This window comes from Pseudoalteromonas sp. T1lg10 (genome assembly GCF_002964545.1).
Taxonomy (GTDB): domain Bacteria; phylum Pseudomonadota; class Gammaproteobacteria; order Enterobacterales; family Alteromonadaceae; genus Pseudoalteromonas.
The window spans coordinates 1-42,761 of sequence record NZ_PQBV01000029.1; the positions used below are offsets into that span (position 1 = coordinate 1).

The 42,761-nt window shown below is 50.7% G+C and carries 43 protein-coding genes and 1 rRNA gene; 16 read left to right on the forward strand and 28 right to left on the reverse strand.

Features of this window, described 5'->3' with window-relative positions; translation table 11 throughout:
* A 16S ribosomal RNA gene (locus C2M17_RS08445) occupies positions 1 to 80 on the reverse strand; the annotation flags it as partial.
* Between the two features lie 660 nt (positions 81 to 740).
* Between C2M17_RS08445 and C2M17_RS08450 the strand changes: the two genes are divergently transcribed.
* Positions 741 to 1,199 carry an RNA recognition motif domain-containing protein gene (locus C2M17_RS08450; RefSeq protein WP_105200391.1) on the forward strand — a complete coding sequence of 153 codons (459 nt, stop codon included), beginning with the start codon at positions 741 to 743 and terminating at the stop codon, positions 1,197 to 1,199.
* Between the two features lie 49 nt (positions 1,200 to 1,248).
* On the opposite strand, the gene C2M17_RS08455 is transcribed toward C2M17_RS08450, so the two are convergent.
* The 5 genes from C2M17_RS08455 to C2M17_RS08475 all read right to left on the reverse strand — a co-directional run bounded on the left by C2M17_RS08455 (position 1,249) and on the right by C2M17_RS08475 (position 7,320).
* Positions 1,249 to 1,989 (reverse strand): phosphoadenylyl-sulfate reductase, encoded by a 741-nt coding sequence (locus C2M17_RS08455; protein ID WP_105200392.1) that lies wholly within the window; start codon positions 1,987 to 1,989, stop codon positions 1,249 to 1,251.
* Between the two features lie 21 nt (positions 1,990 to 2,010).
* A complete protein-coding gene (gene cysI / locus C2M17_RS08460) occupies positions 2,011 to 3,726 on the reverse strand; it encodes an assimilatory sulfite reductase (NADPH) hemoprotein subunit (protein WP_105200393.1) in 1,716 nt (571 codons plus the stop codon).
* 33 nt (positions 3,727 to 3,759) lie between these two features.
* Complete coding sequence (locus tag C2M17_RS08465; RefSeq protein ID WP_105200394.1) at positions 3,760 to 5,556, reverse strand: assimilatory sulfite reductase (NADPH) flavoprotein subunit; 1,797 nt, start codon at positions 5,554 to 5,556, stop codon at positions 3,760 to 3,762.
* A 300-nt stretch (positions 5,557 to 5,856) separates the two neighbouring features.
* Positions 5,857 to 6,237, reverse strand: coding sequence for a hypothetical protein (locus tag C2M17_RS08470; protein WP_105200395.1), 381 nt, complete (start codon positions 6,235 to 6,237; stop codon positions 5,857 to 5,859).
* Positions 6,238 to 6,435: 198 nt separating this feature from the next.
* Positions 6,436 to 7,320 (reverse strand): LysR family transcriptional regulator, encoded by an 885-nt coding sequence (locus C2M17_RS08475; protein WP_105200396.1) that lies wholly within the window; start codon positions 7,318 to 7,320, stop codon positions 6,436 to 6,438.
* 127 nt (positions 7,321 to 7,447) lie between these two features.
* On the opposite strand from C2M17_RS08475, the gene C2M17_RS08480 reads away from it, so the two are divergent.
* Positions 7,448 to 8,017, forward strand: a complete 570-nt coding sequence (locus C2M17_RS08480) for an NADPH-dependent FMN reductase (protein WP_105200397.1) — start codon at positions 7,448 to 7,450, stop codon at positions 8,015 to 8,017.
* Here the strand turns inward: C2M17_RS08480 and C2M17_RS08485 are convergent.
* Genes C2M17_RS08485 through C2M17_RS08495 form a run of 3 tightly spaced genes read right to left on the reverse strand, consistent with a single transcriptional unit; the run spans position 8,006 to position 9,591 of the window.
* Positions 8,006 to 8,503 carry a YgjV family protein gene (locus C2M17_RS08485; RefSeq protein ID WP_105200398.1) on the reverse strand — a complete coding sequence of 166 codons (498 nt, stop codon included), beginning with the start codon at positions 8,501 to 8,503 and terminating at the stop codon, positions 8,006 to 8,008. The genes C2M17_RS08480 and C2M17_RS08485 overlap by 12 nt on opposite strands.
* A gap of 55 nt (positions 8,504 to 8,558) precedes the next feature.
* Positions 8,559 to 9,122, reverse strand: a complete 564-nt coding sequence (locus C2M17_RS08490) for a Crp/Fnr family transcriptional regulator (protein WP_105200399.1) — start codon at positions 9,120 to 9,122, stop codon at positions 8,559 to 8,561.
* 10 nt (positions 9,123 to 9,132) lie between these two features.
* Complete coding sequence (locus C2M17_RS08495) at positions 9,133 to 9,591, reverse strand: tellurite resistance TerB family protein (protein WP_105200400.1); 459 nt, start codon at positions 9,589 to 9,591, stop codon at positions 9,133 to 9,135.
* Positions 9,592 to 9,659: 68 nt separating this feature from the next.
* Between C2M17_RS08495 and C2M17_RS08500 the strand changes: the two genes are divergently transcribed.
* Positions 9,660 to 10,004: a hypothetical protein gene (locus tag C2M17_RS08500; protein WP_442792498.1), complete on the forward strand. Its 345-nt coding sequence runs from the start codon at positions 9,660 to 9,662 to the stop codon at positions 10,002 to 10,004.
* Here C2M17_RS08500 and C2M17_RS08505 read toward each other — a convergent pair.
* From C2M17_RS08505 to fabR, 6 genes are all read right to left on the reverse strand, one after another.
* Positions 10,001 to 10,597, reverse strand: coding sequence for a hypothetical protein (locus C2M17_RS08505; RefSeq protein ID WP_105200402.1), 597 nt, complete (start codon positions 10,595 to 10,597; stop codon positions 10,001 to 10,003). The two genes, C2M17_RS08500 and C2M17_RS08505, sit on opposite strands and share 4 nt — an antisense overlap.
* Before the next feature lie 70 nt (positions 10,598 to 10,667).
* Positions 10,668 to 11,267, reverse strand: a complete 600-nt coding sequence (gene leuD, locus C2M17_RS08510; RefSeq protein ID WP_105200403.1) for a 3-isopropylmalate dehydratase small subunit — start codon at positions 11,265 to 11,267, stop codon at positions 10,668 to 10,670.
* Complete coding sequence (leuC, locus tag C2M17_RS08515; RefSeq protein WP_105200404.1) at positions 11,264 to 12,667, reverse strand: 3-isopropylmalate dehydratase large subunit; 1,404 nt, start codon at positions 12,665 to 12,667, stop codon at positions 11,264 to 11,266. Before leuC ends, leuD begins: the two co-directional genes overlap by 4 nt.
* A gap of 21 nt (positions 12,668 to 12,688) precedes the next feature.
* Entirely contained in the window at positions 12,689 to 13,765 is a 1,077-nt protein-coding gene (gene leuB / locus C2M17_RS08520; RefSeq protein ID WP_105200405.1) for a 3-isopropylmalate dehydrogenase, read from the reverse strand.
* The gene (gene leuA, locus C2M17_RS08525) at positions 13,762 to 15,309 is read right to left on the reverse strand and encodes a 2-isopropylmalate synthase (RefSeq protein WP_105200406.1); all 1,548 of its coding nucleotides are present in this window, start codon (positions 15,307 to 15,309) and stop codon (positions 13,762 to 13,764) included. The genes leuB and leuA overlap by 4 nt, the downstream gene beginning before the upstream one ends.
* Before the next feature lie 406 nt (positions 15,310 to 15,715).
* Positions 15,716 to 16,330 (reverse strand): HTH-type transcriptional repressor FabR, encoded by a 615-nt coding sequence (fabR, locus tag C2M17_RS08530; RefSeq protein WP_105200407.1) that lies wholly within the window; start codon positions 16,328 to 16,330, stop codon positions 15,716 to 15,718.
* Between the two features lie 99 nt (positions 16,331 to 16,429).
* Here fabR and C2M17_RS08535 point away from each other — a divergent pair, with 99 nt between their 5' ends.
* The 3 genes from C2M17_RS08535 to C2M17_RS08545 all read left to right on the forward strand — a co-directional run bounded on the left by C2M17_RS08535 (position 16,430) and on the right by C2M17_RS08545 (position 20,537).
* Positions 16,430 to 17,560: an acyl-CoA desaturase gene (locus C2M17_RS08535; protein ID WP_105200408.1), complete on the forward strand. Its 1,131-nt coding sequence runs from the start codon at positions 16,430 to 16,432 to the stop codon at positions 17,558 to 17,560.
* Between the two features lie 38 nt (positions 17,561 to 17,598).
* Positions 17,599 to 19,029: a Si-specific NAD(P)(+) transhydrogenase gene (sthA, locus tag C2M17_RS08540; RefSeq protein ID WP_105200409.1), complete on the forward strand. Its 1,431-nt coding sequence runs from the start codon at positions 17,599 to 17,601 to the stop codon at positions 19,027 to 19,029.
* Positions 19,030 to 19,160: 131 nt separating this feature from the next.
* A complete protein-coding gene (locus C2M17_RS08545) occupies positions 19,161 to 20,537 on the forward strand; it encodes a TonB family protein (RefSeq protein ID WP_105200410.1) in 1,377 nt (458 codons plus the stop codon).
* A gap of 58 nt (positions 20,538 to 20,595) precedes the next feature.
* Here C2M17_RS08545 and hemE read toward each other — a convergent pair whose 3' ends face one another.
* Positions 20,596 to 21,660, reverse strand: a complete 1,065-nt coding sequence (gene hemE / locus C2M17_RS08550; protein ID WP_105200411.1) for a uroporphyrinogen decarboxylase — start codon at positions 21,658 to 21,660, stop codon at positions 20,596 to 20,598.
* 441 nt (positions 21,661 to 22,101) lie between these two features.
* Between hemE and rsd the strand changes: the two genes are divergently transcribed.
* Entirely contained in the window at positions 22,102 to 22,569 is a 468-nt protein-coding gene (rsd, locus tag C2M17_RS08555) for a sigma D regulator (RefSeq protein ID WP_105200412.1), read from the forward strand.
* A gap of 98 nt (positions 22,570 to 22,667) precedes the next feature.
* Here the strand turns inward: rsd and fkpA are convergent, their stop codons facing one another.
* On the reverse strand, positions 22,668 to 23,420 hold the full coding sequence (gene fkpA / locus C2M17_RS08560; protein WP_105200429.1) for an FKBP-type peptidyl-prolyl cis-trans isomerase: 753 nt from the start codon (positions 23,418 to 23,420) through the stop codon (positions 22,668 to 22,670).
* A gap of 689 nt (positions 23,421 to 24,109) precedes the next feature.
* Here fkpA and C2M17_RS08565 point away from each other — a divergent pair.
* The gene (locus tag C2M17_RS08565; RefSeq protein WP_105200413.1) at positions 24,110 to 24,325 is read left to right on the forward strand and encodes a SlyX family protein; all 216 of its coding nucleotides are present in this window, start codon (positions 24,110 to 24,112) and stop codon (positions 24,323 to 24,325) included.
* A 12-nt stretch (positions 24,326 to 24,337) separates the two neighbouring features.
* Here the strand turns inward: C2M17_RS08565 and C2M17_RS08570 are convergent, their stop codons facing one another.
* Positions 24,338 to 24,538 carry a YheV family putative zinc ribbon protein gene (locus tag C2M17_RS08570; protein ID WP_105190300.1) on the reverse strand — a complete coding sequence of 67 codons (201 nt, stop codon included), beginning with the start codon at positions 24,536 to 24,538 and terminating at the stop codon, positions 24,338 to 24,340.
* Between the two features lie 121 nt (positions 24,539 to 24,659).
* Between C2M17_RS08570 and C2M17_RS08575 the strand changes: the two genes are divergently transcribed.
* From C2M17_RS08575 to C2M17_RS08600, 7 genes are all read left to right on the forward strand, one after another.
* On the forward strand, positions 24,660 to 26,573 hold the full coding sequence (locus tag C2M17_RS08575) for an ATP-binding cassette domain-containing protein (RefSeq protein WP_105200414.1): 1,914 nt from the start codon (positions 24,660 to 24,662) through the stop codon (positions 26,571 to 26,573).
* Positions 26,560 to 27,033 carry a TIGR02444 family protein gene (locus tag C2M17_RS08580; RefSeq protein WP_105200415.1) on the forward strand — a complete coding sequence of 158 codons (474 nt, stop codon included), beginning with the start codon at positions 26,560 to 26,562 and terminating at the stop codon, positions 27,031 to 27,033. The genes C2M17_RS08575 and C2M17_RS08580 overlap by 14 nt, the downstream gene beginning before the upstream one ends.
* A gap of 85 nt (positions 27,034 to 27,118) precedes the next feature.
* Positions 27,119 to 27,265 carry a DUF3149 domain-containing protein gene (locus C2M17_RS15845; RefSeq protein WP_158677986.1) on the forward strand — a complete coding sequence of 49 codons (147 nt, stop codon included), beginning with the start codon at positions 27,119 to 27,121 and terminating at the stop codon, positions 27,263 to 27,265.
* A 181-nt stretch (positions 27,266 to 27,446) separates the two neighbouring features.
* Positions 27,447 to 28,421, forward strand: a complete 975-nt coding sequence (locus tag C2M17_RS08585) for a hydrolase (protein ID WP_199774432.1) — start codon at positions 27,447 to 27,449, stop codon at positions 28,419 to 28,421.
* Entirely contained in the window at positions 28,418 to 28,681 is a 264-nt protein-coding gene (locus tag C2M17_RS08590; RefSeq protein ID WP_105190304.1) for a YheU family protein, read from the forward strand. The genes C2M17_RS08585 and C2M17_RS08590 overlap by 4 nt, the downstream gene beginning before the upstream one ends.
* A gap of 94 nt (positions 28,682 to 28,775) precedes the next feature.
* Positions 28,776 to 29,138, forward strand: coding sequence for a hypothetical protein (locus C2M17_RS08595; protein ID WP_105200416.1), 363 nt, complete (start codon positions 28,776 to 28,778; stop codon positions 29,136 to 29,138).
* Between the two features lie 67 nt (positions 29,139 to 29,205).
* A complete protein-coding gene (locus C2M17_RS08600; RefSeq protein WP_105200417.1) occupies positions 29,206 to 29,523 on the forward strand; it encodes an antibiotic biosynthesis monooxygenase family protein in 318 nt (105 codons plus the stop codon).
* A gap of 45 nt (positions 29,524 to 29,568) precedes the next feature.
* Here C2M17_RS08600 and C2M17_RS08605 read toward each other — a convergent pair whose 3' ends face one another.
* Entirely contained in the window at positions 29,569 to 29,919 is a 351-nt protein-coding gene (locus C2M17_RS08605) for a hypothetical protein (RefSeq protein ID WP_105200418.1), read from the reverse strand.
* A gap of 563 nt (positions 29,920 to 30,482) precedes the next feature.
* Here C2M17_RS08605 and C2M17_RS08610 point away from each other — a divergent pair.
* The gene (locus C2M17_RS08610) at positions 30,483 to 31,676 is read left to right on the forward strand and encodes a dipeptidase (RefSeq protein ID WP_105200419.1); all 1,194 of its coding nucleotides are present in this window, start codon (positions 30,483 to 30,485) and stop codon (positions 31,674 to 31,676) included.
* Between the two features lie 75 nt (positions 31,677 to 31,751).
* Here the strand turns inward: C2M17_RS08610 and C2M17_RS08615 are convergent, their stop codons facing one another.
* The 9 genes from C2M17_RS08615 to C2M17_RS08655 form a co-directional block, all read right to left on the reverse strand.
* Positions 31,752 to 33,182: a protein adenylyltransferase SelO gene (locus tag C2M17_RS08615; protein ID WP_105200420.1), complete on the reverse strand. Its 1,431-nt coding sequence runs from the start codon at positions 33,180 to 33,182 to the stop codon at positions 31,752 to 31,754.
* 8 nt (positions 33,183 to 33,190) lie between these two features.
* Complete coding sequence (locus tag C2M17_RS08620) at positions 33,191 to 33,886, reverse strand: DNA-3-methyladenine glycosylase I (protein ID WP_105200421.1); 696 nt, start codon at positions 33,884 to 33,886, stop codon at positions 33,191 to 33,193.
* Between the two features lie 96 nt (positions 33,887 to 33,982).
* Positions 33,983 to 34,927: a hypothetical protein gene (locus tag C2M17_RS08625; protein ID WP_105200422.1), complete on the reverse strand. Its 945-nt coding sequence runs from the start codon at positions 34,925 to 34,927 to the stop codon at positions 33,983 to 33,985.
* Positions 34,924 to 35,991 (reverse strand): vWA domain-containing protein, encoded by a 1,068-nt coding sequence (locus C2M17_RS08630; protein ID WP_105200423.1) that lies wholly within the window; start codon positions 35,989 to 35,991, stop codon positions 34,924 to 34,926. Before C2M17_RS08630 ends, C2M17_RS08625 begins: the two co-directional genes overlap by 4 nt.
* 5 nt (positions 35,992 to 35,996) lie before the next feature.
* Positions 35,997 to 36,767, reverse strand: coding sequence for a MotA/TolQ/ExbB proton channel family protein (locus C2M17_RS08635; RefSeq protein ID WP_105200424.1), 771 nt, complete (start codon positions 36,765 to 36,767; stop codon positions 35,997 to 35,999).
* Positions 36,768 to 36,900: 133 nt separating this feature from the next.
* Positions 36,901 to 38,889, reverse strand: coding sequence for a PEGA domain-containing protein (locus tag C2M17_RS08640; RefSeq protein ID WP_105200425.1), 1,989 nt, complete (start codon positions 38,887 to 38,889; stop codon positions 36,901 to 36,903).
* A 5-nt stretch (positions 38,890 to 38,894) separates the two neighbouring features.
* Positions 38,895 to 40,349 (reverse strand): hypothetical protein, encoded by a 1,455-nt coding sequence (locus tag C2M17_RS08645; protein ID WP_105200426.1) that lies wholly within the window; start codon positions 40,347 to 40,349, stop codon positions 38,895 to 38,897.
* A gap of 42 nt (positions 40,350 to 40,391) precedes the next feature.
* Entirely contained in the window at positions 40,392 to 41,654 is a 1,263-nt protein-coding gene (locus C2M17_RS08650) for a hypothetical protein (protein WP_233997947.1), read from the reverse strand.
* Between the two features lie 16 nt (positions 41,655 to 41,670).
* Entirely contained in the window at positions 41,671 to 42,201 is a 531-nt protein-coding gene (locus tag C2M17_RS08655) for a hypothetical protein (RefSeq protein ID WP_105200428.1), read from the reverse strand.
* Between the last annotated feature and the right edge of the window lie 560 nt (positions 42,202 to 42,761).

The window sequence follows — 42,761 nt, forward strand, 5'->3', positions numbered from 1 at the left end:
TAGAAATGTTACCGCTCGACTTGCATGTGTTAGGCCTGCCGCCAGCGTTCAATCTGAGCCATGATCAAACTCTTCAATTAAAAGTTTTTTTGTTCCCACTCATAAAGAGTGAAGAACGGCGCTCATTGAATTCTGATTTTGATTTCTCTTTATAAAAGAAAAATCGAATTGACTGTGCTGAATAACTTCTCTTATAAAGAGAGATTATTCCGTTGGTCACTCAGCTCAATTGAGACTCTAAATTTGTTTGCGTCATCTAGCGAACTAGAATCTGCTGTTAGAACTCAATCTGTACGAGTGCCCACACAGATGATTGCTTCATATTTTTAAAGAACGTTGCGATGACTCTTCATCGCGTCAGGGCTGCGTATATTAAGCCTTCCTGACTTAAAGTCAACTAGAAAATTTAATTTTCTTTTTCTCAAAGAGAAGTAACTTTTCCGTCTAACTTTCCCGACCACTTTGCTCATTGCTTTTCAGCGTTGTGCTCCGTGTCGGTGGATGCGCATTATAGGGAGTTCGAAATTCAGATCAACACTTTTTTTAAAGATCTTTTCCGTTCGCTCAAAATGTAAGCAAAGAGAGCTGTTTTACTACTTAAACGACCAGATATTAGTCAATTTTGGGGAATATAAATGAAGATCCTTCCTTTAAATGTTGCTATGTGAACTAATCTGGTTAAGATAAGGCTTTTCGTTTTGTTAAATTAATGTTTACTCCATGTATATTGGTAGATCACAATGACATCAGCTAATCTAAAAACAATTATAATCACCGTTTGTAGCGCAGTTTTAGGCTACGTTCTTCTCGCTTTCGTTTTATCTACACCCTCTTTATCTGCACCATTGGCATTTGCTTTGGGTGCGGCGCTCACAGGGATCCTGTTGTTGGTGCTTAACGGCAAAAGCAACAGCGCGGCTGCAGAGGAAGCCGCAACGGATACAAAAACGCTTTATGTAGGTAATCTTCCCTACCGTGCCAATGAACATATGGTTAAAGAACTATTTGAACAACACGGCATGGTGTTTAGTGTGCGCTTATTAAAAGATAAGCATACGGGCAAACGCCGTGGCTTTGGTTTTGTCGAGGTTGCATTAAAAGACGCCGACCTAATGATCAACCAGCTTAATGATAAGGAATATCAGGAAAGAACGCTTAAGGTCAGAGAAGCGAAGCAAAAACAAGATAACGACGAATAAAAAAGAGGGCTAAGCCCTCTTTTTTATTACTTACCTGTACTCAGATCAGTTAGATACCATCACCATCTATATGCAAACCACACTCTCGGCTTAAACCAAAGAAGCGCGTTTCTTCCTCTGTCATCCCCGGCTCAAGCTTGCGCGTGGTGTGAACATCCCCCATAGACACGTAACCCTGCTCCCACAGTGGATGATAAGGCAAGTCATGCTTGCTCAGATATTGGTAGACGTCACGGTTATCCCATTCAATGATGGGATACACCTTAACGGTTCCCCGACTGATTTCGACAATGTTCTTGTCTTGACGGGTACTTGATTGCTGACGTCGCAGACCACTGAACCAAGTTCCCGCTTCAAGTTCCTGCAGGGCCTGAGTCATAGGCTCTACCTTATTAAGCTGGTTATAGAGCTTAATACCCCCTTCACCCTGCTCCCATAGCTTGCCGTATTTGGCTTCTTGCCAGGCAGGACTTAGCTGTGATTTATAGACCTTTAAGTTCAGCTGTAAGCGCTGCGTTAACTGGTCAATAAATTGATAAGTTTCAGGGAACAGATAACCGGTGTCGGTCAGGACCACGGGAACGTCCTGCTTTACATTGGTCACCAAATGCAACATCACCGCAGCTTGTATGCCAAAGCTGGAGGACAAAATATGCGTACCCGGCAAATTTTCCATCGCCCATTGCACCCTTTGCTCGGGGGTCTTATCGGCTAAGATGGTATTGATATCCACCAACAGAGCCTGCTGCTCGGCTTTATCAAGCGTTAATATCTGACTAAATGCGCTCATTATCTCGTCCTCACAGTACGCTTAAGCGTAAAAGTCTGTTTTTGATACCTTGACCTCGGCCACGATCCCTTGGCGGATCACAAAATCACCGAAACCTTCCGCATCATTGCGCTCACTGGCCCAGCGACCAATCAGTTCATCAAGGGCATTGAGGTACACATCTTCACCCACATTCTCCAAATAGAGTTTAGGTATACGTGTACCTTCGCGGTTGCCGCCTAAGTAAAGGTTGTATTTACCCGGACCTTTACCTACCAGGCCAGCTTCGGCCAGCATGGCACGACCACAACCATTAGGGCAGCCAACCACGCGTAAGATAATGTGATCGTCAGCAACACCATGCTTAGCCAAGAGCGCTTCCGTCTTTTCAATCAGATCCGGCAAGTAACGCTCCGCTTCCGCCATAGCCAATGGGCAGGTAGGCAAGGCCACACAGGCCATTGACGCCTTACGCTGCTCGGTATGGGTATCGTCGATAAGGCCATGTTCACGAGCAAGCTGTTCAATCACCGCCTTTTGATCCGCAGGAACACCGGCAATGATCAGGTTCTGGTTAGCTGTCATGCGGAAATCACCTTGGTGGATCTCGGCAATTTTGCGACAACCAGTTTTTAAGGCCTTATCAGGGAAATCTAGAATACGGCCGTTTTGGATAAACACGGTGAGGTGATGTTTACCATCTATACCTTCAACCCAACCGAAGCGATCGCCACGGTGAGTGAATTCATAAGGACGACTTTCTTCAAACTTCACACCGGCACGTTTTTCAACTTCGGCCTTAAAGGCATCGCTGCCAAAGGTATCTAGGGTGTATTTAGTCTTGGCATTTTTACGGTTCACTCGGTTACCCCAATCACGCTGCACAGATACAACGTGCTCGGCGATAGCCAGGGTGTGCTCAAGCGGCACATAACCAAAGTCATCCGCCTTACGCGGGTAAGTATTTACATCACCATGAGTCATGGCCAGGCCACCACCAACCAAGACGTTAAAACCAACCAACTTGCCGTTTTCGGCAATGGCCACAAAGTTCAAGTCGTTGGCATGCACATCCACTTCGTTGTTCGGTGGAATGGTCACGGTCGTTTTGAACTTACGTGGCAAATAGGTTGAACCTAAGATTGGCTCTTCGGTGGTTTCCGACTTTTCACCATTTAACCAGATCTCTGCATAGGCTCGTGTTTTTGGTAGCAAATGCTCAGAGATCTTCGCCGCCCACTCATAGGCTTCCTGATGTAGTTCCGACTCCACCGGGTTAGTGGTGCACAGTACGTTACGGTTTACATCACCGGCGGTAGCTATCGAGTCAATGCCAACGCTGTTAAGCATCTGGTGCATGTCTTTAATATTCGGCTTTAAAACACCGTGAAACTGGAATGTTTGACGGGTCGTTAGTCGAATCGAACCGTACATAGTCTTTTCTTCAGCAAATTTGTCGATGGCTAACCATTGCTCCGGCTTGATGATGCCGCCGGGCAGACGGGCACGCAGCATCACGTTGTGCAAAGGCTCAAGCTTTTGTTTCGCTCGCTCGGGACGAATATCGCGGTCGTCCTGCTGGTACATGCCGTGGAAACGGATAAGCTGGAAGTTATCGTCGGTAAAGCCACCGGTGATCTGATCCTTAAGATCCGCTTCTATGGTGCCGCGTAAAAAGTTACTTTCGGTTTTTAAACGCTCGTTGTCAGCAAGTTTGGCCTGTGGATCATGCTTGCTATTTGGCTTGTAATCGCTCATTTCAATTCCTACATTCGGGGCGCTGACGGGCGCTTAATAAACATCTTTTTGGTAACGGTTAGCGCTGCGTAGCTCTTTCAAATATTGCTCGGCGCTGTCATCATCTTTGCCACCCTGGGCTTTGATCACATCAACTAAGGCCTGGTGTACGTCTTTGGCCATGCGTGAGGCGTCACCACAGATATACACATGAGCGCCCTGCTCTAACCAGGCAAACAGCTGCTCGCCCTGTTCACGGATACGGTCTTGTACATATACTTTCTGCGCCTGATCACGGCTCCAAGCCACATCAACCTTAGTCAGCAGGCCCGACTTCAAGTAGCCTTGAATTTCAGTTTGGTACAAGAAATCCTGAGTAAAGTGCGGGTTGCCGAAAAACAGCCAGTTATTACCTTGCGCATCACGGGCTTCACGCTCTTGTAAGAAGGCGCGGAAAGGTGCAATACCCGTCCCCGGACCTATCATGATCACTGGCGTATTATCGTCAGCAGGCAAACGGAAATTATCATTGTGCTCGGTAAATACCTTAATGGTCGCGCCTTCTTCGGCAAATCGACCCAGATAACCTGAGCAACCACCCAGGTGCTGCTCGCCAAAACCGTCGAACTCAACCACGGCAAGAGTAAGGTGCACTTCGTCTTCAACTTCCGCCTGGCTTGAGGCGATAGAGTAAAGACGCGGCTGCACTTTGCGCAGGCTGTCTACTAGCTCTTGAGCGCTCACCTTGGCTGGGTTTTGGAAAATAACATCATAGGTTTGACGCGCTTCTATGTACTCGCGCATCGCCGCCTTATCTGCAACCAGTGCCAATAATTCGGCGTTCTCGGTCACAGCCGCATATTTTTCCACGAAGCCAGGGTAAGACTGCGTTAGCTCTAGGCGCTCGATTAATGCATCACGTAAACTTAAAGCTTCACCGCCCAAGGTTATCTGAGTCTCGCCATCTAGCTCTAAAGTCGCTAAAACCTTATCGACCTTGGTTTCATCGTTAAGGAAATACACGCCCAATGAATCGCCAGGTTGATACTGGATATCAGAACCCTCTAAAGATATCTCGATATGGCGCACATCTTTTGTTGAGTCGCGACCTGTGATCTTCTGTACCGTCAGCAATTCGGCGGTAAATGGATTTTGCTTGTTGTACTGGCTCGCCGCACCCGCGGTCATCGGCATGCTTACTACATTGTTATTCGTTTGTTGGGCTTTAAGGTCAGGCTCGAAAGCATCCAGGGCACCATTGATCCAAGCGTCACTGTGATCTTCATAATCCACGTCCAGGTCGGCACGTTGCAGGATCACTTCGGCTCCGAGCTTAACTAAACGCTCTTCAAAATCTTTTGCGGTTTGGCAGAAGAACTCATAGCTGGAGTCACCCAAACCCAACACGGCAATTTTTACACCTTCTAATTTTGGTGCTTTTTTCGTGGCTAAAAACTCATACAGGGCTTCGGCATCTTCAGGCGGCTCACCCTCACCATAGGTAGATACCACTATGCTGATAAACTGCTCTTTCTTCAGTGCCGTCGGCTTATAATCGGCCATGCTCACCAGGTTTACTGCTAGGCCGCGTGCTTGTGCCTGCGCTTGCAATTGCATAGCCACGCCCTTGGCATTACCGGTTTGCGAGCCGTATAGGATGGTCAGAGTTGCGGCTTCGCCGGCATTGGTCGCCACGCCACCAGCTATAGCGGCACTGTTTGCATTGCCAGCCAGATAACCACTTACCCAGGCCTGCTGAATTGGATTTAATTCGGCCACCAAACCTTGAAGTTTTTGCACCTGCTCAGGTGTAAGCGGACTTGCCGCCGCGTTCAGCTGGTTTAACAACATCTTTTTTCCTCTAACCCAAAACTACATCGCCCTTGTGCCATGCAGTGTAAAATGTGTGTTTGCCCGGCAACAAAAAAGGTCAATACCAGGCTATGGTGAGCCTGAAGCATACCTAGGTGCGAAGGCAGGAAAAAAGAATAGAATCTGCTTTGTTATTCCAATTGGTTATTAATTTCGTTTTTTTCCAACAAAAACAGTTTAAATGAATGTGTTAGATGGATGGGGAGCCCCCAATAATGGGAAGCTGATTAAATGTGGGAGTGCACACAGAGCAACAAAAAAGCGCCTTTTGGCGCTCTGTTAGTCTTCTACGGCGTAGATGGTGACTTCTATACCGGCGCCGATGGCGGAGATACGCAGTAAGGTATCGGCGCTGATCGCTTCATTAAAGCATTTTGGTGAATGCCCTGAGCTAAAGCCTAAGTCGAAGGTACGACGCGAGCAGGTCAGCCATTGTTTTAACGCGGCCTTAGAACAAGACTCGATCAGTTCACACAATTCATTAATGGCCTTATCCGGGCTGATGGCATCGCTGTTGGCCTCAAAACGAGCCAACTGGCGGGTATCATCCTTGTCATAATGCAGCACCACGGCGCGCTTATCCAAGTCGGCAACCAGGGCACTAATGTCCTGTTGCGATTCCAGTTCAAGATCAACGTTAAGAAATTGAATGTCTGCCATCTAGTGTTTTGCTCCCGTTTACGCCACAGGCCGGTTAAGTTTAAATCTGCGCCATTGTGTCATATTGACCATTAATAACAAGGGCGTACACCGGAGTTCTCCAACCCTTGGCAATAACAATAGTGAATAAACGCCTTTTTAAACATAGTTGAACTGTTTATAAATGGGCGCCCTTTATATGCCTGCCCTAGCCTTGCGTTAGGAGCGAAAGTGCTGCTTGAGCAATTGGGCAAAGGCTTGAACCTTGGCACTGCGGTGCATTTGGTGGTGCGTTACCAACCAGATATCGTGCTGCCAATTCAGTTCCTTGGGCAGCACGGGGCGCAGCTGAGGGTATAGGCGGGCCACCTCTTTTTGCATGCCGCCAATCCCCAGACCATTGACCACGGCGCGGTTGGCGTCGGATGTTTCCGACACCCGCAGAGTGATTTGCGACGCGTTAATATGCTCATCAACCCAGGCAAAGTAAGGAACCCGGCTATTAAAACCGGCCACCCCGGAAATAAAGTGATGCTGCTGCAACTCACTTAACGACTTGGGCTCCCCCATGCGTGCCAAGTAACGCTCGTGGGCAAAAAGCCCTGAATCTCGGATACACAGGTGCTGAGCAATATAGTCACCTTCGTCGGGACGCGGACCTGCGCGCACGGCTATATGCGCCTGACCATGATCCAGACGTAAGCGCTTTTGATCTAAGAGTATCTCTAACTGCACTTGCGGATGACGCTGTTGAAAAATCTCGCACACGGGCGCCAGAAGATCGATAAAACCACTGACCGTGGTCAACAACAATGAACCGCTTAATGTGGTGTCGGCGGCCATGATGCTGCTGTGCAGAGATTCAAGCTGCTCGTTAATCTGCTCGGCACTGGCAAACAGCTGGGCGCCGGTTTCTGTCACCGTATAGCCTCGGGCATGACGATGAAACAAACGGGTATTCAAACTTTGCTCGAGATGGTTAATGCGCCTTAACACTGTGCTGTGATGCACACCTAGCGCCTGAGCTGCCGAAGTCAGGGTGCCGCGGCGGGCAACCTCAAAGGCCACCTTAATATCCTGCCAATCGCTAAACTCACTCGCCATGGCTTCGTCCTTATGTGTTTATATGCACATAAGCTTTGCGTTTTTTACGCTTTTTTGCAAGGCGATTTTCTTTTAAAGTAACCTCCAAGCACACAGCAACCATTGCCACCGCATAAGGATCACCAATATGACTAACGCAAAAATCATCGCCCTGGCGGGCAGCCTACGTAGCAACAGTTTTAACCACGCAGTTATCGCCCATGCCGCCGAGCTGGCAAGGCAGCAAGGCGCGGAAGTTGAAGTTCTATCCCTGGCCGAACTTGACCTACCTATGTTTAATGAAGACATTGAAGCCCAAGGCACACCCGCAAGCGTCAATATCCTCAAAGACAAGCTGCGCTCTGCAGATGCCATCTTGTTGGCCAACCCGGAGTATAACGGCTCTATCACCGCGGTGTTAAAAAATGCCATCGACTGGGCATCACGCACCGAGCCAGGCGCCATGCCGGCATTTCGCAATAAGGTGGTAGCCTTATTTGCCGCCTCACCCGGTGGTCTGGGTGGTCTGCGTGGCCTTAACCATGTTCGCGATATTCTCAGCGGCATCGGCGCCCTGGTACTAGGGGATCAGCTTGCCATAGGTGGCGTACATACCCTGGTTGATGAACAAGGTCAGATCAATGACGCCGCCACCAGCGAGAAAATCAATGCACTAACGGCGCAACTGGTCTATGTCACCGAGAAACTAAAGGGTTAAGCTACGGCGAAAGCGATACAGGCCAATAAGATTGCTGGTAAGGAACAGGGCCTCCATCACCATGGCGACCGGCGAGCCAGCAATCACTGCAAAGGCCAACCAAAAGCAGGTGCCGAACAACATGCTGACACGCATACGCACCTGCTCCCCCTGAAAAGCCGCATAGGTTTGCAAACAACTGCCGGCTACCGCCAATAACGACCACCAGGAATCCATTACCAAGACGCCAAGCACTAAGGCGCAAAGGATAAAAAAGCGCATCAATTGCCGGCGCTGATAGCGAATGCTGATGGCATACCGTACCGAGGCCAGCGCCATTAAGGCCGCCCCCGCCGCTTGTTGCAACAACATATAATGAATGGACGTCAATGCCGTCGAGGCGACCAAACAGGCCAGCACATAATGACGGCGATAGAATTGAAACGACATTAAATCAAGCGCCACGGCAATGGCCGCAAGCACTTGGGAAATAAGATAATAGGTCATGCTTCCTCCGCACGCCGATAATGAACGGACGACGGCAAAAGCGCCTTAACCTTTGTTAATTGATCCCTAATCGAGCACGAATACGTGACAGGCTGACCGCGCTGATCCCCAGATACTTAGCCACCTGATGTAAACTCAGCTGTGCCAACCAGTGGCGGCGATGTTGATAGAGATATTGATAGCGCTGCTGCGGTGTTTGCAGCAAGAGAAACGCTTCTTTGGCTTCCTTATACAGCACCTGCTGTTTTAACAGTGCCAGCACCAGGGCTTGCCATTCAGGCCGAGAGAGGGCATCAATAGGCACGCGCAATACCTGGCTCGGTTTAAGCACCTCAATATTGTATTGGGCAGCACCTTGATTGATCCAAGCGCTGTATAAGAACACCAACTCCCCAGCAAAATAGAACTCTTTATAATGTTCGCAGCCCGCTTCATCCAGATGGGTCGCCACCAGCACGCCGGAAACAATAAAGTAAGCATATTCCTGCATCTCTCCCTGGCTAAGCAGGCGTTTCCCCGGCGCCATGTCTAGGTAGGACTTATCCGCTGTCGCCTCTATCTGCGCTTGCAGCTGACGATTAAGCTCAGGGTTGACCTCCCCCAGTCCTTCATAAGCCATGTCGGCTCCTTTAACTTGCCGACTGGCTAGCCGACTGGGCCGCTAATTTGGCTTTAATAAAGTCGTTGTGGGTAACATAGAGCAAGTCGGCAACGCGACGCACCACGTGCTCCTCGTGTTTATCCAGCTCGCCATCCGCATAGGCCAGTTGCCACAGCAGTTGCACTATTTCCACCCTCTGCTCGGCACTGGTGTTGTCATTGATCTGTTTAGAAAAGCGGAAGTAATCTATGGCGTCGTCCAGGTCCCGGGTGGCGGCCTTGATCAGGGTATCCACCTGCTCCATATCCAGGGCAAAGTACTTTTGCAATAAAGCCTGCAAGCTTGCTTGCTCTTGCGCCTGTAGCTCGCTGTCGGCGCGCATCACCTCAACCAATAGGGCGGCCACCGAGATTTTAAAATCCGGTAACTGCGGCTGCTCGGGTGTTGCCGCCAGGGACGTAAAAAACTGCTTAATATGCTCTAACATGGCAGGGCCCTCGCTAAGTGTTACACTCACTGTAATGGATACGCAGTACTGAGACAACAGGGGCGATTATGACTCTACATACACCTTTACTGGCAAGCATGTTGATATTGCTGGCAGCCAGTAGCTACGCGCAAACGCCCGAGGGCAAACGCGAGAAGCTTTATGACTTCGACGAAAAGGTACATTACTACCAAACCAAGCTGGCCGATAAGCGCTATCGCCTGGAAGTAGTGGCCGATGATTACGAGCACTTTCAACGCCAGAGTGTGTTTCTGTTGCGTCACGCACGCAAGTTGTGCCGCAGCGCAGCGTTTAACATACAAGTATTTGAAGGGGTGCAGGAATATGATCGCTTCCCCACTACCCCACGCGCCTATGAACCCAATCTATTGACCGAAGTCAGCTGCGATTAGTCCGTATAACCCCAAGGCGCGGCTGGCGCTGCAATGGGCTTGGTCAGGTCAAAGTCAACGCGGAACTCACGTCCTTCGCGCACTAAGCGATAAGTGAACTTTTCAGGGTAGATATACATTTGCCAGGTATTGCCGATTGACTGGGGAATACCCTGAGCAACAAACAACTCTTTGGAATACTGATCCGCAGGGAAAGACTGCACATTGGCATAGCCGGCATCCAAAGTATGACCGCCATACATGGTTGAGGCATCGTCGGTGCCGTCTTCATGGCGGTGATCATGCTTCAGACTTAAACCACTACCGGTTTTAGTGATAATCCAGGTACGTGACGCATCCTCGCCCACATGAAAAGGAATTTGCAATTCGCTGTCGCTACAACGGCGCACATGCATCACCAGCTTAGCCTCGCTAAAGCTGCTTGGACCGGCGTTATCAACACTCACTTCACCTTGGTAGGCCTTACCACAATGCGCCTTGAGATTGTTAAAGAAAGCATCGTGGCTGGGAATAGACACTAAAGGCGCAGGGCGTGCAGCGGCTATTGTACTCAGACTTAATACTGCCGCACTCATGGCAAAAGCTAATTTCATGATGTTCATCCATTACAAAAATAAAGCGCCATAGTAGCGCTTTAATTATACGTCTTGCGAGTTTTTGAGATTATTGCCAAGGACGCTCGACCTGCAACTGCTGCTCAAAGGCCTCGATTTGCGGATTAAACTGCTCGGTGACCCCGATAAAGTCCAGGCCGCTAAGCAGACGCTCCTTAATATCGGCGCGCACCTCAAAGGCAATGGGCGCAAAGGCCGCGCTCAGCAATTGCTGGTTTTGCAAATCAACATCTATATGCAAGGGCGTGTCGCCCTGCGCCAGGGCAAATAAGGCATCAAGTTGCTCGCTGGGCAAGGTAATGGCCAGCATCTGGTTATTGGCACAGTTATTGAAGAAGATATCGGCAAAGCTTTCGGCAATAATCACACTGAAGCCATATTGCTTTAACGCCCAGGGCGCGTGCTCACGGGATGAGCCACAGCCAAAGTTATCGCGACTAAGCAGCACGCTGGCGCCCTGATATTGCGGATAGTTAAGCACAAAGCTTGGATCCGGCTCTCCACTTTCCAGGTAACGCCAGTCGTAAAACAAGGCCTTATCAAAACCATCGCGACTGGTGGAGGTTAGAAACTGTTTTGGAATTATCTGATCTGTATCGACATTATTCTTGTCCAAAGGGGCGACTAACCCAGTGTGAAAATAGCTCATGAGTTGGCTCCTTGAATATCGACGAAGTGGCCGGCAATGGCGGCAGCAGCGGCCATAGCTGGGCTGACCAAATGAGTGCGACCACCGCGCCCCTGACGGCCTTCAAAATTACGGTTAGAGGTAGAGGCGCAGCGCTTACCCGGCGCTAAACGATCATCATTCATGGCTAGACACATGGAGCAACCCGGCTCTCGCCACTCAAAGCCAGCGGCCTTAAAGATTTCCGCCAGGCCTTCTTCTTCCGCTTGTTTTTTCACTAATCCTGAGCCTGGTACAATCAAGGCTTCAATGCCAGGAGCTACCTGCTTACCGGCAACAATTTCGGCGGCAGCGCGCAAATCTTCAATGCGGCTATTGGTACAGGAGCCTATAAAGACGGTATCAACACTGACCTCGCTCAACTTTTGCCCCGGCTTAAGATCCATGTATTTCAAGGCGCTGCGGATGGCATCGGCCTTGATTAAATCCGTCTCTTGCTGCGGATCGGGAATAGGCTCATTCACACCTATGACCTGCTCCGGGCTGGTGCCCCAGGTGATTTGCGGCTGTATCTGGGCAGCATCAATTTCGATAACCTTATCAAATACCGCATCGGCGTCACTGCGCAAGGTCTGCCAGTAGGCAATGGCGGCGGCAAAGTCTTCACCGCGCGGTGCAAAAGGACGACCCTCAAGGTAGGCATAGGTTTTTTCATCCGGGGCGATTAAGCCGGCCTTGGCGCCCATTTCTATACTCATATTGCACAGCGTCATGCGCGCTTCCATCGATAGTGCTTCAATGCCGGTGCCGCAGAATTCGGCGACATAGCCTGTACCACCGGCGGTGCCTAATTGACCTATCACTGCCAAGATTAAGTCTTTTGCCGTCACCGTCGGGCGTAAAATGCCATTAACTTGAATCTTCAGCGACTTGGCTTTTTTCTGCTGCAAAGTTTGAGTCGCCAGCACATGCTCGACCTCGGAAGTTCCTATGCCGTGCGCCAAGGCACCAAAGGCACCATGGGTTGAGGTATGGCTGTCGCCACAGACTATGGTGGTGCCGGGCAAGGTGATGCCCTGCTCCGGCCCCATGACATGGACTATGCCTTGGTTAATGGAATCAAGATCGTACAAGACGATGCCGAAGTCTTTGCAGTTTTGCGCCAGGGCCTGCAACTGATTACGCGACACCTCGCTGGCGGCAGCCAATGAACGGCTCTTGGTAGAAACGTTATGATCCATGGTGGCAAAGGTTTTTTGCGGGCAACGCACAGGGCGGTTTTTCTCGCGCAGACCGGCAAAGGCCTGGGGCGAGGTCACCTCATGCACCAGGTGACGGTCGATATAAAGCAAATCGGTTTGTTCGTTTAAGTGGGCAACACAATGCGCCTGCCAAATTTTGTCGTATAGGGTTTGGGCCACTTGCTCGTTCCTCATTCTCGGTTAAATTCGCTCAACAATGGCCTTGGCCACATCTTTGGTGCTATAGCCCGCGTGCGGGAAGATATCCGGGGTGCCGACACCGGCGGCCACCGCTTCGGCCACCGCTTTTTCAATGCGCCGCGCCGCTTCGTCCTGGCCCAGGGAGTAACGCAGCATTAACGCCGCACTTAAAATCTGCGCTATGGGGTTGGCAATACCCTGACCGGCAATATCCGGGGCCGAGCCCCCCGCCGGTTCATACAGACCAAAGCCAGATTGATTCAGACTTGCCGAAGGCAGCAAGCCCATGGAGCCAGTGATCATCGCGCATTCGTCGGAAAGAATATCGCCGAACAGGTTATCGCACAGCAACACATCAAATTGGCTGGGCTGTTTAACCAACTGCATGGCGGCGTTATCTATATAGATGTGGTCTAAAGTGACATCCGGGTAGTCACGACTCACCTCATTAACCACCTCACGCCATAGCACGCTGGTTGCCAACACATTGGCCTTATCCACCGAAGTCACATGATTTCGACGCAGGCGCGCGGCATCAAAGGCAAAACGGGCGATGCGCTCGATTTCTTCACGGGAATAAGTCTGGGTATCAAACGCCGCTTCCTGAGCCCCCGTGCCACTGCGACCCTTTTCACCAAAATAAATGCCGCCGGTCAGCTCGCGCACACATAAAATATCGAAACCGTTGGCGCTGATGTCCTGGCGCAGCGGTGAGGAATGACTCAACGCCGGTAATAGTTGCGCCGGGCGCAGGTTACAGAACAAGCCAAAGTGTTTGCGTAGCGGCAACAAGGAAGCCCGCTCCGGCTGTTGTTCCGGCGGCAGGCCTTCCCATTTAGGGCCGCCAACGGCACCAAATAAGATGGCGTCGGCACGCTCGCAAGCTGTTAGCGTGTGCGCCGGCAAGGCTTCACCAAATTCATCTATGGCACAACCGCCAACCGCATGATGCGCCAGGGTTAGGGAAAACCCGAATACCTCACTGGTGGCCGCCAAAACCTGCTCGGCCGCCGCCATGACTTCCGGACCTATGCCGTCACCCGCTAGTACGGCGATACTATAACTTTGTTGACTCATCCTGCTTTCCTTTGTTGCTTTAAGCTCGAAACCTGTTGGGCTCGATAAATAATGTTGTACACACGCACCATGGCATGCACCGAGGCTTCGACAATATCTGCCGCCAGGCCTGCGCCGTGATAGGTGCGCCCTTGATATTTAGCAATAATATCTACCTGACCCAAGGAGCTGGCGCCCTGACCTGTGGCGTCCAGGTTGTATTCGATTACATCCACATCCATGCCGGTTAAGCGCGCTAAGGCAGCAAACGAGGCCTCGACCGGGCCATTGCCCGTGGCCGCTTCTTGCTTCTGCTCGCCGGCCACACTAAGGCCGATAGTCGCAGTAGCCACGGATTGGGAGTTTGAAGTGGCATTGACATACTGCAATTGGTAATGCTCATCCTTGTCGCGGATTTGATTAAAGTAGATCATCGCTTCCAGGTCGTAGTCATAAACCGTGCCTTTTTGGTCGGCCAGCTCCAAGAAGCTGGTATACAAGCTGTCCATATCATAGTCGTCGCTATGATAGCCAAGCTCGCTTAGGCGGTGCTCTATCACATGACGACCGGAGCGCGAGGTCATATTTAACTGGTTGCTGGGCACGCCGACGCTTTCCGGTGACATGATTTCATAGGTATTTTGCGCTTTTAGGACGCCATCCTGGTGAATACCCGAGCTATGGGCAAAGGCGTTTTCGCCAACAATGGCTTTATTAGGCTGCACCGGCATATTGCATATTTTCGCCACCTGACGTGACGCCCGGTAAATCTCCTCGCTACGAATATCCGTATGCACCTTAAGGTGGTCCTGACGCATCTTCATGATCATCGCCACCTCTTCCAAGGAGCAGTTACCGGCGCGCTCTCCTATGCCGTTAACAGTACATTCGATTTGGCGCGCCCCCGCTTGCACCGCAGCAATGGAGTTGGCCACAGCCAAACCCAAATCATTGTGACAGTGCACGCTTAAGCGTGCCTTATCTATGTTTGGCACATGGTTCATTAAATGATGGATCATCGCCGCATACTCATCCGGGGTGACGTAACCCACGGTATCCGGCAGGTTAATGGTGTTGGCGCCAGCGGCTATGGCCTGCTCGACGATGCGGCATAGGTGATCATGAGGCGTGCGCCCGGCATCTTCACAGGAAAATTCCACATCATCGGTGTAGTTACGGGCTTGCTTAATGGCCTTCACCGCCATAGCGGTAGCATCATCCAAAGACATTCGTAACTTATGTTCTAAATGCAGTGGACTGGTGGCGATAAAGGTATGAATACGCCCCTGCTGCGCCGTTTTTAAAGCCTCGCCGCAAGCTTCAATGTCTTTAGCTACCGCTCGTGCCAAACCGCAGATAATCGGCCCCTTTACTTCGCTGGCAATGCGCTGCACGGCACGAAAATCGGCGGGACTGGAAACAGGAAAGCCCACCTCCATCACATCAACATTAAGGCGACTGATAGCATGAGCGAGCTGCAGCTTGTCATCTTCGGTCAAACTTGCCTTTAGTGCCTGCTCACCATCGCGTAAGGTGGTGTCAAAGATCCAAACCTTGTCTTGCATATTCTGTCCTCATCCTCAGTGCCCAATGCCAAAAATTAACCCGTTAGAAATAAAAAACCCCGCTCAGTGCGGGGTCTTATTCAAAGTCTGTGTCACACACAGCCAACGCGCTACGCCCCGCAGTCTTGCTCTAGGAGCAGCAGGTTGAGTAAGCGAGTAATTGACTGAGTAGTGTGCATCATGGGTATTCGTTCGTTTGTAAGTTGGCTATTTTTTAACACTAACCAAGGGGCAGAAGCAAGCATAAAAAATCCAACAAAAAGGGATTTTAACCTGGATTTAAGGAAAATAATTCCAATCAAAAACAAAATTTGGAATATAAAAACCAAGATAAGAAGGAAAGGCACAGAGGCTAACTCTGCGCCTGGGGATCTCTGCGTATATTATTTTATTTTAATGGCTGGGTTTATTTGCTGTTTTTTTGCGCGTAATGATACCCGCCGAAGGAAATATATCTAAGCTGCCACTGCAAACGCTCTACCAGCTCCTCGCGGGCCTGACCTTCTAAATCCAGTGCTTCCGCTCCTGAGGTAAAAACAATTGTCACCATGGCCTCGGCCTGCATATAGGCATGATGGCTATCACACTGGGTTTCCCCTTCAAGATAATGAGCCAACTCCAGAATAAAGTGTTTTATCTCTCGGGCAACGGCGGAACGAAATGCTTTCGAGGTACCCGAGCGCTCCCGCAGCAGCAGTCGAAACTGGTTGGGCTGGTTGTCGATAAACTCCATAAAGGTGAGCACTGAGGTGGAGATCACACTGCCACCACTGGCAATACGACGACGCGCCTGGCGCATCAACTGGCGCAGGGTTAAACCGGCTTCATCAACCATGGTCAGACCCAGTTCGTTCATGTCTTTAAAATGGCGATAGAAGGACGTTGGGGCAATACCTGCTTCACGGGCCACCTCACGCAAACTGAGGTTAGAAAAGCTATGCTCAGCACTCAATTGGTTAAAGGCCGCCGCAATTAATGCTTGACGGGTTTTCATTTTTTGCTGGGCACGAACTCCGGCCATGGTTGCTACCTAAGCTGATAAAAACTCAAGTCTAATACTTGACGCTAAGAGATTGAACCTCTATTTTAGCGTACACTTGTACGCTGAGATTTTTTATAAATGAAAAAACCCCCTCTTTTATGGCTCAATGTGCTGTTTTTCAGCCTATCTTTTTTGGCCGCTATTACCCTTGTTCCCTGGTACGGTATAACCCAGGGTTACAGCGCTTCTCATTGGTGGGCCTTTGTTGCCTGTATGTTTTTTGCCGGTCTTTCAATCACCGCCGGCTACCACCGTTTATGGGCTCATAAAGCCTATGAGGTGCACCCAGTCATTGAAGTTATCTTTGCCCTCGGCGGCGCCTTTGCTCTGCAAAACAGTGCCTTGCACTGGAGCAGTGACCACAGGGTACACCATGGTCAGGTCGACGATCCGGAGAAGGACCCCTATGCCGCCACCCGAGGTTTTTGGTACAGCCATATTGGCTGGATGCTGCGCGATTACCAGGGTGAGGCCTACAGCAACTACAACAACGCCCGCGACCTGCAACGCAACAAGGTGGTCATGTGGCAACATAAGCATTATATGAAGTTGGTGATCTTGATGAATATCGGCCTGCCCCTGCTGCTCGGGGTTCTTTTTGGCGACATCATCGGCATGCTGTTACTGGCGGGCTTACTGCGTCTGGTGTTATCTCAGCACTTTACCTTCTTTATTAACTCCCTGGCCCATATCTGGGGTTCGCGTCCTTATACTCAAAAAAATACCGCCCGTGATAATGGCTTGCTGGCGCTGCTTACCTATGGCGAGGGTTATCATAACTTCCACCACATTTTTGCCAGCGACTACCGCAATGGCATTCGTTGGTGGCACTACGATCCAACCAAATGGATGATCCGCACCTTCGCCTATGTGGGGCTGGCGAAAAAACTTAAACGCACACCCATAGAACGCATCGAGCAGGCCAAGGCGCAAACCTTATTGACTAAAACCAAGGTCGAACTTGCCGCTAAGGAAGTCGCTCATGATAAACTGGCGCTATTGCAAAACGAGTACGAAGTATTGCTGAAAAAACTGCAGCATTTTTGTCAGGTACAGAAGCAGGTGCTTGAAGCAAAAAAGAATTCGATGCTGCAACAATGCGAAAAATCCGCTTTAATGAAGCAATATCATGAACTAGAAGATGCTTGGCAAACACAAAAGCAGGCCTGGTTGGCGTTAAATGCACGCTTACTAAAGGCGTATAGCTAAGAGCAGATTGCCGGGTTTAAAAGGGTAAAGGAGTGAGCGTGGCCAAACAAACCACAAGTAAGAAGAAGCCCGAGGCGGCATACCAGTATGACGCCATTATTATTGGTACAGGCCCTGGGGGTGAAGGCACCGCCATGAACCTGGCCAAAAGCAATAAAAGGGTGGCAGTGATCGAACGCCAGCGCGCAGTCGGTGGTGGCTGCGTGCATTGGGGAACCATTCCTTCCAAGGCTCTGCGCCACTCGGTCAGCCGTTATATCGAATACAAGGCCAACCCCTTGTTCCATATCTCAGAGCGTCCTAGCCGCCTGACCTTTGGTGATATTCTACGTCATACCAGCGCGGTGATCTCTAAACAGTCGAGCTTACGCAGCAGCTTTTATGAACGCAACCGCATCGACCTGTATCAAGGTGATGCTAGCTTTATCGATCAGCATACGGTTCAGGTGCAACATCAGGACGGGTCAATCGAGCAACTAAGCGCGCCAACCATAGTGATCGCCACTGGCTCACGCCCCTATCGTCCGGCGGAAATCGACTTTAATCATCCCCGCGTCTATGACAGCGACACCATTTTAAATCTGCAACACGATCCACAGCGCATTCTAATTTACGGCGCAGGTGTGATTGGTTGTGAGTACGCTTCTATTTTCAAAGGTTTAGGCACCAAGGTTGATCTGGTTAACACCCGTGATCGCTTACTGGCCTTTATGGATGACGAGATTTCCGATGCCCTAAGCTACCACTTTTGGAACAGCGGCATTTTTATTCGCCACAATGAAGAATTCGATCGCGTTGAAACCCGCGACGACGGCATCATTATGCATATGAAGTCGGGCAAGCGGGTCAAGGCCGACTGCCTGCTCTTTGCCAATGGCCGTACCGGTAACACAGACACCTTAAACCTGGCAGCGGTAGGCTTAAAAGCCGACAGCCGTGGCCAACTTAAGGTTAATGAGAGCTACCAAACCGACGTCGATAATATCTATGCGGTCGGCGATGTCATTGGTTACCCCAGCCTGGCCAGCGCCGCCTTTGACCAGGGGCGTATCTGTGCCGATGCCATAGTCAAAGGGGAATGTAACGAAAAGCTGATCATAGATATCCCCGCCGGCATCTACACCATTCCGGAAATGAGCTCGGTGGGTAAAACCGAACAGCAGCTTACCGCCGCCAAAATTCCTTACGAGGTGGGTCGGGCCCAGTTTAAACACCTGGCTCGGGCGCAAATTGCCGGCACAGATGTGGGTAGCCTAAAGATTCTATTCCATAGCGAAACCAAGGAAGTCCTGGGGGTACACTGCTTTGGTGAGCGTGCCTCGGAGATAGTGCATATCGGTCAGGCCATTATGGAGCAGAAAAATGGTGGCAATAATGTCGAGTACTTCGTCAATACCACCTTTAACTACCCGACTATGGCAGAAGCCTACCGGGTGGCGGCACTAAACGGGCTTAATCGTTTAGTTTGATATAGATTAAGAAAATACCCTTTATAAATACAAAAATGGGCCTTGTGCCCATTTTTTAGCATTCAGCCCTTGTTCAACTGTAAAATTATTGTAAACTCGGTGATATAATAAGAAAAAGTTAGGAAAAGGGAATGAAAATACGTGCTTTTGGTCTTTGTGCAGCATTAAGTCTGGCAAGTTTCGCCACATTCGCCGATTATTCCAGCGCGCAGAAAGATCTCCAAAATAAAAATTTCGACGCCGCCTTCTCTGAATTTAAAAAGCTCGCCGAGCAGGGGCACCCCCAAGCCATGTTCGAGCTGGCCAAGATGTATGAGCAGGGCCTTGGAGCCCCAGCCGATATCTACAACGCTTTTTCTTGGTATATGCTTGCCCTGGATTACGGTAACGACGATGCCAAAGATCGCTATCGTGATATCCGCAGTACTGTCCCCTCTCGTAAAGACGGGAAAGACCACTACAAGGCATTGTCATACAAATTCGGTTATGACAAACACCAGCAAACCCTGGCGCCCATTGAAGATAAATCCGGCCACGATGCCCGCTATATTTCGGTTAAACAAAAGGTAAATCCGGAATATAACGATGAAGGCGGCATTCAAAGCGCCTGGGCTACGGTGAGCTTTGACGTTAACCAGCAGGGTCATGTTATAAATGAGCGGGTGATCGCCTCCTTCCCTAAAGGAGTAATAGATGACGCCGCCTTAGCCGCTATTACCCAGTGGCAATACAATGTACCTAACGACTACAGCGGCGAACCGCAAGCTGTGTTCGACCTAACTCACACCTTTGAATTACAAAGCAGCCAGAACAATTATCGCCGTGAATATAAGTCACAATTGGCGGAGTATTCACAAAAGCTTAAAGCGCTCGCCGTTCAAGGCAATAACTACGCCCAGGCTCGCTACGCCATGATGCTGGAAGCCGGCTTAGTGGACAACAGCGATGAGCATTACCTGGATTGGTACTACCGCGCTGCCATTAACGGCAACTATGACGCGCAATTATGGTTGGTTCGTTGCTTTGAATACGGCACTGCCTGTAAAGCCGATAAACAAAAGGCTTATAACTGGTTGGAAGTAGCCAGCCACAGCGGTAACGAGCGCGCTCAATATCAATTGGCCAACAAGCTGCTCGACTATGAAACTGTGCATTATGACCTGGATAAAGCGGCGAAAATTCTTAAACAAGCCACGCATCAGCAGTATCTGCCGGCGATGATCGCCTATGCCAAGCTGCTTGCTTTTGCCGATAAGGAATCGATCCGCAACTATGAAGAAGCGGTAAAATACGCCGAGCTTGCTCGCGCCGAAGCACCGGATAACCCGGTCCTGCTTTCCGTACTGGGTGTTGCCTACAGCGAACTGGGACGCATGCAGCAAGGTGAAAAATACCTGCGCCAGGCATACGACGAAGCCAAGCGCCGTAACTGGCCAACGCAGAATTACCTGGAGCTGATGGAAGGCCGTGCCTCCATGATGGCTAACGGCACCAGCCTGATTTACTAAAGGCTGCTAACAGACACAAAAAAGCCCGCAACTGCGGGCTTTCTTATTTAGGCTGTACTTACTTGTGGTATTGCGCACTTAGCTCATGTACGGCATTGATAAAGGCACCGGCGTGCTCAGGATCAACGTCCGGGGTAATACCATGGCCCAGGTTGAATACATGACCGCTGCCATGACCAAAACCGGCCAGAATCGACGCTACTTCTTCACGAATGCGCTCAGGTGAGGCATGCAGCATGGATGGATCCATATTACCCTGCAGTGCCACCTTGTCGCCTACACGGCGCTTGGCATCGGCAATATCTATGGTCCAATCCAGACCTATGGCATCACAGCCGGTCGCAGCAATCTTTTCGATCCACTGACCACCGCTCTTAGTGAACAGGGTGACCGGTACTTTACGGCCATCGTTTTCACGAATTAAGCCATCAACGATTTTGTGCATGTAACGCAGTGAGAACTCTTCGTAGTCACGCGGGCTTAATACCCCACCCCATGAATCGAAAATCATTAAGGACTGCGCACCGGCTTTTACCTGCGCATTCAGATAGCTGGTAACCGAGTCGGCCAGCTTGTCTAACAACAAGTGAAGCGTTTTAGGCTCAGCAAAGGCCATTTTCTTAATTTTACCGAAGGTTTTGCTCGAACCGCCCTCAACCATGTAGGTCGCCAGGGTCCAAGGTGAACCAGAGAAACCGATTAAAGGCACTTCGCCCTTAAGCTCGCGACGAATGGTGCGAACCGCGTTCATCACGTAGCCCAGCTCGTCTTCCGGATCGGGAATGGCGATCTTGGCAACATCTGCATAACTCGTTACCGGGCGCTCAAATTTAGGGCCTTCACCGGTTTCGAAGTACAGTCCCAAGCCCATGGCATCAGGAATGGTCAGAATGTCGCTGAACAGAATCGCCGCGTCCAAAGGATAACGACGCAATGGCTGTAAAGTTACCTCACAAGCGAGCTCGGCATTTTTACATAAGCTCATAAAGTCCCCGGCCTGAGATCGGGTAGCGCGATACTCTGGCAAATAGCGACCGGCTTGACGCATCATCCATACCGGCGTTTTATCAACGGGCTGTTTAGCTAAGGCACGTAAATAACGATCATTTTTCAATTCGCTCATGGCGTAACTCTTTCGGTTCAAATTTTAGTTGGGCGGGATTCTACCATAACCTAGATTCACTATGATGAAATAGATCATGGAAATGCACATTTGTGCGTCAGCAAATGTGAAGCTTGATAAAAAAATGTAAATTTTTTTGTTAAAAGAACTTGCAACGCTTATACGACCTTGGTATAACTAATGCCGTTCTAGAGAATAATAATAAAAAGTTAGAACAAACATAATAAAAAGAAGCTCGTACAACGAGACTGCTAAAGAAATTCGGCCACCCTTGCGGTGGCTTTTTCTTTTCCAGCGCTTTATTTCTCTAACCTGCCTGATAACAATCATCCGACCTCCGCCCTGTAATAATCTGAAATAATAATTGTGAAAAATAGGTTGACCTTTGCCTCAGATTTCCCTTTTATAGAAGGTAACGCCAGCGAGGTTAGGAGAGCAATGATGTTATCGCAATTGGAAAAAGCACAACAAAAATGGGGTGGTAGCCATAGCGTCATCGATAAGTGGTTAACCGACCGCCAGGAACTATTGGTGCAGTACTGCGGCCTAGCGGGTCCGGCGCACCATGGTAAGCATGATCAGGCATTACCGGAGCAAGCCAATATCCAGAGTTTTTGCCAATTACTGATGGACTACCTCTCAGCCGGCCATTTTGAAATCTACGACGACATAGTTAAGCAATGCGAAAGCCGCGGCGAAGACAGTCTGAAATTAGCGCGCTCCTTGTATCCGCAAATTTCCGCCACCACAGATATCGCCCTCGACTTTAACGATAACTACGCGGAAACCAAAAGCGACGATTTACTTGAGAACTTCGATAAAGACCTATCGCAGCTCGGCGAAGCACTGAGCATTCGCTTTGAATTGGAAGATGAGTTGATCCACAACCTCTACACCAATTACACTTAATTCAATACACAAAAAAGCCCCACTCATTGAGTGGGGCTTTTTTTTGCGTTTATGCTTGTGTGCGGCAGTTTTGACCACCGCACAACAACTAACCCTGATTACTCAGCGTCAGTCTTTTCCGCTTTAACGATCTCAAGCAGCTCAACTTCGAATACCAGCGTTGAGTTAGCAGGGATCTTACCTAGGTCACGCTCGCCGTAAGCAAGCTCTGAAGGAATAGTGAACTTGTACTTAGAGCCAACAGGCATAAGTTGTAGACCTTCAGTCCAGCCAGGGATAACGCGGTTAAGCGGGAAGCTGGTAGGTTCGTTACGAGAGTAAGAGCTGTCGAACTCGGTACCGTCAATCAAGGTGCCTTTGTAGTGTACCTTAACCGTGTCGGTTTCAGCTGGCTTGTCGCCTTCGGCAGCCGTCAGCACTTCCCACTGTAGACCAGACTCAGTTACCGTCACGCCTTCTTTCTTAGCGTTATCGGCTAGGTATTTTTCACCTTCTTCTTTGCTCTTGGCTGCAGCGGCTTTCGCTTGCTCTTGCTGCTTAGTACGTACTGACTCATCAAGAGTAGTTAGCACTTCACGAATTTTCTCTTCGTCTAGCTTGGCTTCACCGGCTAGCGCATCTTTAAAACCACGTAGCAATAGCTCTTGGTCAAGCACGATACCCAGCTCTTTTTTGTCCGCTAGATCTTTGTTTAGGAAAGTACCCACAGAGGCACCAATACCATAAGCCTGTTGCTGAGCTTCAGTTTCTAGTTTTACTTCTTTTACTTCTTGCTTAGCTGCTTCTTGGTTACACGCTGCAAGGGCTAGTACTGATGCCGCTACAAGCGATAGCTTAATTGTTTTTTTCATATCTATCTCCGGCAACATAGGGTTGCCAATTTAAGGTTACAAAACTAAATTTTGATTAACAGACCTTAACCCGTAAAGCCCATTTTTCCAACTCCAGCATGAGGCTGTTTTTCAAATTACTTTAATGAAATAATTAGAAAAACAACCTTGAGTTGCGACCCTAGTCTAACTGCTTGAAGCAACAGAGTTAAGGGACACGTGCAAATTTATGATAATAATTTGCACACTAGTCGTTACGGCCTTGTGAAGCCTGATTGTCGCCCGTCAGCCGCAGCAATTCTATGCTGTTAAACAGCACCCACACGCCGCCATATAAGAAGGCGGTCGTTATAGCCTGGTGTCCGGGATAGACATGGTGTCATCACCTGCAACAATCAAGTCAGGGCGCTAAAATTTCAATGGTACTTGAGTGAAGATGAACAGAATCTGGTTATCGCCCTGGATATTTACGCCGATAACAGCACGGCAGCAAATGCCAAGCCGGGGTTTGGGAGCTGACAACAGGTGCACAGCACAGTAATTTGCAGTATATTGCCTGCCAGAAAATGTCCAACGCTGTGGAATATCCTCTGCAGCAAACGCGTGTTGGATTATCAGGTTGCGGCCAGCCGTTGCCTTAACGAACAGAATCAACCGAGCACCAAAAGTTCCAGTGCTCGGTCCGAGTATTTTGAGATTAAGAGAGCCCCATGAACCACTTAGAAGCACGTATTGAAAGTCTCGAGGCCAAGGTGGCGTTTCAAGACGAGACCATAGATATACTGAATGATGAGCTTAAGGCGCACCAGCAGCAGATGGCGAAGATGCGCCGTCAGATGGAGCTATTGGGCGAGAAGTTCCGTGAAGTGCAAAGCAGTTCGACAATGATGCCGCAGGAGCAAGAGCCGCCCCCGCCGCATTATTAACAAACCCTAAGCTTACTCTGGCTTAAAGACGCCGATCACCTGCTCAAACTGACGTGTTGATGCTTGTACGGCGTTTTCCGGCTGGGTCATGATATGACCGCACTCAACACACTGCACTTTTTCCACATCATGTTCTTTATACAGCATCATGGTATCCATTTGCTGACACTCGGGACAACTGGCCCCGGCAATAAAACGCTTTTTCTGTTTCATACTCTCAACCCCTTGGCCGAAAACACCCGGCTTTAAAGCGCCAGTTTATCATAAAAACTTTCCCGCTAGGACAAGGACTCCATGATATGATATCGGCCATTATTCACACCATGCAGTAACTATGATTCAAATCAGCGACATCGAGCTTTTACGCGGCCCAAAATGCCTGTTAAAAAATGCCAGTGCAACCCTCTTCCCACAACATAAAGTGGGCTTAGTGGGCAGTAATGGCTGTGGTAAATCGAGCCTGTTTGCCCTGCTTAAAGGCGAACTGCAACTCGATGCCGGTGAAGCCAAAATTCCCAAGGAATGGTCCATAGCCTCGGTTAAGCAGGAAACTCCGGCGCTGGATATCAGCGCCCTAGAGTATGTGTTGCAGGGCCATCCGCAATACTATGCGCTGCGCACCGAGCTCAAAGCAGCGGAACAAAGTGGCGACGGCGATACCCAGGCCAGGGTGCACCAACAGCTGGAATTGATGAAGGGTTACAGCATTGAGGCCAAGGCCGGAGAGCTGCTGCACGGTTTAGGCTTTTCCAATAATCAAATTGATTACTCGGTCAGCGACTTTTCCGGGGGCTGGCGTATGCGCCTCAACCTGGCGCAGGCGCTGATCCGCGATGCCGACCTGCTGTTGCTCGATGAACCGACCAACCACTTGGATCTCGATGCCGTGTACTGGCTCGAGCGCTTTTTGCGTGCCTACAGCGGCACCCTGGTACTTATCTCGCACGACCGAGAGTTTCTAGATGCCGTGGTCGGTGAAATCTGGCACATAGATCAACAGCTGATCAATGTGTACAAGGGCAATTACTCCCAGTTTGAACGCCAAAAGGCCGAGCGTTTGGCCCAGCATCAGGCGCAATTTGTTAAACAACAGGAACAAATTGCCCATTTAGAAAAGTTTATCGCCCGCTTTAAGGCCAAGGCCAGTAAGGCCAAACAGGCCCAAAGCCGGGTTAAGGCCTTAGAGCGCATGGAAAAGCTGGCCCCAGCCCATGTCGACTCACCGTTCGACTTTAGCTTTGCCGAGCCCGATGCCCTGCCCAATCCCTTGATCGCCCTTGATGGCGCCCAGGCCGGCTATGGCGACACCACCATTTTGCACAGCATTAAGCTCAACCTGGTACCGGGTAGCCGCATCGCCCTGCTCGGTCGCAATGGTGCCGGTAAATCCACACTGATCAAATTACTGGCTCAAGAGATCAAACCTCAGGCCGGTGAGGTGTTTTATCACCAGGGCCTCAAGGTGGGTTACTTTGCTCAGCATCAGTTGGAAGCCCTGGATTTAGAGGCCAGCCCGGTGACCCACCTGCAACGCCTGGACCCGCAGGCCAGCGAGCAGTCGCTGCGTGATTTCCTTGGCGGCTTTGCCTTTATCGGCGATAAGGCGCTGGAGGCGGTAGCGCCCTTCTCCGGCGGCGAGAAAGCCCGCCTGGTGTTGGCCATGCTGGTCTATCAAAAGCCAAACCTGCTGTTACTGGATGAGCCTACCAACCACCTGGACTTGGAAATGCGTCATGCCCTGGTTATGGCATTGCAAGGTTTTGAAGGCGCCATGGTGACGGTATCGCACGACCGCCATCTGTTAAAGAACACCGCCGATGAGTTTTATCTGGTCGACAGCGGCGAAGTGAGCCAGTTTGGTTATGATCTCGATGCCTATTACCAATGGCTGCTTAAGGCCAATCAGGCGGAAAAACCTGCACAAAACAATGAAGATAAGGCCCATTCTAGCGCCAACCGCAAGGAGCAAAAGCGCAAGGAAGCCGAGTTTCGCAAGCAGGTGCAGCCGCTGAAAAAAGCCATTGAGAAGCTGGAGAAGCAGCTTGATAAGCTCAGCCCACAGCTAAGCGAGATAGAGCAGCAACTCAGCGATAACAGCCTGTATGAAGAGCAGCATAAGGAAAAGCTCAAGCAACTTCTGGCACAGCAAACCGAAGCGGCAAAACAGCAGGAGCAGGTGGAAGAAGAACTGCTGGAGCTGATGACCGAGCTCGAAGAACAAGAGCAGGCCTTCTATGAGCAAGATTAGCGCCGCAGAGTTTTGGCGCTTTAGCCTGACTGTGTACGCCAATCCCCAGGTGCAAAAAGCCCTGTTGCAGTGGCAGGACGAGTACGACCTGAACGTCAACCTCAGCCTGCTTCTGGCCTATTTAGACTGCCACCAGCAAGCCCTGGACTCTTCCCAGTTGCAAGCGCTGCAAACGGCCATAGCGCCCTTTAACCAGCTTGCCCTTAAACCCCTGCGCCAGGTGCGCGCCGAGGTTAAGGCGCAGCAGGGGTCACTGCCCGACTACCCGGCACTGCGCCAGCAGTTACTCGACCTCGAACTGCAATTTGAACGCCAGCAGCAAATGCAGTTGGTACAGGCCTGTAACACCCTGAAACTGCGCTCTGAGAGTAAGACCAACAACCTGGCTTTGTATCTACCCAGCTCCCTACTGCCGCTAAATGCTGATCTGGATCAAGCTCTGCACGCAATCACAGACTAACCCTAAAATAACCTTGATCTAGGTCATATTGCCACCGGCTCGGCTCTCCTACACTAGCCATATCAAAGGAACAGGAGACGCCATCATGCAAGTATTCTTTCGAGACTTTTTCTCAGACCCGGTGCTGTTTATGTCTTTCGGCATACTGACTGTAGTGATTTTACTTTGCTTGTTCTATGTGGGCTATTTCGTGAAGAAAGTCATGGACGCCGAGGTTCCTGAAGGAAACTAATTACCCCGCCACGGGTCAAGCTTATACGCCCTTGGCTACCAACCAAATTAAGCACGACGCACAAAGCCTCCTCTAATCTTGCATTAGCGGAGGCTTTATTTTTATCCGATAAAAATGAGCATGTCGCCAAACTTTGTTACTATAGTGCGCGATGTATTCTGATTTTGTTGGTAAATATTCAGTGAGTAACCACTTTACCCCTGCCTGGTGGATGCCCGGCCGCCACCTTCAAACCATTTTACCGCGCTTTTTTCGCCCCGGTTTTAAGGTGAATGTCAGCCGCGAAATCATCACCACGGAAGATGACGACTTTCTCGATCTTGCCTGGGCACAACCGGCCCAGCCGGATAAACCACTGGTGATCATCCTCCATGGTCTGGAGGGTAATATCGACAGCTTTTATGCCAAGGGCATGATGCTGGCGTTGCAAGCGACAGGGATGGATGCGGTGCTGATGCATTTTCGCAACTGCTCCGGCGAACCAAACCGACAAACCCGCGCCTATCACAGCGGCGAAACTCAGGATTTAGGCTTTTTTATCCGCACTCTGCAGCAACGTTTTCCCGGACGTGCCTTAGCGGCGGTCGGCTTTTCACTCGGCGGCAACGTCCTGGCCAAATACCTGGGTGAGCAGCGCGAGCACAGTGGTCTTAAGGCCGCGGCGGTGATCAGCGCCCCTCATGATTTATCCAGCTCCTGTCAGGTGATCCGCAAAAGCCTGGGCAAAATTTATCAGCACTACCTGCTTGGCCGCATGAAAAAGTCCATGACCCGCAAGCTGCCGCACTTAAAAGGCGCGCTTGATATGAGTGCCGAGCAGCTCAACAGCATAAATGACCTGTGGCAGTTTGACGATATGATCACCGCGCCCCTGCATGGTTTTAACGGCGCCGAGGATTACTACCAAAAAAGCAGTGCCAAGCCGTACCTTAAACATATTGCCACCCCGACCCTGATAATTCATGCCGAAGACGACCCCATGCTGGCAACGCCGGCGGTACCGCGTCCGCAAGATGTCTCCGCCGCCGTTGATTTACGCGTATCGGCCAAGGGCGGGCATGTGGGCTTTATCAGTTGCAGCGGCTGGTTTAAACCGGAATTTTGGTTAGAGCAAACCGTACCCCAATACTTCTTAGAGCAATTAGAAAACGCATGATCATTCCCTACCAAGAATTAAGTAAAGAAGCACTTACCAACCTCATAGAGCAATTTATTCTTCGCGAAGGCACCGACTATGGTGAAACCGAGGTGGACAAGGAAACGAAAATCGAACAGGTGCTTGGCCTGATAAAAAGCGGCGAGGCACTGATCGTTTACTCGGAACTCCATGAAGAAGTAAACATTATGAGCGCCCAGCAGTTTAAGCAAATGCAGGCAGAGGAAGGCGACTATCACATTGATAGGGATGAGTTTTAAGCAGTGATAATTTCATACTGACTTATAGCAACTCGCCACACTTTGTTGATAAAGTAACGAACAATAACTATACAAACTACGACAAGGACAGTTTATGAGAATATCTTTAATTTTACTGCTGGTATTGGTTTTGAGTGCGTGTGTTGACCACCCTGAGGTAAAAGGGCTCGACATAGTATCAATAGAGCAAACCGCAGAAACCCTGCGCGCTGGCGCACAGTCAGAAAGCACCACCTTAACTGAGGATCAAATTCCCGCCGCTATTAAAGCACTCAAGCCAAAAGAAGTGCGGGTAGATAATGTGGGAGTTTATATTGTCTTGCAAAGAAACCCTCTCCAAGAAAGTGGCTTATATATATCACCTTTATGGGGTGGCATTACAAGTGTCAGTGGTGGCGCAAATTGGATGCCTGAAATGAAAAAAGTGCAGGGCATAACTTACACATACATCCTTTAGGAATAGAAGCTTCGTCGTAGACGGTTGAGCTCAATACATCACACTCATAATCCAAAGAGGAAGTCTTATGTCTCTCATTGCGCAAACTCCTAAACCGCCCTACTACACCGTTATTTTTACCTCGGTGCGCACCGAGATAGATGAAGGCTATGGCGACACCGCCACCCGCATGGTGGAGCTGGCCGAGCAACAGCCCGGCTTTTTAGGCGTCGAATCTGCTCGCGAGGAAGTGGGCATCACCGTCTCCTACTGGGCCGATCTGGAATCGATAAAAAACTGGAAGCGCAATATGGAGCACCTTGCAGCGCAAAAGCTTGGACGCGAAAAATGGTATGCGGCGTTTAAATTGCGGATCGCTAAGGTCGAACGGGATTATGGGATGTAGAATTTCCATTTTGAATGTTAGAAGCTGGTACCAGCACAAATTTGACTATTTTAAACACTGATACAATAAGTCCCCATAACCCCAAACCGCAGTTCCAACTATGGGCATCACCAACACCAAAGACTTACTAATAAAAATCAATGACCTAAGCTCTTTCTCAGCGTTTAATTCACTAAGACTGGCAAGCCCAAAAGAACCGCGGTAGACGAAAAGATCACCAAACACCGCTAGCATAGTGACAATCGATCCAGCTCTTTGAAACCAAACTTTTGGTTCATCACATAAAGGCATTAGCCACCCTTGCCAAGCCGCAACCAACAAAAAACCTGAGACAATAGACAAGGCGATTATTAGAGCAATGCTCTTTATTATGTTCCATTTAATTTTGTTCACCACTGAAGTTCCCTATTACTTTTTCTATAAAATTGCAGAATGTTAGATTAGTATTCTAATCAAGATCAAAGAGTTACAGCCAGCAAGATTTTGGGGACTACCTTATTCATAGCAAGACTAACTACACAATCCTAACTCACAGGTATCGATCTCCCCGTTTAGATTCGCGCTGGAGAAATCGGCTTTTGCTGCAAAGCGTGGCTAGGACAGTGAGGCATGGATGCCGAGCTAGATTTACCGGCACAGGGATGGGCCGTTAAATCGTGTCATAGCCACAGCGGAGCGTTTAGCAAAAACCCGAGTTCGCAAGCATTAGCGAATCACGGGTGCCCTAGGAGTTCTTAGAGGAAATGGGCAAGCATTTCCTCTAAGCCGGCGTCGGCGGCCCGACAAGACCTTCAAATTCGATGTAAACTCGGTTGCAACTACTAGGTTGTCGGCCTAAAAGGCCGACCTACAAATGCCTCCAAGTGCGTGCCTGCACACTTTAATCTCATATTCTTGTCTTACCCCGAAAATGTGGCCACAATGGGCACCAAATTCAATAATAACAATGAGCGGCTATTATGAAATTCACCACCCTCAGCGCGGCCCTAGCGCTGGCTCTTGGCAGCCTTAGCGTTGCCGCACAGGAAGTGCATCAGGCTTCTGAAAAAGCCATTAAACTGGCGCAAGAAAACATCCTTATCGACACCCATATTGATGTCCCTTACCGCATTCATAACAAATGGGATGACGTCAGCAAGGCCACCGAGCGCGGTGATTTCGATTACCCTCGCGCCATTGAAGGTGGTTTAAACGCGCCCTTCATGTCTATCTATATTCCAGCCAACTTGGAATTCGAAGGCAAAGGCAAAAGCTATGAACTGGCCAATCAGCTGATCGATATGATGGAAGCGCTGGCCTATCGCGCCCCGGACAAGTTCGCCATTGCCGACTCGGTCGCAGATGTGGAAAAGCAATTTAAAGACGGCGTGATGTCGCTGGCCATGGGTATGGAAAATGGCTCCCCCATCGAAGGCGAGATTAAGAACCTGCACCACTTCTATGAGCGTGGCGTGCGTTATATCACCTTGGCGCATTCGCAAAGCAACCATATTTCCGACTCCAGCTATGATATTCGCCGTAAATGGAAGGGCCTAAGCCCATTCGGTAAAGAGCTGGTCACCGAGATGAATAATATCGGCATGCTGATCGATGTCTCGCATATCTCGGATGCGGCCTTCTATCAGGTGATGGAGCTGTCTAAGGTGCCCGTGATTGCCTCACACTCCTCGCTACGTAAATACACGCCGGGTTTTGAGCGCAATATGGATGACGACATGCTGCTGGCACTGAAAAAGAACGGCGGTGTAATCCAAATTAACTTCGGTTCCAGCTTTGTGACCAGCAGCGCAAATAGCTGGTACGACCGTCGCGATGAGGCCCAGGATAAGGCCAAAGAAGCGGGCAAGGACACCACCGACTTTAAGGCGGCCTACCTGAAGAAGAACCCCTTCCCATTCGCCAGCCTGGAGCAGGTGTTAGATCATATCGACCACGTGGTGAAACTGATCGGCATCGAGCATGTGGGCATTGGCTCTGACTACGATGGTGTGGGTGACTCACTGCCGGTGGGCCTTAAAGACGTATCCAGCTACCCTAACCTGGTACAAGGTTTATTGGACCGTGGCTATAGCGATGCGGATATCAAAAAGATCCTTGGCGAAAATATGCTGCGCGTATGGCGTCAAGCAGAGGCGTTTGCCCAGGCTAACTAAGCCTTCTCATTTTAATAAAAAAGCCCGGGCAATTGCCTGGGCTTTTTTATTAGTTTCGCCAAAGGACAATGGCCACTAGGTACCACAAAAGGTTTGATAACTGTCGTCTTCGCCCAGCTCTGGCGGCTGCTGTAAATATGCATGCTCGGGGTCAAGGCAATAAGGGTTGCGAATGGCCGCCAGCAGCGGCGCCAGCTTGTCGCTGTGACCCTGACGCTCAAAGTCGGCTATCACCTCTTCCACCCTGTGATTGCGGGGGATCACCTGCGGATTTGCCGCACTCATCAACGCCGCACTGTGCTCCTTGTGCCCGGCTACGCACGCCTGCCAGCGCGCCAGCCAATCTCCCAAGGCTGAAACTAGGTGATCTGGCAGCTCTGTGCCCTGTTGACTGTAGTCGGTGAGCGCCGCAAAGGTATTGGTGTAATCCAACTGCTCTTTTTGCATTACCCCCAATAGCTCATCCACCAGCGTCTCTGCATCGTTATCCTCGGCCATGAGCCCCAGTTTTTGTAGCCACATGGCTTTAAGGGCGGCATTAAACTTGTCGCCGAAGGTGCCAAGCACCTGGGTTAACTCTGCCACCGCCTGGTCACGTTCGACGCTAAAGAGATCGATCAAGGTTTCGGCGAAACGCGCCAGGTTCCAACTGGCGATCTGCGGCTGATTGCCAAAGGCATAGCGACCGGTGCGGTCGATGGAGCTAAACACCCGGCCAAAATCAAAGCCGTTCAACATGGCGCAGGGGCCATAATCTATGGTTTCACCACTGACCAGGGTATTGTCGGTGTTCATCACCCCATGAATAAAGCCGATGCGCAGCCAGTGCACAATCAGTTCGATTTGCTTATCCATCACCGCACTAAAGAGTGCCAACAAGCGCTCATCCCCGTTCAGCGCAGCCAGCTCAGGGTAATGACGGGTTATGGTCAGCTCCACCAGCTGGGCCAGGCCTTGCTCATCCTGCTGCGCGGCTAAAAACTGAAAGCTGCCAACGCGAATATGGCTGCTGGCCACCCGCGTCACTATGGCGCCGGCGCTGGGCTGTTGTCGCATCACCGTCTCGCCGCTCAGCGCCACACTGAAACAGCGCGTGGTAGGCACCTTTAATGCCGCCAATGCTTCGCTCATAATAAATTCGCGCACCGCCGGGCCAATACCACAAAGGCCATCGCCACCGCGGGAAAACTGGGTTGCTCCTGAGCCCTTTAATTGCAAATCCCAGCTCAGCCCCTGCGGGTCGGTAACGGCACCAAGCAAATGAGCCCGACCGTCGCCGAGCAAGGGCACGTAATTGCCAAACTGGTGACCGGCATAAGCCAAGGCATTAGCAGCCGGATGAGACTGACCGCTGGCAAGCTGGGCTTTAGTGGTTTCGTCCTCGCTCAGCCCCAGCGTTTTCGCCAACGCACTATTCCACAGCAACAGCTGCGGCTGACTAAACTGACGCACCTGGGCGCTGTGACTCAGGGCGCCAATATGGGCATAGGGGTTATTTAGCTTCATAGCTATCCTTAGTTGGTTTGCATACCAACATAATTGTCGCCAACGCTAAAGGCGATAAGCTGGCTTAGCTCCGTTAAGGAGCGGCCACTTTGCTGCTGCAGCTCATTAAACATGCCTTGTATGGCTTGCAGGGAGCGCTTCGAGTGCAGACCGCCGTCGATCACCTCATTGGCACGGCAATAGGCTTCCACATCGCGCGACAACATAAAGGTGTCTTTACCTAAAGCTCGCAGGGCAAAAGCGCCGGTATTGCCACCGAGGCGAGCGCCGTGCTTTTTCAAATATAACCAAAGGCCGGTAATGTCCTCGCTCGGCCACTGGGCAACAAAGTCGCTAAAGCTGCCATGCTCTTGTGCTACTTCATGGATCATTAGACAATTAATAGGCAAGGTTTGCACTTTTTTAAAGTTGCGCACAATACGTTCATCGCTGGCCTTTTGCTCCAGCATTTCCGGCGCCATCATCAGTAATTTCTCAACGCTAAAATCCCAGAACACCTCGCGAAAGCCCGGCCATTTGGCATTGATCACCGCCCAATAAAAGCCACTTTGAAAGATTTTTCGGGTGAACTCTTCTAACCAGATATCATCGGTTAGTTGCTTTAATTGCTCGGTGGTTTTTGGCTTACTGAGTAAGGCTTCCAGTTGCGCCTGTGAGCCCTTGCGCTCAAGCGCACGCTGATAAATAGATTGATATTTTTCCATCTGCTGCTGGGTCTTTTTAGTGTGAGGGAGACATTAAAACATGCTTTGTACAATGACAAAAAGGGTTATACCCATTGCGCCAACCTGAAGATCAAACTACAGCCCCATAAAGGTGCCGTTATTTTGCCGTGCCACCTCACGCATCAGGGTGGAAAACTTCACCATATCCGCTGACGCGCCCATATTGCGCTTAAAGGCGATGCCATGAATACGGGCGATAGGTGTGCCGCCGGTACTGCGATTAAGCCGGTTAATTTGCGCTAAGGCATCGTCGTAACTGGTGCCGGTAAAGTCATCGCCAAAGACATAAAGCGCGAGATCCCCCTGATAGCGGGCATAGGCCTTGAGGCTGGCGGCAATGCCCTCCACCGGCGAGCTGTTCGAGCTGCCATGCCATTGCTGTAAGCCTCGCAGTACCCCGGCGCGCTGCGCCCGACTGTCGCTGCGCCAGGTACCAAGGGAGCGCCCGCCCAGCACCTCACCATTGTCGGACAACACTTGAAAGCCCTGCACCTTGGGATGATTATTTAGCACCTCGTCCATGGTTCTCAGTACCCGCGGCCACATGGTCTTCATCGAACCCGAGGTATCGATAATAAAGACCACATAATTGCTGTCGACGGGAATACCGCCCACCTCGTCATCGCGCACCCTGGCACGCGGAGCATTGATGGCGGCACGCTGACGCTCCACCAGGGTTTGCTCCAGCCCGGAGGCGGCATCGGTCAACTGCTGCACCTTATCCTTGGCCCGTGCCAGTTGTGTCTGCAAGGCCATCTGCTGCTCGGCATTACTGGCCCCCTGCGCCTCGGCGGCGGCCAGTTGCTCCGCACCCTCGCTCAAGGCCTGCTGTAATTGCTGTACGCTGCGCTCGGCCCCGTCCAGGGCTCGAACCAGGGTGGCAATTTGACTGGCGTCATTAAACTCACCCTGATCGCCATTTTTAGCCAGCAGGATCAGCATCACCACAGCGCCAAACGCACAGGAAATAATGTCTAAAAAAGACAGGCTAAAGATTTCTACCGGTTCACGCCGCTTCATGGCCAGCTCCGCGCCGGGGCTATCATCAAACCGCCGGTGTTATTGGCCCAGTTCCAGTAGAGTGCCGGAGCCAGCGGATCTCCTTCCAAAGGCAGCAAGACAATGTGGGTCGGTACCTTGGGCGCGGCTTGGGCGATGCTGAACTGATGGATTCTGGCACGACAATCGCCATCTATGGTTTTCATATTACCGGTAAGGGGTTGGCAGTTTTTTGTTTCACGAAACCCTTGGGCGCCGGACATCATGGTCGGCAAGCCATCGGTGATAATATAGAGCGCATCCATATCGGCAAAGGTGCTCTTGATGGTGTTTAAGGCGGTATATAGGTCGGTGCCATTTTCCGGCACCAGGGCGTCAATGTCCTTAACCAAGGACTGCATGCTGGCCTCCACCTTGGCCGAGTTGATGGCCCTGTTGCCCAGCACCTGAGCACCGGAATTAAAGGCGACCACGCTGACCTGAGACTGCTTCGGCACCCGTGCCAGCAACCATTTCGCTACCCGCTTGGTACGCTGCCATTTTGGCCCCTGTTGCTTTTGTTGTGCGGGCCCGAGCTTACGGCGTATCACCTTGATCAGCTGCTCGTCCGTCATCGAGGCGCTGTGATCGATCAAAATGCCTATACGCTGACCTTCAACCTTGAGGCCCAATAAGTAATTCTCCTCACCACCACCCTTTAGCTCAATGGGGTCATCCGCCTGTTTCGGCGCCGCCGCGGCTACCGACTGCTGTAACTGCGCCACCACCGCTTGTTGATTTTGCAAGGCCTGCCTGGCCGCTTGCTGCATTAGCTTTAACGCGGCCACGCGCTCGCTGTTATCACTGTTTTGCGCTTGCGCCGCGGCCAGCGCTTGCGCCACCTCATCCAGCTCCTGCTGCAAGGCACTGGCCTGCTCCTCGGTGGCGGCGAGCTTTTGCTGCAGTCGCTCTATTTCGGTGCTGGGTACCGAGATTGAGGCCTGAAACTTGATGACGATAAGGATCATCAAAACGGCGCCCAAGCCACAAGCCATAACATCGAGAAAGGACAGGTTTAACCCTTGTTCGCCGCGCCGCTTCAACATCTTGGCTACTTATGCAGATGGGTTAACAGATGGGTTTCACAGTTGTTCTTGGTTTTTAGCACCATTTCATCCTGGCGGTTATTAAGATGAAATAGCACATACATCAAGAGGATAGAAAGCAACAGCGAGACCAGGGTCGAGTTAAAGGCGACCCCGAGCTTATCCACCATACCGGCGATATCACCGGCCACCGCCTCTTCAGCTTTTGCCAGGGCCGAGCCAATACCGCGTACGGTGCCAACAAAACCAATACTGGGAATGGCCCAGATAAAGTAGCGAATGGTGGCGTTACCCGCCTCCAGTTGCGCCGCCAGAGATTCAACGCTATCACGAATAGCATCGGCGGCATGCTGCACATTTTGGGTGTTTTTATAGCGACGTAAGCAATTGATCCAGGTGGCCACAGAGCTATTTTTTGCACTCTCCCCTTCTTCTAAAAACGCCAGTGCTTCATCCACATTCAGCGCCTCCTCCTTGGGGAAAGAGCGCAGATAGTCAAAGGTAAAGACCGGCTCTTCCTTGGTGACGATACGATAATACTTGTAGCCCATCAGGATCAGACAGAACAACCCCAAGGTCATACAAGCCTGCTGCTCGGCATCTTTTAAGATCACCCAAAGATTAGTCGTGGCACCACTGCCATGGGCGGCAATAGCGGCTTCCGCCGCAGGGCGGATCACCCCTTGATACAGCAAGTGCACCACAACGACGGTAACAATAAAGATGCCGATAGACACCAGCGGCGGCAAATTCATGCGGGTATTGTCCGTTACCATAATGCGCTCCTTAGATATCCACCGGGAAGGTGGCCGGTGAGTCCAAACTGATTTTTGCCGCCATCGCGACCGAAGTGACGGCGCCGACCAAGACTAAGGCCAGCACCAGTAATATGCCTTTACGTTTCATACCTTACCTCTCATAACGGGCGATGCGAAAGCCTATGGTTTCACTGGGACCATCGGTAACGATTTTTAGCGCCGCCCGTAAATCCTGCAGTCGCCCGGACTGATAGTTGCCGCCCTTGGCAATATGGTTACCTCCACCCCCTGGGCCAAGATAATCCTTGTGCACCCGGTTCAAATCCGGGGTGACATAGGAGCTGACATCAAACACCCATTCACTAACATTACCGGCCAAGTCATAAAGACCGGCCTTATCAGCACGATAGCTGCCCACCGGCGCCTTACCCGCGTGGCTGTCCTGATAGTCAGCCAGATAAAATGCCTGCTTGCCCTTAAGGTTGGCATCGGCAAAGTTACCCGCTTCCTTAGGCACCCGCTCGCTGTCGCCCCACACATACTTGCTGGCGCGGGCACGCTTGGCTTTTTTCGCCAACCATTCCCATTCCGCCTCGCTCAGCAAACGATAACCCCGGGCTTTTTTATTGATACCCGTAAACTGGTTCTTAACGATACGGTAATAGGGTTCCAGGGCTTCTTGTTCACTGAGCCAGTTACAGTATTGTGCGGCGGCCAACCAACTGATATTAGTTACCGGCAATTGGGATTTAGGCACCTGCTTATCGAAAGCATGAAATTGCGCCTCGGTCACTTCATGTTTGGCTACCCAGACCGGTCGCGTGAAGTCGACCCGCACCTGGAACTCATTGCGCTGGCGACCCACTTCATTGGCTGGTGAGCCCAGGGTAAAGGGCGTCATATTAAATTGCTGCAGCTCCATGCCCAGAGTAGAAACAAATAGGGGGCGCCCCTCCTGACGGCGGGCATCAAACTCCGTTAGCAAGGTGACATCCACCGTAGAGGCGTGTTTGGCGCTTGGAGTCAGGGTTTTAACCACAGTACGATAGCCAGGTTTGCTCACCTTTATTTCATGAGCGGTAGCCGGCAGGATCTTGCTCAGCGGTGTTTTACCTCGTAACTGACCATTAATATAGACCTCGGCCTCGACATTGCTGCGCACGCTGACCTTGCCTTGCTCCGGCTTTAGGGTAATGGCATAGAATTTTTGCTCCTTGGGGGGCAGGATCACCTTGCTGTTAAAGCTGTAATAGCCTGGCTTGTCGTAGCGCACCCTGTGCATGGTATTGGCATCCACGGCGACATGCCCCGGCGCCACCTTCTGACCATCAATAAACAGGCTGCCACCCTCGGGATCCAGGGTTATCTCCAAATAGGCTTGTTCGGGTTTAAGTTGGTATTGGCGGGTAACACTCGAATATTGCTCGGTAATTTCCACATTCTCGATACTCGGCTCATAACCCGGCTTATGCAACTCCAGAATATAACTACCTCCGGCCAAGGTGTGTCGCAAAGGAGTTTTACCCAGGCTTTTACCACCCATATAGACCTCTGCGCCATTGGGAATGGATGCCAGATCCAGTACCCCGGAGATAGGAGCTAACTCAGGGCTTACCTCGGTCGTTTGCACCCGTGCCATTATCAGCGCCTGCTGCTGGTTTTGATAATAGGGATTTTCGATACTGAGCGTGTAATCGCCTTCACCCAGTGTCTCGCTAATGGTCGCCCCTTTGGCCAGCAAGCGGCCATCAACAACCCACAAGGTATGTTCGCCATAGGGCTGAGCGACCTTGCCCATCAAGGTACCTGGGCGGGGTTTGAGCTCTATAGTCACGGCGGCGGGGCTGGTGTCTGTCAGCACTAGCTCCTGAGCAAAATAGGTGGCAGAGGAGACCTTAATTTTCACGTCGCTGGCAAAGCGATAGACCAGCTCATCGGTCACAAAGCCAAACCCAGCAGTAATCTCAACCTGCGCCTGCTCTTGGGCCTCGACGGGCAAGACCTTAATAGCATGTCCCTTGGCGATAAACAGATAGATCACTATGGCCGCCACGCTCATCAGCGCCAGGCAGCTGGCGATCAGCAAGGGTAGCAAGCTGCTTTTTTGTCGTTGTTTTAATTGTGCGTCTAGCTCTGACATAACCACTAAATCCTTTGTGTACAGGCTATGGTAAGCGTAATTGGCGTATCCGTTGCGCTCACCTCAAGCTCATATTTCACACTGACATAACCCAATCTGCGCCCTTCAAGAGTATAACTGCCGGGTAAGAGCATCACTTGCTTTTGAGCAAACTCGCCAAGCTGGTCACCGCCATAAATGCGTACCTGGGTTTGCTCATCGGACAGCAAGGTCACGGCGATGGGAGTGCTAAAATGACTCAGGTGTTGATTCAACTCTTCGATACTGTTTGCCAATTGCCGCGAGTAAGGGGCATAGGGCTGGGCCTTAGTCAGCGCCGCCTCGGCTTGAGCGCGAATATTACTGTCGCTTAAACGCTCGGGGCGCGCCGTATAAATATTTAAAGCACGCTGCGCCGCCAATACCTGTTTGGCACGGGTCAACAAGTGGGTAATGGTGCTATCACCGGGGGCGCGCGCCAAATACTGTTGCGCTAGGCTCTCTACCTGCCGCCACTCTTGCTGTTCGCTGGCGGCAACTAACAGGGCGCGGGTGCGCTCGGTATTCAGCTGGCGCTGCTGTTTACTCAGTTGCGCGCGCAATAAATTCAGGGTGTCGCCGTCGGCTTTTAAACGCTGCAATTGTGTAATCGCCTGCTCGGCCAAGATAAAGTCTTGCTGTACCAAGGCCTGCTGCGCCTCTTTGACCGCCTGGGAAACTTGGCGTTTACGTATGCTTTCCTCGGCAGCATTAAGCTTATCCTGCAACTCCTGGTTTTCGGGTTGCAGCGCCACAAGTTGCGCCAACACCGCCGCCTGTTTATCTATATCGCGCTCCGCCATGGCCCCCTGATAATCACGCCTTAGACTTTGCTGCTGGGCAAAGGCCTGGATCTGCTGTTGCAAGGTATCGATGCGCGCATCCTCTTCATTGATCGCATACATCTTATCTACATAAAGCCTGGCTTCTTGCGGACGTTGCTCCTCTAGGGCCTTTAATGCCTGCTGATACCAGCTATCTATGGCTTGCTGCCATTGTACTGATAACTCGGTTGCCAGTTCATCGGCCTGCTGTAAATACACCTGAGCCTGACGAAACTGGCCTTGTGCAAAGGCCGTGAGGGCAACCTCAAAAGCACCTTTGGCCTGTACTTGTCGCTCGGGGGCGAAAGCAATCACCTGTTCGTTAGTTAGCAAGGCTTGGTGTTGCTGCTCAAAGGTTAAAATGGCCTGTTGCACTTGCTCACGCAGCACCTCGTTCGCAGCGCTATCAAGGGGAATAGCCAGTTCAGCACTTGGCACTGATGTGATGTGTGCCGAAGGCATCGCCGCATCCTCACTTAAGGCATACCAAACACTCACCGCCAACACTAAAGCCAGAGTTACAGCAACAACTAGCATATAGGTATTGAGCTTTGCCCCGCGGGCCGAGGTTTGCTGTTGCAGCTGCTGATCTAAGCTCGTCTTCTTATCTTCGCCCACCACTAATACCTTGTGTTCTTTATTACTGAAAATGGCAGGCGCTTAATTGGCACTGGTTTCAAGATGATACATCTTCCTTAAATGAGCTTTCCATTGCTGATACTGCTCGGCGGCGGTACCGCTTAATTCAACCTGCTGCTCGTTAAATTCCATTACCTGAGGACTAAGGGTTAAGTCCAGACCCTGACCCATTTCATCGATCACCGCTGAGGCCACTTTAAGGTTATGATTCGCTTGATAGGCATCCTTTAACAGCCAAACACTGCCCAGGGCACCGGCTGTTTTAGCCACCGAAGTGGAAGTTGAGTTACTGTTGTTGCCCAGCGCCAGGGCAGCTATAAAGCCTAGGGCACCGACCACGGCCTTGGTATTACGCTCGGCACGGGCCTCTCGTGCCCTGACAGCCTCGGGTAAGGTTTCACGCTGCCATTCGTGATAAGGATCATCTGTGCTTTGTTGGAATACATCGAACTGATCCTGGAGACGATCGACAAACAACATTTCTTGATTACGCAGCACCTCAATGCGTTGCAACATGGCATCGTCAGCCGCTGGCAGGCCATTAAGCTCATACTTGTAAAAACGGGTGCCGTTCTTACGGTCGATAGATACCTTGAGATAGTCCTTAAAGGCCTCGGGAGAATAATAATGGGCATAACGTACTAAAGTGGTGTTTTTCAAGGTCTGCTTTTGTTGCTCGGAAAGATCCATCAACAGCCGGTAAACATAGTCAGCCACCTGATCAAACACCGGCTGATAGGGATCTTTGCCTTCATTTAAGGCGTCGCGGAAATAACTCTTGGACACCTGATGCTCAAACTCTTCGCTATCCAGAGGCTCACCACTGCTATCGACCACGGTTACCTCAAGACGCACAAACTCGGAGTCAGAGTGCAATACCGTACCCAGCACGTATAAATCGGCACTGGTATTGGCATCGGGCACCACAGACACAGAGCCGAAAGCCTGAGTAGCAGCAATGGCGCGCTTGGTCTCTACCGCAAAGCGCTTGGCCTCGGCACGACGCAATTGCGGCCAAATATCCATTTCATCCAACTCATCATAATCGACCTTATTGCCGTCCATGGGTAAGCCTGGATCAAATACCGGCACCGCAACATCTAAAAAAATATCGCTCTGAGGTAGCGCCTTAGCTGTGCTGTATGAGTCCTGCCCCATTGCGTTCGGACCGACCGCTAGGGGAGCATTACGAGTATTCTTGTTTGAGGTCGATTGGCAGGCACTGAGGGTGACCATCATTATGATCAACAGCGCAGCTAGCCTATAAGGGTTCTTAGATATCATATCTCAATACCTTTGCTTACTTAGTGCAATTGTAGTCTTCATATTGCTTAATTAACGCCTGCTTGGTGGCATCGTTTGTTTCTTTGGTGATCTCTTCATAGAGCATGGTGCAAATAATAGAATCGTTATCCTTAGGCTTAACCACCTGTTGCGCCCGACCACCGCCGGATTTCATTTTTTCCTGCTCCTTGGTAAGCGCTGGATCTTGGGTTGATAAGGGCAATTCTTGGGTCATTTGTTCAGTACTAGTTCCTTGGGACTGAGACTGGGCCTGCGCGTCTTGCTGTTCCTGCCCCTGAGCCGATGCGCTGGCTTGGGCCTGATCGCTGGCCATTTGCTGCTGCACCTTATCCAAACAGGTGCTGTATTTATTTACCGAATCAAGCAGCGCATTTTCCATTAACTTAATACGCTCCTGCTTAGTCAAAGTAGCCGGATCGATTTCATCTATTTCCACGGCAGTACAGTCGTAAGCCGTTTGTATTGGCGCTTGCGACGCAGCCAGGGGCAGACCTGCAAGCAATAAGCATAACAACACAACTCGCATAGGCACTCCATTAAGCCAAACGGTGAAGAATTACCCTAATTATTACCTATTTGTATCGCTTTTCCTGTTATTAAGGCAAACAATTCATTGTAAGGTTTTGTTAGACGAAGAAGACCGAAGCACTGCTTCGCAGCTTCTGAGGTGACAAATCTGTCTGGAACAGATTTGAACAGCGTTAGCTGGCCCGAAGGGGTGAGTACAGGACGTATTCAATACTGCATGGCTGAAAGTGGAATTAAGTGAGTGAACAGTTTCACTCACGCCACTTGAAGGTGACGAGCTCTGCGAGGAGGGGGACAAGCGATGTAACCAGGCTACAGGGAAGTATTGTTAAAGCCACACTTAATCGTGCCGCTGCTTAAATAAGGTATGGGAGCCTGAGGGGGATCAGTTAACAAATGGACGGTTTAAAACCAAAAAACTTAAAACGCCAGAAAGTAAAAAACCCGCTCATTGAGCGGGTTTTTCTTAATAGGAGCCTGGTGATGACCTACTTTCACATGGCAAATGCCACACTATCATCGGCGCTGTTCCGTTTCACTGCTGAGTTCGGCATGGGG

Excerpts from the sequence above, each read along its gene's own strand:
- C2M17_RS08450 (WP_105200391.1), top strand. The coding sequence starts at position 741 with ATGACATCAGCTAATCTAAAAACAATTATAATCACCGTTTGTAGCGCA.
- C2M17_RS08455 (WP_105200392.1), bottom strand. The coding sequence starts at position 1,989 with ATGAGCGCATTTAGTCAGATATTAACGCTTGATAAAGCCGAGCAGCAG.
- cysI (WP_105200393.1), bottom strand. The coding sequence starts at position 3,726 with ATGAGCGATTACAAGCCAAATAGCAAGCATGATCCACAGGCCAAACTT.
- C2M17_RS08465 (WP_105200394.1), bottom strand. The coding sequence starts at position 5,556 with ATGTTGTTAAACCAGCTGAACGCGGCGGCAAGTCCGCTTACACCTGAG.
- C2M17_RS08470 (WP_105200395.1), bottom strand. The coding sequence starts at position 6,237 with ATGGCAGACATTCAATTTCTTAACGTTGATCTTGAACTGGAATCGCAA.
- C2M17_RS08475 (WP_105200396.1), bottom strand. The coding sequence starts at position 7,320 with ATGGCGAGTGAGTTTAGCGATTGGCAGGATATTAAGGTGGCCTTTGAG.
- C2M17_RS08480 (WP_105200397.1), top strand. The coding sequence starts at position 7,448 with ATGACTAACGCAAAAATCATCGCCCTGGCGGGCAGCCTACGTAGCAAC.
- C2M17_RS08485 (WP_105200398.1), bottom strand. The coding sequence starts at position 8,503 with ATGACCTATTATCTTATTTCCCAAGTGCTTGCGGCCATTGCCGTGGCG.
- C2M17_RS08490 (WP_105200399.1), bottom strand. The coding sequence starts at position 9,122 with ATGGCTTATGAAGGACTGGGGGAGGTCAACCCTGAGCTTAATCGTCAG.
- C2M17_RS08495 (WP_105200400.1), bottom strand. The coding sequence starts at position 9,591 with ATGTTAGAGCATATTAAGCAGTTTTTTACGTCCCTGGCGGCAACACCC.
- C2M17_RS08500 (WP_442792498.1), top strand. The coding sequence starts at position 9,660 with ATGACTCTACATACACCTTTACTGGCAAGCATGTTGATATTGCTGGCA.
- C2M17_RS08505 (WP_105200402.1), bottom strand. The coding sequence starts at position 10,597 with ATGAAATTAGCTTTTGCCATGAGTGCGGCAGTATTAAGTCTGAGTACA.
- leuD (WP_105200403.1), bottom strand. The coding sequence starts at position 11,267 with ATGAGCTATTTTCACACTGGGTTAGTCGCCCCTTTGGACAAGAATAAT.
- leuB (WP_105200405.1), bottom strand. The coding sequence starts at position 13,765 with ATGAGTCAACAAAGTTATAGTATCGCCGTACTAGCGGGTGACGGCATA.
- leuA (WP_105200406.1), bottom strand. The coding sequence starts at position 15,309 with ATGCAAGACAAGGTTTGGATCTTTGACACCACCTTACGCGATGGTGAG.
- fabR (WP_105200407.1), bottom strand. The coding sequence starts at position 16,330 with ATGGCCGGAGTTCGTGCCCAGCAAAAAATGAAAACCCGTCAAGCATTA.
- C2M17_RS08535 (WP_105200408.1), top strand. The coding sequence starts at position 16,430 with ATGAAAAAACCCCCTCTTTTATGGCTCAATGTGCTGTTTTTCAGCCTA.
- C2M17_RS08545 (WP_105200410.1), top strand. The coding sequence starts at position 19,161 with ATGAAAATACGTGCTTTTGGTCTTTGTGCAGCATTAAGTCTGGCAAGT.
- hemE (WP_105200411.1), bottom strand. The coding sequence starts at position 21,660 with ATGAGCGAATTGAAAAATGATCGTTATTTACGTGCCTTAGCTAAACAG.
- rsd (WP_105200412.1), top strand. The coding sequence starts at position 22,102 with ATGTTATCGCAATTGGAAAAAGCACAACAAAAATGGGGTGGTAGCCAT.
- fkpA (WP_105200429.1), bottom strand. The coding sequence starts at position 23,420 with ATGAAAAAAACAATTAAGCTATCGCTTGTAGCGGCATCAGTACTAGCC.
- C2M17_RS08565 (WP_105200413.1), top strand. The coding sequence starts at position 24,110 with ATGAACCACTTAGAAGCACGTATTGAAAGTCTCGAGGCCAAGGTGGCG.
- C2M17_RS08570 (WP_105190300.1), bottom strand. The coding sequence starts at position 24,538 with ATGAAACAGAAAAAGCGTTTTATTGCCGGGGCCAGTTGTCCCGAGTGT.
- C2M17_RS08575 (WP_105200414.1), top strand. The coding sequence starts at position 24,660 with ATGATTCAAATCAGCGACATCGAGCTTTTACGCGGCCCAAAATGCCTG.
- C2M17_RS08580 (WP_105200415.1), top strand. The coding sequence starts at position 26,560 with ATGAGCAAGATTAGCGCCGCAGAGTTTTGGCGCTTTAGCCTGACTGTG.
- C2M17_RS15845 (WP_158677986.1), top strand. The coding sequence starts at position 27,119 with ATGCAAGTATTCTTTCGAGACTTTTTCTCAGACCCGGTGCTGTTTATG.
- C2M17_RS08590 (WP_105190304.1), top strand. The coding sequence starts at position 28,418 with ATGATCATTCCCTACCAAGAATTAAGTAAAGAAGCACTTACCAACCTC.
- C2M17_RS08595 (WP_105200416.1), top strand. The coding sequence starts at position 28,776 with ATGAGAATATCTTTAATTTTACTGCTGGTATTGGTTTTGAGTGCGTGT.
- C2M17_RS08600 (WP_105200417.1), top strand. The coding sequence starts at position 29,206 with ATGTCTCTCATTGCGCAAACTCCTAAACCGCCCTACTACACCGTTATT.
- C2M17_RS08610 (WP_105200419.1), top strand. The coding sequence starts at position 30,483 with ATGAAATTCACCACCCTCAGCGCGGCCCTAGCGCTGGCTCTTGGCAGC.
- C2M17_RS08615 (WP_105200420.1), bottom strand. The coding sequence starts at position 33,182 with ATGAAGCTAAATAACCCCTATGCCCATATTGGCGCCCTGAGTCACAGC.
- C2M17_RS08620 (WP_105200421.1), bottom strand. The coding sequence starts at position 33,886 with ATGGAAAAATATCAATCTATTTATCAGCGTGCGCTTGAGCGCAAGGGC.
- C2M17_RS08625 (WP_105200422.1), bottom strand. The coding sequence starts at position 34,927 with ATGAAGCGGCGTGAACCGGTAGAAATCTTTAGCCTGTCTTTTTTAGAC.
- C2M17_RS08630 (WP_105200423.1), bottom strand. The coding sequence starts at position 35,991 with ATGTTGAAGCGGCGCGGCGAACAAGGGTTAAACCTGTCCTTTCTCGAT.
- C2M17_RS08635 (WP_105200424.1), bottom strand. The coding sequence starts at position 36,767 with ATGGTAACGGACAATACCCGCATGAATTTGCCGCCGCTGGTGTCTATC.
- C2M17_RS08640 (WP_105200425.1), bottom strand. The coding sequence starts at position 38,889 with ATGTCAGAGCTAGACGCACAATTAAAACAACGACAAAAAAGCAGCTTG.
- C2M17_RS08650 (WP_233997947.1), bottom strand. The coding sequence starts at position 41,654 with ATGATATCTAAGAACCCTTATAGGCTAGCTGCGCTGTTGATCATAATG.
- C2M17_RS08655 (WP_105200428.1), bottom strand. The coding sequence starts at position 42,201 with ATGCGAGTTGTGTTGTTATGCTTATTGCTTGCAGGTCTGCCCCTGGCT.